This is a genomic window from Streptomyces sp. NPDC054883, assembly GCF_053610645.1.
On record NZ_JBSGYT010000059.1, the window covers coordinates 1 to 49,459 of the forward strand.

Genomic DNA, 49,459 nt, shown 5'->3' on the forward strand with positions numbered 1-49,459 from the left:
AAGAGGGTGAGAGTCCGCCTGCCTGTGGGCCGTCCCCGCACGACGCCCGGCGCGGTCGCCGCGGATAGGGCCTACTCGTCCCGCGGCAACCGCTCCTACCTGCGCAGACGCGGTATCAAGGCGGTCATTCCCGAGAAGAAGGACCAAGCCGCCAACCGCAAGAAGAAGGGCGCACGAGGCGGCCGCCCCGTCAGCCACGACGCCGACCTCTACAAACAGCGGAACACGGTCGAACGCCTGATCAACAAGCTGAAGGCCTGGCGGGGCATCGCCACCCGATACGACAAGACACCAGACAGCTACCTCGCCGGCCTCCACCTCCGCGCCGCAATGATCTGGATCGACGACCTGATGAAGACCGACCAATGATCACGACATCACACAAGCCCTAGGAACACACTGAGTTGAACGTGTTCGATTCAACGACGATCAGTTTGTACAGGTCGTGCCGGGAAGGCAAACCGATTCCGGCTCAGCGGGCGGTGCCGCTCTGCCACAGGACGGTTCCGGAGCCCTTCGTCAGGAGCACGAGGTTCCCGTCCGGCTGGAACACCAGGTGGGCACCCGGGTTGTTCCAGGTCCCGGTGGACCACAGGGCGCCGCCCTTGCCCTCGCCGCCGTCCTTCTTGTAGACGACGAAGTTGCCGTCCGACTGCATCCGGGCGTACGCGCCCGGCCCCCAGGTGTTGGTGGACCAGCGCTCCTGGAGGGTGTTGCGGTCGCGGATGCTGAGCTTGCCCGTCTGCTCCATGGCGAGGATCGCATCGGGGCTCCAGGTCCAGTTTCCGGAGCCGATCTGCCAGGTTGCGTTCACCGCCGTGTCGACCATCCACGTGGCGGTGCTCCAGGCTGCCGAGCCGTCCTGCCGGTAGACGACCAGGTTGCCGTCGGACTGCAGGTCAAGGCGGGCGCCCGGGTTGCCGTACGAACCGGCGGCCCACAGGGCCTTGCCGGCGGCGGAGTACACGACCAGGTTGCCGTCCTGCTGGAACGCCACGGTCGCGCCCGGGTTGCCGTACGTGCCGGTGGCCCACAGCACCCCGCCGGACACGTGCTCCAGCACCAGGTTCCCGTCGGCCTGGAGCTTCAGTACGGCGTTCTTGCTGCGCGCCACCTCGCCGGCGTTGTACGAGGCGGCACGCTCGACGGCCGGAGCCGCCGCCGGGGCCTTCGGAGCCGCCTGAACCGCCTGGGCCGCGGTCGGGGCGGCGAGCCCCGCCGCCAGTGCGGCGGCGCAGAGGCCGGTGCGAAGCGCCGTGCGCGTACGTATGACTGCCATTGGTTCCCCCCACATCAGCGGTGCCCTGTCGATGGGCCGCTGGGCCGATAGACCACTGACCCTAATCGTCGTGTACCGAGGGCAGGGGCCCGGGGCTCCGGCGTCACGAACCAATGGAGGATGCGGCGCCGGCATCGCCTCCCGCACCCTTTCCGCGAGGAACTCCTGGTGGCGACGGAGCACAGCCTGTCGCCCGGGCGCTGGACCCCCCATCGACATCCGGCCCACCCAGCGCGAGCCGGACATCCACGACGGGGTTCCCGCAGTCACCCCGTACCCGCATTCCGGGCCGCGGGACCGGGCGTTGCGCGAGGAGCCGGAGGCCAGCCGGTCGCCGCAGGCAGCCGAGGCAGTGGCCGAGGCAGGGACCACTCTTACGGTCCTGGTCTCGCCGGACAGTGCCCACGCCTGGTTCGGATGTCGCTCGCGTCGGCCGGCTCGGCTACCGTCCGTTCGTTCCGGCAGTCTGCCCTTGCAGAAAGCAGCACTCGATGACAGAGCTCCCTTCGTCCGCCGCCCGCGTGGTCGTTCTCGGTGGCGGACTGGCCGGCACCCTCGCCGCCGCGGCCCTCGCGCCCCGCGTACGCGAAGTCCTCGTCCTGGAGCACGACGCCGTGCTTCCCGGGACACCCTCGCCGCGGCCGAGGCTCCCGCAGGCCGACCACGCGCACATGCTGTGGGCCGGCGGGGCCGATGCCATGGAGGAGCTGCTGCCGGGGGTGACGGACGAGTGGCTCGCCGCCGGGGCCCACCGCATCCCGGTCCCCAACGGCATGGTCTCCTTCTCACCGGCGGGCTGGTACCGCCGCTCGTGGCCCGAGACCCACTACCTGATCGGGGCCAGCCGCAACCTCATCGACTGGGCGGTACGCAGGCGCGTGCTGCAGTTGCCGAACGTCCGGGTCCGGACCGGCGCGAAGGTCTGCGGCCTGGAAGGGGACGCGGCGCGGGTCGTGGGCGTGGTGCTGCGCGACGCGCAGGGCGAGCGGCACGTCGTCGCGGCCGATCTCGTCGTGGACGCGACCGGCCGCGGCTCGAGGAGCACCCAGTGGCTGCGGGAGATCGGCGGCCCGAAGGTGCGGGAAACCGTCGTCGACGCGGGGGTGCGCTACGCGAGCCGCAGGTACCGGGCGCCGGAGGGGGCCGAGGCAGGCTGGCCGGTGATCCACATACCCGCCGACCCGCGCCAGGGCCGGCCGGGACTCTTCGCCACGATCATCTCCATCGAGAACGGCCAGTGGCACGTCAGTCTCTCGGGCACCCGCGGGGGCGAACCCTCGGCGGGTGAGGACCTGTTCGAGGAATTCGCCCGCCGCGTACGTCATCCCCTCGTGGCCGAACTCCTCTCGCGGGCCGAGCCGGCGAGCGGGGTCTCCCTCTTCACCCGCACCGCGAACAGGAGGCGCCATTTCGAGCAGGCGAAGCTGCCCGGGGGGTTCATCGTCCTGGGGGACGCGGCCACCAGCCTCAACCCCCTCTACGGTCACGGCATGTCCGCCGCGGCCCTCGGTGCACTGGCCCTGCGGGACCTGACCCGGCGTACGTCCGTGCTCTCGCCGGGATTCGGGGCGAAGGCCCAGCGCGCGATCACCCGGCCGGCCGCGGCCGCCTGGCTGCTGGCGGTCGGCCAGGACCGGTTCTATCCCGGGGCCGTGGGCAGGAAACCGACGCTGGTGGACCGTCTGGCGGCCCGGTACGTCCACCGCCTCAACCACACCGCCATCGGCAACGGTCTGGTCGTCAGGAGACTCACCGACGTGATGACGATGCGCAGGCCGGCGCACATCCTGGGGCTCCCCGACGTCCTCCTGGCAGCCGCTCTCGGGCCCCGCAGGCCCCTGCTCGACGGGCCCCAGCTGACGCCGGGAGAACGGCGGATACTGGACCGGCCACCCCTGCGGCCGGCCTGAGCGGCCGCGCTGCCGGACCACCCGGGGCAGCCGAGGCCAGAGCCGCCCGCACCGGCCTGAGCGGCGCTTCCACCTGCCGGTCTCATGAAACGATCGTTTCGTTGCCCCGACTACCGTTTCCGTGGTCTAGTGATCGGGTAAGTCAGGGGCCCCTCTGACCACATCCTCCCTCCGTGTCCTGATTGGAGGGTCAATGAGCGACGGGTACGAGGACCTCGCCACGACCATCGACATCCTTCTGCGCAGAACGGGACTCGACCGACGGAGCCTGTTCGACCTGGAGCGGCTCTCCTTCCACACCTCCTTGCCGGAGGGCGACATCCGGCGGCTGCTGGACGGCGAAAGGCCGGCGGCCGCGGAGGTCGACCACCACGAGGTGGCCCGCCGGATCCAGTTCCTGATGGACACGCGGCTGTGCCGGGAAGAAGGACCGGGGGGCGTCGCCCGGGAGCGCCCGTACACGGCGTCCGAGGTCGCCGCCGGGATCGGCATGACTCCGCAGTGGCTCAACACCCTGCTCAGCCAGCGCAAGCAGAGCTCCCCGAACCTCAAGCACGCCGGGCGGATAGCGCGCTTCTTCGACGTGCCGGTCAACTTCTTCACCGACGAGCCGGCAGAAGCAGTGAACCGGGTCCTGCGCAGTGAGGTCGCCCCGCAGCTGAACGCCCTCATCGGGAATCCTCGCCCGGCGGTACGGAACCGCTACGCCCTGGAGATCCAGCACCGGCTGGGCGATGTGGTCCTCGAACCGCCCGTCGAGCGGGCGTTGATGCTCTTCGTCGACGGGATCGCGCGGGAGGAGAGCTCTCGTGGGCGAGTGAGTTCCGCATAGTGGAGAGGGCTGCTCCTCTTCCGGACGAACGCGGGAAGAGTTGCAGCGCGCGCGAACCACTCTCAGGCTATTACCGTAAAAACAGGGGAATTCACATGGGCAAAAGAAAGATGATCAGGCTCCGGAACGAGGTTCTCGCGAACCTCGGCCGCCCGATCCCGTCGGATCCCGACGAACTGTTCGAGTCGCTCAGGCAGTTCCTCGAACGACGGGTGAACGAGAACCGCGGGAACGAACTGTACAAGCCGGTACAACTCCTCTTCCGTGAATTCCCCGAGGAGACCGCCAGCGGACTGACGCTCACCTTCGACGACCGCATGGTCATCGTCGTGGAGCGCCACACGACCACGCTTCACCAGCTGGTGATCTTCGCGCACGAGATGTGGCACGCGCTGATGGGAAAGTGCCTGACGCATGGCGCACAGCCCGACGCGGTCTCCGCGGCCGCCCGGTCACTCGGGGGCGAGCTGGAGCAGACGGACATCCTCTCCCTCGCCGCACGCACCCACTTCGACACCCGAGAGGAGAACGACGCGGAGGCCTTCGGGCTGCTCCTGGGAAGCAGCTGCAGGGAAATCTTCGAACCGGGCGCCACCTCACTCCCCAACACCGGCCTCGCCGGCCGCATCCAGTCGAGCATGGGCCGGGGATTCTGAGCATGCAGGGGTCGGACTACTACATACCCGCGTTCGCGCTGGCCGTCGCGCTCGCGGTGCGGCTTCCCGCGCTGTGGCACGGCCGGCGTTCGCCGATGTCCCAGGCGATCTTCGTGATCATCGTCGCCTCGGGCGGGGGATTCGTCTTCGCCGCGCCTCCGACCGTCGAACGCGTCAACAGGCTGACGGGCATCTCGAACGTGTCGGCCCTGATCGTCTACTGCTTCCTGTCGTGCCTGTCCTGCGCTTCGATGGTCCTCCTCCTGCACTGGCGCGGCGGCCCGGAAGCGACCGTGCGCCGGCAGACCAGGCTCTGGATCGCCGCCACCGCCGGCGTCATCTCGACCTTCTGCGTCCTGTTCAGCCTCAGCGACGTACCCACGGAACGGCCGCGCGACCTCGACACCTTCTATGCGACCACCCCCTTCATCGGCGAGATGATCGTGCTGTACCTGGCCGCTCACGCGGCCACCGCCACGGTCGTGATGACGAAGTGCTGGCGCTGGTCGGCCGAACTCCGGGCGGCGAATGCGAGCTGGACCCGGTGGGGCCTGCTCACCCTGGTGACGGCCTTCGGCCTGGGCCTGTCCTTCGCCCTCCTGAAGTTCACCGCCGTGGGCGCCCGCTGGGCGGGGACCGACGCCTTGGACGTGCTCAGCACCGAGATCGCCCCACCGCTCGCCGGCTTGGGCGCCCTCATGACCACCGTCGGATTCCTCGTCCCGGTCGTCGGGCCGCGGCTGGAATCGATGTGGGACGCGTGGCGCGCCTACCGCCTCATGGGGCCGCTGTGGCGCGCCCTGGAGCCCTGGGTCGGCGACGGAGCCCCCATGCGGATCGCCAGAACCTCGTCCCTGGAGATGAGAGCCACCCTCAGGGCCACCGAGATCGCCGATCGCCTGCTGAACCTGGCGCCCTACCTCGACTCCGAGCACCGTGCGGTGGCCGAGCGCTATGCGACCGCCCGGGGTCTTGAACGGGAGGCCGCCTTGATCGTGGCCGAGGCGGCCACGATCAAGGCCGCCCTGACCCGCGCTCCTGACGCCTGCGCACCGGAGCCCGACCGCCCGTCGGCGGACGACACCGCCAACACCCCCGGCCCGCTGCTCATCCGGATCTCGGGAACGAACGGGCTCGCGGAACTCAGCCGGCATTTCTCCCGGATCCACCCCACCGACCTCCTGGTCGACGCCGCCCACGCAGAGAGCAACTGATCATGCACACTCCTCCCCACTGTGCTCAGGTCAGGGAGATCCACACCCCCACGCCCCCCGTCCCGTCCTTCGGCCGCTGCGGATCCGGCGGTCGCCGGTGAGCGCGGGCACCGCATTCCTGTGCTCGGCCGGCGTCCTCCTGGCCGCCACCCTCATCAAGCTCTGGGCCTTGCGGAAGAACCCCAGGGACCCGATCCTCCGGGCCGTCTGCGGAACGCTGTTCATGGGAGCGCTGCTCTTCGTCACCGCGGCTCCGCCCCACCTGGCCAAGATCAACAACTGGCTCGGCACACCCAACATTGCCGCGCCGATCGTGTACTGCATCCTCACCGCGTTCGACGGCATCAACATCGTCCTGCTGATCCACTGGCGGGGGAACGAGTCCGAAGCACGCACCCTGCGGCAGACCCGGCTGTGCCTGACGGCCTACGTAGCGGTGATGGCGGCGATCGCCGTCCTGTTCGCGCTGGGCGACGCACCCGTCGAGCGGCTCCGCGACCTGGACACGTACTACGCCAACACGCCGTTCATCCGCGAGATGATCGTGCTCTACCTCGCCGCCCACACGGTCGCCGCGGTCACCATGACGGTGCTGTGCTGGCGGTGGTCGCGCCAGGTACCCGGCAGCTTGCGGCTGGGCCTGCTCACCATCGCCGCCGGTTCGTCCTTCGCGTTCGTCTTCGACCTGCTGAAGTACACGGCTGTCGTGGCGCGCTGGACGGGCGGCAACCTCGACTGGCTGAGCACCCACGCCGCGTTCTCCCTGGCCGGCATCTCCGCCCTCCTGGTTGCCGCCGGTTTCCTCATTCCCCACATCGGACAGGAGGCCAGCTCCCGCTGGGGAATGTTCCAGCAGTTCCAGCAGCTCAAGCCGCTCTGGCTGGAAATCCAGCCGGAGATCCCCCGGATGAGCCCGAAGCCCATGAGCTGGTGGCGGTCCCTGGATCTGCGCCTCATGCAGCGGGAGCGGGACATCCACGACGCCGTCCTTCGGCTCGGCCCCTATTTCGACGCGTCGACCGGCAAGAGGGTCTACGAGGAGGCCCTGGCCGAACACGCCGAACGCCGCCGGGCGCGCGGTGAGGCCGACGCCTCGGTGATCGCCGGCGCCGTCATCGCCAAGGCGGCCGCGCGGCCGGCCGTCAATCCGGAGGACAGGTGGCTGCTGACCTCCACCGAGGACCCCGAGGACCTGGTCAGGATGTCCCGCGCACTGGTCCGCTCCCCCCGCGTCCAGGCGATCCGACGCCGGGCCGCCCTCGCCGGGAGCCGCACCCGGGCCTGACCCCCGCGCGCACGGCAGCCGACGGCCGGCCCGGCCGGCCCGGCCGGTCCGCACCGCTCACATGGTCACCGCTCACATGGTCACCGACCGCTCACCCCACCACCGCTCACATGTCACCGCTCACCCCACCACCGCTCACATCGCCACCGCACCGGCGACACCAGAACCGAAACCGACCACGAGTCGTCAGGGACGAGATCCAGGAGGAACTCCCGTGCACCTTTTTGCGCCTCTTGAACTGCCCAACGGAACCTGGCTGCCGAACCGGGTGGCGAAGGCCGCCATGGAGGAGAGCCTGGCCCGCCAGCCGGGACAGCTGCCGGGGCCGGAGATCGAGGATCTCTACCGCCACTGGGCCCGAGGCGGGAGCGGCCTCATCATCACGGGCAACGTCATGGTGGACAGACGCGCGTTGACCTCGCCGAGAACGATCGTGCTCGACGCCGGTACACCCCTCGAGCCGTTCCGCCGCTGGGCCGCCGCCGCCGGATCAGCCGGCGCGCACGTCTGGATGCAGATCAACCACCCCGGTCGGCAGGTCCGCGCCGACCTGCCCGGTGTCGCCTGGGCGCCCTCCGAGATCGGCGTCAGCCTGGGCCGGCACACGTCGGCGTTCGCCCGTCCCACCGCCATGGACGAGACGGACATCGAGGCCACCATCGCCCGCTTCGCCACCACCGCCCGGCTGGCCGAGGAGGCCGGTTTCCACGGCGTACAGATCCACGCCGCCCACGGCTACCTCCTGAGCCAGTTCCTGTCCCCGCGGGTCAACCGGCGGAGCGACCGCTGGGGCGGCAGTCTGGAAAACCGGGCCAGACTGCTCATCGAGATCGTGAAGTCCGTCCGCGCCCGGGTGTCCGGGAGCTTCGCCGTGGGCGTCAAGATCAACACGGCCGACTTCCAGCGCGGCGGCTTCGACACGGACGAAGTGGCGCGGGTCCTCGGCTTCCTGGACGGCCTGGGCGTGGACCTCGTGGAACTCTCCGGCGGCAGCATGGAGAGCGCGGCGACCATGGGCCGTACATCCGACGAAACCACGCTCGACAGGGAGGCGTACTTCCTCTCGCTGGCCGAGCGGCTCGTCGAAGTCGCCTCCGTGCCGCTGATGCTGACGGGAGGGATCTGCCGCCGCACGACTGCCGAGCGGGTCCTGGAGCGGGGTTTCGCGGTGGTCGGCGTGGCCACGGCCCTGGCCCTCTGCCCCGGCCTGCCGGCCCGGTGGCAGGCGGGCGAGGACGCGCACGTCCCGCCGCCGCGGCTGTCCTGGAAGGACCAGGACCTCGCCAGCGCCGCGGTCCTGGCGATCGTCAGGGCCCACATGAGCCGCATCGTCCGCGGCAGTGAGCCGCGGCAGAGGATCCCCTCGTCCTTCGTGCTCGCTCTCGACATGCTGCGCAGCCGGGGCAGTGTGCGGGCCTACGGATCCTGGCTGGCCGAGAATCCCGCGCCGGACGCGACGACCGCACTGCACGGCTGAGGGCCCGTAGGCACCCCGGCCGGTTTCCCGTCACGAAGGGCCGGGGCCGTCCCCCGCCGGCGGCTCCGCCCCTTCGACGTCACCCGGATGCCACTGGTACACGGCGTCACCGGCCTCGTCCGGCCCGGGAACGTAGCTTCCGATCACCTGCCCGTGGCTGTGCACCTTCACCGAGACCTTGGTGGTCTGTTCGCCCATGAAGCCGTCGAGGGGCCCACCGACGAACCGCGCTTTGATCATCGTCAAATCCTATGGCCCGCAGTCCAGTTGGCTATCGCCCCGACCGTAGCGCCGACGTGGGGTGCCTTCTTCCCCGCAGGCCCTCCGCACGGGCCCACCGACGCCCGCGCCGGATCTCGATCGGGGCGAGCTCTCCTCCGCGAGGGCGGGAACGGGAGCGAAGCAGCGGGCGCGGCCGAACCGTCTAGCCGCCTCCTGCCAGGGGTGGCCGTCGGGGCCGCGTGTCGCGTCTGCGGTGCCGGACGGGCGGGTCGCGCGATAATCGGGTCCGTGGTCATGCAGCTCTCCTCCAGCAGTGCGGAGCCCTCGGCGGCCGAGGTGCTCCATGCCCGGTACGCGAGCCGGCTGGCGGGACTCCTGCTCGCCGCGCGGATGCGCCGCGCCGCCTCCCCGGTAGCACCAGTCGTCGGGGGCCGGCCGCGCTCTGCCGCAGCCGCCCCCCGCTCCATCGCGCGGCGGCGCCCGCCCGGTTGGCGGCTGCTGGGCCGGTGCCATACGTCAGCCACCTCCTGGACCCCTGCGGCATCCCACCCCGAACCCTGCGAAGCACCCGACTCGCCGACCTGGTGAACACCCTCGATCCCAAGCTCGTCGCCGCAGCCCTCGGCATGGACCCCGAAGGCGTCATGATCTGCCTCGCCGACCACGTCGACGCTGGCCGGCTCCCATAGCTCAGAGATATTCTCCGAGGTTGGCAGTGTCTGACCGGCACAATGTCCAGGTGACCCTTTTCACCTGCGCGAACTGCGAGCACCCTCTCACCGGCGATCTACAGGAAGCGCAGGCATCTCCGGGCAGCGATCACCTGTCCGACCACCGCATTGCCGACCCGCGGGTGGCGCAGGGCACCTATGTGACCAGCTACGACGCCACGCTGTTCATCCTGCACCCTGACGACGTGCCGGGCACCGCTCTGCACCCCAACTCCAGGCGTCGCAACGGATGCTGCGGACTCGACGGCCAGGACGGTCCCAACCTCGTCTGTGCAAGCTGCGGTGCCGACATCGCCACCAAGGAATCGGACTGCTGGACCGACAGCCTGGTAGCGCTGATAGCCGCCGCAGTTGTCCCGAACACGGAATCTCCGTCCTGAGCCCGTCGGCTTTCGGCACCGCCTCGCACACGTTCGCCGGTACATGTGCACCTTGCCGAAGGACTCGTTGGAGGCGATGGCGACGCTGTTCTTCTCTTATCGTTCGGTCAGGACCTGGAAGAGGAGTTCGGCGCCGCGGCGGTCGAGTTCCATATGTTGGGTCGGGGACGGGACGCCGTGCTCCCCTCGCACAGGCCGCGGTCTACATCGCCACCGGCCCGCCCTTCAGCTTCCTGCTGGTCGGCGACGCCACTGGCAACCCTGGCGGCCACCGCAGCATCGAGGACGGCATCTGGGTGGTCTCCCACGCCCGAACCGATTCCTCGTTTGGTTGTCACCGGGGTCATTCCCACTGCTCGCCCCACCCCTTCCGCGACGCGCACCCCCCGGGCCACCCAGACGACCTCGCAGTGAGCTCACTCGCGATCAGCTGAACGCACCCGCGCGTCAGAGCTGCACTCAGGCCAGGAGATCGTCCGTATCTTCCGGTACCGCAATCTTCCGGTACCGCAATCTGGGCTGGGGCATGGCGAAGATGCTGGCGGTGCTGACGCCTACGTACCTGTCGGCGGCCACTTACGGTGTGATCGGCGCTGGTCGCAAGGAATCGACGCCCCGCTTGGTGACGGACTTCGCGGCTCTGCTGGGGATCGACGCCTCCGAACTGGCCGCACTGACGGGCGTTCTTCTGAGCGAGGTGTCACGGTCTCCGGGCCCGGAGACCATGGATGCTGCGGCCCTGCTCTGGGAGGTGTGCCGGTTGAACTCCCGTGACGGGTACCTCATTAACCGTCCTGGATCGTTGCGAATGGGTGGTGTGTGGCAGGGGGGGCGGCTGTAGTGGGTGACCGTTTTCGCGTACGGCGGTGGCGACAACAGCCTGGGCGCGCACACCCATACGAGTACAAGCTGTTCGCCGACCGTGACTACGCCTACAGCTACCGGCTGCGCCGCTGAGGCGCGTCACGCGGGCGATGGCCGTCTCGCGTCGGCCGACGGCGACTGAGAAGTAGCCGCACCCGGGAAGGGGCCCGACGGAGCCGTAGCGGACCGGCCCCTTCCCATGGCGATCTCGGACACACCTTGATGATCTCTGTGGCGGCGGGCGCGGCGGAGCGGAACAATCCACCACGGAACGGGTAACGCAACCGAGGAAGAGGAACACCCCATGGTGGAGCAGGACGAGCGCTTCGATGTCGTCGTACTCGGCGCCGGCCCCGGCGGCTATGTCGCCGCAGTGCGCGCCGCCCAGCTGGGCAAACGCGTCGCCGTCGTGGAGGAGAAGTACTGGGGCGGCGTCTGCCTGAACGTGGGCTGCATCCCGACCAAGGCCCTCCTGCGCAACGCCGAACTCGCGCACATCTTCACCCGAGAGGCGAAGACGTTCGGGATCAAGGTCGACGGACAGGTCTCCTTCGACTACGGCGAGGCCTACCGTCGCAGCCGCAAGGTCGCCGACGGCCGCGTCAAGGGAGTCCACTTCCTGATGAAGAAGAACAAGATCACCGAGTACGACGGCCGCGGAACCTTCCTCGACCCGCACACGCTCCAGGTGACCGGTTACGACGGGGAGACCCGCACCATCGGTTTCGAGCACTGCATCATCGCCACCGGCGCCACCCCCCGGCTGTTGCCCGGCACCAAGCGCAGCGCCCGGGTGGTGACGTACGAGGAGCAGATCCTCGCCGAGGAGCTGCCGCAGTCCATCGTCATCGCGGGGGCCGGCGCGATCGGCATCGAGTTCGCCTACGTCCTGCACAACTACGGCGTGAAGGTCACCATCGTCGAGTTCCTGGACCGGATGGCGCCGCTGGAGGACGCCGAGGTCTCCGCCGAACTGGCCAAGCAGTATCGGCGACTGGGCATCGACGTGCTCACCTCGACCCGTGTCGAGTCCATCGACGAGTCCGGCCCGCAGGTCCGGGTCACGGTCACCGGCAAGGACGGCTCCCAGCAGGTCCTGGAGGCCGACAAGGTCCTCCAGGCCATCGGCTTCGCCCCGAACGTCACCGGCTACGGCCTGGAGAACACCGGCGTGACGGTCACCGAGCGCGGCGCCGTCGACGTGGACGGTCGCTGCCGCACCTCCGTCCCGCACATCTATGCCATTGGCGACGTCACCGCCAAGCTGATGCTCGCGCACGCGGCCGAGTCCATGGGAATCATCGCCGCCGAGACCCTCGCCGGCGCGGAAACCATGGAACTCGACTACGCAATGATTCCGCGCGCCACCTTCTGTCAGCCCCAGATCGCCAGCTTCGGCTACACCGAGGCCCAGGCCCGCGATCTCGGACACGACGTCAGGGTCGCCAAGTTCCCCTTCACCGCCAACGGCAAGTCGCACGGTCTCGGTGACACCACCGGTTTCGTCAAGCTGATCAGCGACGCCAGGTACGGCGAGCTGCTCGGCGGCCACCTCATCGGCCCCGATGTCACCGAGCTGCTGCCCGAGCTGACCCTGGCCCAGCAGTGGGACCTCACCGTGCACGAGGTCGCCCGCAACGTCCACGCCCACCCCACCCTGAGCGAGGCCGTCAAGGAGGCCGTGCACGGCCTGGCCGGACATATGATCAACATGTGAGGCGCCGGCGGCGGGACCGTTCACCCGGACGGCCGGGCGCGGGTCGCATGGCCGGTAGCAGGCGACGCAGGCCGCGCGCAGGCGGGGATAACCTCCACGTTCGCTGCAACGCAGAGCGGGACGTGGGCGGTGATGGGTGCGGGCAGCGCCGCACTGATCGTCGGCATCTTCCTCGGTATGGCCATCGCCAAGGGCTGACGGCTGCTCCCGGACCGCCGGGAACACCGTTCTGCTCGCTCCGCCCCCGCCGGACATGTCCGGCGGGGGCGACTTGCTGCGACGCCGACCGCAGGGCGCTGTCGCAGCTGTTCTGGGCCCATGTGAATCCGTACGGCCGGACGTGTCCGTTCGGGCCGCCGCAGAAACTCCAGAAGGTCACGGGGCCCGCGGCCGAGGATCTCACTGTCGCAGCGCACCCGGGCGGCCGCCCTCGGCGTCCGGCGGATGGACGATCACCCGCAGAGCGGGGCTCGTCCCTCCACCCTGCCGCCGGCCGCTCACTCCGGCCCGCCCAGGGCAACGTGAGGGCGGCATTCTCGGGCAGCCAGTACGCTCTCGGCCGGGCCCGGCGCGTCTCCTCTCCGCGCATGGGTGAGCAGCGCCCGGACATCTGGTGCCGGCGGATGTGGTCACTGGCTCCCGGTGGCGTGTGTGAAGTGCTGTTCAGCAGTCAAGACTTCTCGCATGTCTGTGGACGCTGACCAGCTTGTTGATGCCATCGCTGCCGCCGTGCGCGAAGGGGATGATCATCGTATCGGTCTCCTCCTCGACCGGTTCAAAGTCGTGGCGGAGCTTTCCCACCTGATCCGGCTTCGCCACCGGCTTGGCGGACCGGGCGCTGTGCGTGGTTCGTGAGCGCCTGACGTCGATCGGCCGCCCGGCGCCAGTGTGCCGCCCGCGATATCCCCGGAAGGGGGACTGTAAATCGTTCGGTGTAACTCCCGATCAAGGAAGACGCACCGAGGACCAGTGAGAACGTGACCGAGGTTGAGACCGTCGAGCCGCCCGAGTCGCAGCCGGCGAGGGCGGTGGACGACCATCCGATCGACGAGTTGGTGTCTCGGGCTCAGGCCGAGGGCTTGCAGCTGACCGGCGAGGGCGGGTTGCGCCAGCAGGTGACGAAGCGGCTGCTGCCGTCCGCCCTGGAGGGTGAGATCACCGACCACCTCGGCTATGACAAGCACGACCCGGCCGGGAAGAACGGTGGCCTCCCGCAACGGCACACGGGCGAAGACGGTACTGACGGATGTCGGTCCGGTGGAGATGTCCGTGCCGCGCGACCGGAACGGATCGTCCGAGCCGAAGATCGTCAAGAAGCGTCAGAAGCCCCTGTCCGGCGTGGACGAGATGGTCATTTCACTGTCCGCGAAGGGCCTGACCACCGGTTTGGTCCAGGGCCGCCTTGCCGAGGTCTATGGCGCCGAAGTCTCCCGCCGGACGATCTCCATCGGCGATCACGACTGAGGTGAGCAGCAATCCGCCGCCCGCGTGCCATGTGCCGTCGAGCATGTGGTGGTGGCGGCCTGCGATGACCACGCCCGGCGTCCGCATACGGGCCCGGAAAGTCCCGGCGGACGCGTCGAAGCTGATGGCCGCGTCGAAGAAGCCGAGTCGGTTGCCGGTCGCGGGGAAGCATGCCTTGTAGACGGATTCCTTGGCGCTGAACAGCAGCCGGTCCCAGGCGGTCCGGGGATGCGAGAGACGCAGGTGCCGGACATGGTCCTGTTCCGCCGGCCCGGCGATGGTGCGCAGCACGCCGGGCTTCAGATGGCGATCGGGCTCCGCGTCAATACCGATCGCGGTGACGTACCGGCGCAGGGACACCGCCGCAGCCCGGTATCCCGCGCAGTGGGTCATGCCCCCGACCACGTCGGAGGGCCACCGCGGCGCGCCGTGAAGGCCCGGGAGCAGGGGGACGGGTTCGACGCCGAGTCGCGCCATGGCCCGGCGCGCGCACATCCGTACCGTCGTGAACTCGGCGCGTCGCAGCGGTACGGAACCGGCCACGAGATCAGCCTCCTCCGTGAAGAGGAACCCGCCCGGCGGGTCCCCGAACTCCTCGGCGGCCGCGACCTGCGGCGGCAGCAGGGCAGCGATCACGCCGCACCGCCGGGGGCCGGCAGGATCTGCACCGGCCAAGGACGGTCGAAGGCGTGCTTCAGGCGTTCCCGTGGGTAGCCGAGGGACACCTCCTCGAAGCGGACCCCGTCGTGCCACGTGGTACGCGGAATGTGGAGGTGCCCATACACGACGGCGGTCGCGCCGTACCGGGTGTGCCAGTCGGCCGTCTGTTCGCTGCCGCACCACTGCGCGAACTCGGGATGGCGCAGGACGGCGGTCTCCTCCCGTTTCAGGGGGAAGTGGTTGACGAGTACGACCGGCAGCGCGAAGTCGATCTCGGCGAGCCGTCGTTCGGTCTCCGCCAGACGTGCACGGCACCACGCGTCCCGCGTCGGATGGGGGTCGGGGTGCAGCAGGAACTCGTCGGTGCACACCACGCCGGTCTCCTCCGCCCGCGCCAAGGACTCCGCCTTGGTGAGCGTGCCGGACGCGCGGAAGCTGTAGTCATAGAGTACGAACAGGGGCGCTACGACGGCCGGCCCGCCGTCGCCCTGCCACACCGCGTACGGGTCCTCCGGGGTCAGCACACCGATGGAGCGGCACAAGTCGACGAGGTGCGCGTAGCGTTTCTCGCCGCGCAGTCGGCACGGGTCCTTCGGATGCGTCCACAGCTCGTGGTTTCCCGGAGCCCAGATGACCCGTTCGAACCGCCGCGCCAGGATGCCCAGCGCTCGTTCCACATCAGCGACGAGCTCACCCACGTCGCCGGCGACGACGAGCCAATCGCCTTCCGATGTCGGGCGTAGACGTTCCAATACCGAACGGTTCTCGGCGTACGCGACATGCAGGTCGCTGACCGCGAGAAGCCTGGCACTTGTTTTGAGCAACCCCCCGGGGTCGACCTCCGCCACAATTCCCTCCCGTGTCGCAAGATACCTCATTTGATTTCGGCGGCTTCTGTCGGGGCGGGCACGCAAAACAGAACCCGACAACCTGTTTGTTGAATCTTGCATTGTCGTACTGGGTGGAATCAAGTGAATCCTGGGTGTCCAGCATGGGTTGCACTAGTGAAGGATGCGTCCGGGTGCCCGGTCGAGGGACCCCCTTGAGGGGACCGATCTTTTCAGCCAACCTACGGGGAAAGATGGCCGGTTCTCGTCTCTCGAATGCCGCAGAGCCATTCCGCTTGCGCCCGTGGCGCTTGGCCGGTGCGGCCTGGCTGCGGGCAAGCAGCAAACGGTGAACCCTCCACTTCAAGCCCGGGGCGGCGGCGCACTTGAGCCACTGACCGCCGGACAGGTGTCGTCAGCACATATCGCCTTGACAGATCGACTGAGCGGTTGCCAGGGTTGTCGTCGTAGATCAACGGTGCACGGATTGGGCTCTGGCCTGCATATCCGTACATCGTTGAAACGGGGGAGAGGGTTCGGTGAAGTTAGCGCAAGAATTTATATTGGATGTGGCCACCTGGATTCCCGACGGCAGGGAAAGTGTGAGCGCGATGGTCGCCGCCGGACGCTTGACCGTCGGTGACGCCGAGGACCTGGCACTCACAGAGGTGCCGGTCTCGGAAGATCTCGCGGCACCCGAGATGGCTGTTCGAGCCGCTCGCCGTGTACTCGCCGCCGCCACGTGGGACCCGGCCCGCATCGCGCTTGTCGCGCACGGGTGGACCTATTACCAAGGGCACGACTTCTGGTCGCCGGCCCATTACATCGCCCATCACATCGGCGCCGGCGCAGCTCTGCCAATGGGCGTGCAGCAGATGTCCAACTCCGGGGCGGCTGCTCTGGGGATCGCGGCGGAGAAGTTGATCGCCGATCCGCGGGCCGAGGCGGCCCTGATCACTACCGGGGACAGGTTCTGCCTGCCCGGCTTCGACCGGTGGGCGGCCGACTACGGCGTGGCCTACGGCGACGCCGGTACGGCCGCGCTACTGCGACGCCGGGGACCGGACGAGCGTCCCGGGGCTCTGCGTCTGCGCTCCTTGGCCTTCGTCACGGACGCCTCCTTCGAGGAGATGTACCGGGGACGCGACCACTTCGGCGTCGCGCCTCTCGCGCACGGCGGCGGCCGCGTCGACGTCAAGCGCCCGAAGAAGGCCTACCTCGAAAGGCACGGCGGCATCGAAGGATTCCGGAACGCGGCCTTGCGGTGCGTGAACCGAGTGCTCCGACTTGCCCTGGCCGATGCCGAGGTGGAGACGGAGGACCCCCGCATCGTGTGCGTGGTCCTGCCCCGGTTGGGCGACAGCGTTCTCGACCTCATGTACCGCCCCGTGCTGGACGCTGCCGTGAAGGCGGAGGTCCTTGCCGTGCGCGAGTCCAGCGGCCACCTCGGAGCCGGCGACCTGCTGGCCAACGCCGAGCACATCGTGGTGTCCGGAGCACTGAAGTCCGGAGACATCGCCGTGGTCCTCGGCGGCGGCGGCGGCTTCACCTGGTCGTGCGCAGTCCTGGAAGCCCTGTAGCCACGGGACCAGGCCGCCGCCCGGAGTATCTCGGGCGTCAAGTCATTTCTCTTTCCCGGCAGGCGACTTCGCGTCCCAGGCCGGAGCGGAAGGAACCCAAGCAGTGAGCAACGCATACGACGTGATCATCAACGGCGCGAGCGTCGGCGGATGTACCGCGGCCATTCTTTACGCACAGCAAGGGGCACGGGTGGCTCTGCTGGAGCGCCGCTCCGACATGGACGCGCACAAGGTCCTGTGTACCCATTACATCCAGGCGTCCGCGTACCCCGTCATGGTGGCGACTGGCCTGGACAAGGCACTGGAGCAGGTGGGGGCCATCCGGAACACCGCCCACTACTGGACCCGCTGGGGCTGGATCAGACCGCCGCACGACGCGGCCGGCGCCCACGGTTACAGCGTGCGCCGGGAAACCCTCGACCCGCTGCTGCGGCGCCTGGCCGCAGGTACCGAGGGCGTGGACCTGAAGCCGGGCCACACGGTGAACGAGCTCCTCGTCGAGGACGGCCGCGTCGTGGGCGTCGCCGGCACCGCCGACGAAGAGGCATTCTCCCTGCGTGCCCGGCTCGTCGTCGGCGCGGACGGCAAGGAGTCGACGGTCGCCCGACTGGCGGGGGCCCGTGCCGAGACGACGGAGAACGGCCGCTTCAGCTACTTCGCGTACTTCAAGGGCCTTGCCCGGCAGGCGGGTGACGCCGCACGCGTCTACTACCTCGAGCCCGACAACGCGTACGTCATGCCGATGGAGGACGACGTCACCGTCATCGCGGCCGTCGTGTCGAAGCCGCGCCTGGGCGAGTTCAAAGCCGACCTGGAAGGCGCGTACATGAACTTCGTGCGCTCCCTGCCCGAGGCTCCGGACGTCGACAGCGCCGAACGGATCTCCAAGATCATCGGAACGGTCAACTACCCGCTCGTCTCCCGCGAGCCGGCCGGCTCGGGATACGCGCTGATCGGCGACGCGGCTCTGGCCAGCGATCCTCTGGCGGCCGTGGGGTGCGCCTGGGCCATGCAGTCCGCCCAGTGGCTGGTATCGGAGAGCGCGCCCGCCCTCACCGGTGGGGGCGACGCGACAACCGACGCCGCCCTCGACGCCGCGCTCCGGAAGTACAGCGCGCGCCACGCCGCGGAGACCGGGCCCCACCACCACCTCATCGCCGACTTCGCGACGGCCCGTCCCTTCAACGAAATCGAGGAGTTCTCCTTCTCCGCCGCCGCGCGCGACCCCGAAATGGCCGCGCACTTCCACACCTTCGGCTCCCGTCTCATGACGGTGGAGGAGTTCCTGTCGCCCGAAATCGTGGCGCGCATGGAGAAGGTCAACGGACACGGTCTGTCCGAGGCCGTGCTCCGGCAGTTGGCCGGCGAGGACGCGGCCGACGGGGACGAGGCCGAGGCTGCGAGTCGAACCAGCAGCACGGGTCACACGCACCAGGAACTGTGGGATGCGTGGAACCGGCTCTGGAACGGCGACTACGCCATCGCCGACGACTACGTCTCCCGGACGATGCGGGTCAACATCCCCGAGTTCGGCATGCCCGACCCCGCGACGCTGAGCGACGGCCCGCAGATCGCCGCCTGGATAGCGGCCTTCCGGTCCTCCTACGCCGACGACGCCGCCATCACCGGTGAGCTCGGCCCCTTCTTCGTGGGTGACTACGCCATCGGCCGCTGGGTCTTCCGCGGCACCTGGACGGGCGACCGGCCCGCGGCGGCCACGGCTGCGCCGGGCACCGAAGTGACCTTCCGTGGAGTGGACATCCTCCGCTTCGAGGACGGCCGGATCGCCGAGTACTGGCTCAGCGACGACCAGCTCGACCTCTATGCCCGGCTCGGCGCGGTGGCAGGCGCCGAGTCCGGGGGTTCGCAGCAGGCGGCACTGCCCGCCCGCCTGGCCGGGCTCAGCCCTGACGCCGGCCGCGCCGTACTGGTGGAGCGGGCGCTGGACCTGGTGGCGGAACTCCTGGAGGACGAGAGGGTGAGTGCCGCCACCGGCACCGCGACCTTCCTCTCCCTCGGCCTCGATTCCCTCACCGCGGTCGAGCTGCGCAACCGCCTGCAACAGGAAACGGGCCTGCGGCTGCCCACCACGATGGCCTTCGACTTCCCGACCCCCCAAGCCCTGGCCGGCCATCTCTGGACGCGTCTCACCCAGACGGCCGCCGCCGACCCTGCGGATCCCTTCGACGTGCTCGCCCGATTGGAAGAGCTGGCGCCCGCTCTCGCCGAGACCGGCCAGGAAGCGCTCCGTAGGGAGATGGCCGACCGCCTCGGCAGCCTTGCCAAGCGCCTCGCCCCGGCCCCCGGCGCCGCCGGGGAGCAGATCGAGGATGCCTCCGCCACGGAATTGTTCGCCTATCTCGACAGCAGGCTCGCCGCGGCCGAGCACCGATGACCCGTCACCGCCAGACGAGTCAGCCCGCCCCCACGCAAAGCAGAGAGACAAGGCGCATGTCCGACGAAGCAAAGCTCCTGCAGTACCTCAAACGCACCACCACCGAACTGAACCGGGCCGAGACCCGCCTGCGCGAGGTCGAGGAGCGCTCGCGCGAGCCCCTCGCGATCGTGGGAATGAGCTGCCGTTTCCCCGGCGGTGTGAGCACGCCCGACGAGCTGTGGAACCTGGTCGACGAGGGCCGGGACGCCATCACCGATTTCCCGACCGACCGGGGCTGGGACCTGGAGAACATCTACGACCCCGATCCGGCCCGCGTCGGCAAGACCTACGTCCGGGCCGGCGGCTTCCTGCACGACGCATCCGAGTTCGACCCGGCGTTCTTCGGGATCTCGCCCCGAGAGGCCCTGACGATCGACCCGCAGCAGCGGCTGCTCCTCGAAACCACCTGGGAGGCGTTCGAGGACGCCGGGATCGTCGTCGACGACGTGCGCGGCACGAACACCGGCGTGTTCGTGGGGATCATGTGCGACGAGTACGGTCTGCGCTTCCTCAAGACGCCGATCGAGGGCATCGACGGGTATCTCGGCGTGGGCAGCGCCGGCAGCGTCGCCTCCGGCCGCATCTCCTACACCTACGGTTTCGACGGCCCGGCCGTCACCGTCAACACGGCCTGCTCCTCCTCGCTCGTCGCCCTGCACCTCGCCGGTCAGTCGTTGCACCGCGACGAGTGCTCGCTCGCCGTCGTCAGCGGCGTGATGCTGATGGCGACCTCGTTCTCCTTCACCGAGTTCAGCCGCCAGCGCGGACTTGCCCCCGACGGGCGGGCCAAGTCGTACGCGGAGGGCGCGGACGGCACCGCCTGGGCCGAAGGAGCCGGAACTCTCCTCGTCGAACGTCTGTCGGACGCGCGTCGCAACGGCCACCGCGTCCTCGCGGTCGTCCGGGGCTCCGCCGTCAACCAGGACGGCGCCAGCAACGGCCTGACCGCCCCGCACGGGCCCTCCCAGGAGAAGCTGATCCGGGAGGCCCTGGCCTCCGCCGGGCTCACAGCGGCCGACGTCGACGCGGTGGAGGGCCACGGAACGGGCACCAAGCTCGGCGACCCGATCGAGGCGCAGGCGTTGCTCGCCACGTACGGGCAAGGACGCGGGGGAAGCCCCCTGTGGCTCGGTTCCCTCAAGTCGAACACCGGGCACACGCAGTCCGCCGCCGGCATCGGCGGGATCATCAAGATGGTCAAGGCGATGCAGCACGAACGGCTGCCCAAGACCCTGCACGTCGACGCCCCCAGCTCGCACGTGGACTGGGAGAGCGGAGACGTACGGCTGCTGACCGAGCCGGTGCCCTGGCCCCGGGCCGGCCGGCCACGGCGTGCCGGTGTCTCCTCATTCGGCATCAGCGGTACGAACGCCCACGTCATCATCGAGGAACCGCCGGCGCAGCAGGCAGCCGTGCCGGCGCCCGTCGACGGCGCCTTGGTGCCGTGGATCCTCTCGGCCCGCAGCGCCGAAGCCCTGCGCGGGCAGGCGGCCAAGCTCCACACGGCGCTCGCGGCCCAGCACGCGGCGGACGCCGCTCTCACCCTCGCCACCGCCCGGACGCCCATGGAACAGCGCGCCGTCGTCATCGGCAGCGACGCCGGCGAACTGCTGCGCGGCGTGGAAGCCGTGGCGGCCGGTACTTCCGCGGCCCACGTCGTACGCGGCACTACCCGCAACACCGGCCGCACGGCTTTCCTTTTCACCGGCCAGGGAAGCCAGCGGCTGCAGATGGGACGGGAGTTGCACGCCGCACACCCCGCGTTCGCCCATGCCTTCGACGCCGTGTGCGATGCCCTCGACGCCCACCTGGAGGTACCGCTTACCAAAGTCCTCTTCGCCGAGGAGGACCCCGAACGGCTCCTCAACCGGACCGAATTCACCCAGCCCGCGCTCTTCGCGGTCGAGGTGGCGCTCTACCGGCTCGCCGAGTCCTGGGGCCTTCGCCCCGACTACGTCACCGGGCACTCCATCGGCGAGATCGCCGCTGCCCACGTGGCCGGAGTGCTGTCCCTGTCCGATGCGGCCAAGCTGGTCACCGCCCGCGGCCGGCTCATGCAGGCGCTGCCCGGCGGCGGCGCGATGACCGCGGTTCAGGCGACCGAAGCCGAGGCGCTGGCCGCCCTGGCCGGCCGTGAGCACCTCGCATCGATCGCGGCGCTCAACGGTCCGCAGTCCGTGGTCCTGTCCGGCGACGCGGACGTCGTGGCCGAGATCGCCGGACACTTCCGCGATCAGGGCCGCAGGACCAGGGACCTCCCGGTCAGCCACGCGTTCCACTCGCCCCACATGGACGGCATGCTGGACGAATTCGCCGCACTGGTGGCCGGCCTGTCCTTCTCCGCGCCGCAGATCCCCCTGGTGTCCGATGTGACCGGAGCGCTCGCCACCGCCGAGGAGTTGTGCCGCCCCGGCTACTGGGTCGAGCACGTGCGCCGCCCCGTGCGGTTCAGCGACGCCGTCGAGACGCTCTACGCGGAGCGGGTGCGCACCTTCGTGGAGATCGGCCCGGACGGTACGCTCTCCGGCCTGGTCAAGGCGTGCCTCGGCGACGAGCGTCAGGCCCTGGTCGTACCACTGTTGCGGCGCGGCCGTGCGGAGCCGGCGGCGGTGCTGACCGCGCTTGCCGAGCTTTTCGTCCACGGCGTCGCCCCCGACTGGCAGGCGGTCCTCGGGGGTCTCGGCGGACGCCGCGTCGACCTGCCGACGTACGCCTTCCAGCGCGAGCGCTACTGGCTCGACGAGCCCACCACGGCGGGGGACATCACCTCGGTCGGTCTCAGCTCCGCCGAGCATCCGCTGCTCGGAGCGGTGACCCACATCGCCACCGACGACAGTGTGGTGTTCACGGGCAGGCTGTCACAGCAGTCACACCCGTGGCTCGCCGACCACGTCGTCCACGACACGGTCCTCGTACCCGGCACCGCGCTGCTTGAACTGGCCAACCGGGCCGGCGCCCACGTCGGTTGCGACGTCGTGGAAGAACTCACGCTCCAGGAGCCCCTGGTGCTCCCCGCACAGGGCGCCGTCCGCCTGCAGCTCACCGTGGGCGCGCCCGAGGAGGACGGCCGCCGCGCGGTCGTACTCCACTCCCTTCCCGAAGGGGGGCCGGACGAGAGCGGCTGGACGCGCCACGCCGCCGGCTGGCTGGCCCTCTCCCACACCGCCGCGGCCCCCGAGGGGCTGACGGACTGGCCTCCGCACGACGCCTCCGAGGTGGAGCTGGACGGCCTGTACGACCGCCTGGCCGACATCGGCTTCTCCTACGGGCCGGCCTTCCAGGCGCTGCGCGCCGTCTGGCAGCGGGACGACGAGTTGTTCGCCGAGGTCGCGCTGTCCGCCGACCAGCAGGACGCGGCAGGCGCCTTCGGCCTGCACCCGGCGCTGCTCGACGCGGCCCTGCACGCCCTGGCCTGGGACGGGATACGCCACGGCGACGCCGTGGGCCGGCTCCCGTTCTCCTGGAACGGCGTACGGCTGCACGCCGTCGGCGCCGATTCCCTGCGCGTGCGGTTCTCACGCGAGAACCCCGACTCGATCGCCCTGACCGTCGCCGACCAGGAGGGCAACGCCGTCGCCTCGGTGGAATCCTTCGTCTCCCGTCAAGTCGCCGGGGACCGGATCGGTGGGGGCCGCCGTACCTTCAACGACGCGCTGTTCCAGGTCGAATGGGCACCGGTCAGTGCTCCTGCCACCTCGGCCGTCGAGGAGAGCGTCCGGTACTTCGCCTCTCCCGCGCAGCTGCTCGACGCCCTCGCTTCGGACTCGGTCGACGCCGGGGCAACGGTGGTGGATTGCGTCCCGGCCGCTTCGGACGACCTCGCCGCCGCGGTCAGGACCACCACCGGCGAGGTGCTGACCCTCCTACAGCAGTGGCTCGACCGGGGACCTGAGGGCCCCGCCCGGCTCGTCCTCATCACCCGGCGGGCCATCGCCGCCGGCGCCGAGGACGACGTGACCGACTTGGCGACCGCTCCCGTGTGGGGACTGGTCCGCTCGGCCCAGTCCGAGGCTCCGGGGCGCTTCGTCCTGGTCGACCACGACCACCACGCCACCGCCGGTCCCGGGACCCCCGGTCTGTCCGCGGCCCTCGCCACGGGCGAACCGCAGGTGGCCGTCCGCGACGGCGTGCTGCTGACGCCGCGACTGAAGACCAAGACCGTATCGACTGCCGAAACCGACTCACCCGGAGCCGCCTGGCAGGGCACCGTCTTGATGACCGGTGGCACCGGCGGGCTCGGTGCGCTGCTCGCCCGCCACCTCGTGACGGCACACGGGGCACGACGTCTCCTGCTGGTCAGCCGTCGTGGTCCGCAGGCCGCAGGCGCCGAAAGCCTGGTCGCCGAACTGGCCGGCCTGGGGGCGAGCGCCAAGGTCGTGTCCTGCGACGTCACCGACCGCCGGGCCGTCGCCGAGCTGCTGGCAGCGATCCCCGCGGAACACCCGTTGACCGCCGTGGTCCACACGGCGGGTGTGCTCGACGACGGCATCCTGACCTCGCTGACCCCCGCGCGGCTCGACAAGGTACTCGCCCCCAAGGTCGATGCCGCCCTGCACCTGCACGAGCTGACCCAGGACATGGACCTGGGCGCCTTCGTGCTCTTCTCCTCGGTCGCCGGCACCCTCGGCAGCCCGGGCCAGGGCAGCTACGCCGCCGGCAACGCCTTCCTCGACGCCCTCGCACACCACCGTGCCCGGCGCGGGCTGCCCGCGACAGCGCTGGCCTGGGGCGTGTGGGAGCCCACCGGTGGCATGGCCGACACGCTGCAGGACGCGGACCTCAAGCGGATGGAGCGCTACGGCGTCCTGCCCGTCTCCGCCGAGCTGGGCATGGAGCTCTTCGACGCGGCATGCGGGGATTCCGCCGCCGCGCTGGTGCCCGTGCGGCTGGACCGCAAGGCCCTGCGCACCTCCGGCCAGGCCCTGCCGCCGCTGCTGCGGGGGCTCGTGAAGACCGCCGCACGCCGCGCCGGCAACGGGGCGCAAGCCCTCCCGTCCGCCGTCGGCGGCTCGGCGGCTTCGGCCGAGTCCCTGCGCGAGAAGCTGGCGGGGCTGCCCGAGGACCGCCGCCTCAAAGCGGTCACCGACACGGTGCAGGACATCGTCGCCGCCGTGCTCGGCCACAGCAACGTCGACGCCATCGACGCCGAAACCCCCTTCCGGGACCTCGGTTTCGATTCGCTGACCTCGCTGGAGCTGCGCAATGCGCTCAACCAGGCGACCGGCCTGCGACTGCCGGCGACCGTCGTCTTCGACCGGCCCAGCGTGGGCGACCTGTCGGAGCACGTCTTCGGCCAACTGGGCACCCTCGCGCCCGGTGCGCCGGCACCGGCCGCGCCGTCGGGCACCCTGGTCTCGCTCTTCCGAGCCGCGCACGAGAGCGGGCACCTCGACCGGGCGATCGCACTGCTGGTGTCGGCGGCGGGGATCCGTCCGCGCTTCGCGGACGCGGCTCAACCGCCGTCGTTCCCGCGGGCGTCCGGCCCCGCTCAGGCGCCGGTCGTCGTCTGCTTCCCGTCCATGATCGCCATTTCGGGGCCTCAGGAGTACGACCAGTTCACCGCGCACATCGGCGGCCGCGCGGTCTCGGTCCCGCCGCTTCCCGGGTTCACCCCGGACCAGCCGCTACCGGCCTCGCTGCCGGCCCTCGTCGACCTGCTGGCCCAAGGCGCGGCCCGACTCGCCGACGGCAGGCCGCTGGTACTGCTGGGCCGCTCCACCGGCGGCTGGATCGCGCACGCCGTGGCCCAGCGTCTGGCCGAACAGGGCACGGCCCCGCGGTCCGTCGTACTGATCGACACCCTGGCGAGCCCGCTGGACATCAGTGATCTGTCCATGGTCGCCGACCAGATGCTTGACGCACACAGCAGCCAGTGGCTCGACGACGACCGGCTCATCGCGATGGGCGGATACATCCAGCTCTTCGACGGATGGACTCCGCAGCGGCTGTCCGTGCCCACCCTGCTCGTACGGGCGGGGGAACGCACCGGCACGCACGACCGGCCGCGCTGGCCGCTCGCGGACACCACGGTGGATGTCCCAGGCGACCACTTCACCATGCTGGCGGAGCACGCGGGGACCACCGCGCAGGCCGTCACACACTGGCTGGACTCGGTCCTCGCCGGGACGGACCGGGACGGAGCACGGTCATGACCGCTCCGATCGCCACCCTCGAACGGGTGGAGAGCCATCTGCCGGACCGGCGGGTCGCCATAGAGAGCCTGTCGGAGCCGCTGGGCCTGAGCCGGGCCAAGATGTCGCTGTTCCGCAAGGTCCACGGCCTGCACACCCTGCACCAGGACCCCACGGCATCGCTGTTCGACCTGCTCCTGCCGGCGGCCCGGCAGGTCGTGGACGGCCTCCGGGACCCGCGCCGGATCCGGTTCGTGGTCTACGCGCACGCCATCCACGAGGTCGCGCCCGCCGGCTTCGACGCGGCCACCGCGCTGCGCGACGCACTCGGACTCGCTGACGCGGAGGCATTCGCCCTCAGTCAGCAGAACTGCGCCAGTGGGCTCGGGGCCGTCGAGGTAGTGGCCCGGCTCCTGGCCGACGGCGACCCGGCCGACCGGGCTCTGCTCGTCATCGGTGACAAGCCGTACTCGCCGCTGATCCAGAAGGTGCCGAACACGGCCCTCATGGGAGAGGGCGCCGCGGCGTGTCTGATCGCTGCGGCAGGTTCGGGCGACCCCGTCCTTTCCCACGTCAGCCACACCTTGGGGGAGTACGCGCGCCTGATCTCGCTGCCCCCGGAGGAAGCGGCGCTGTACGGCAAGGCATACGCGCCGGTGCTCGCCGACGTGATCCGCAGGGCGGTGCGGGAGGCCGGACTCGCCCTGGAGGACATCGACCTGGTGATCCCGCACAACGTCAACATGCTGGCATGGCGCAACACCATCGGCGAGCTGGGCATCCCGGCGGACCGTGTGTTCCTGGAGAACATCGCACGCTACAGCCACTGCTTCGCCGCCGACCCGTTCGTCAACTACGCGACGCTCCGCGCCGCGGGACGCCTCGTCGCCGGCCGGCACTACCTGATGGCCGGGGTCGGTGCCGGAGCGACGTTCACTGCCCTTGCCCTGACCCACCGGGGAGGTGCGAGGTGACAGCCACCGAGCGGAGCCGGACCAGCCTGCCCACCTGCCCGACGAACCTGGAGAGCACGATGACGGCGCCCGTCACGACACTGGAGGCCGTGGAGTCCTTCACACCTGAGCGGATCGTGCCCATCAGCCAGCTGGCCGACAGGCTCGGCCTGCGCCGGACCAAGCTCCGGCTCTTCGAGCGCGTCCACGGGCTCAAGGAGATCCGCTTCGACCAGGAACTCGACCTGTTCGACGTAGTGCTGCCGGCGGCGCGACGCATCACGGCCGACCCGCTGGTGCGGGAACGGATCAGGTACATCGTCTACGCGCACACCACCCAGGCGGTGGCGCCGGCGCACATCAGCCCCGCCCAGGAGATCAAGGACCGGCTCGGGCTGGCCGATGCCGAGGCATTCGCCCTCAGTCAGCAGAACTGTGCCAGCGGTATGGCCGCGGTGGACACCGCCGCGGAACTGCTCAGGGCGGAGGGCCGACCGGGCGACCACGCCCTGGTGATCACCGGCGAACAGGCGTTTTCGCCTCAGATCCAGCTCATCCCCGACGTCGCCATCATGGGCGACGCCGGAGCGGCCTGCCTCGTGACGCTCGACGGCGGCGGAGACCGGGTGCGCTCGTACGCCACCCGTACCCTGGGTGAGTTCTCGGCGGCCATGCTCCTCGACGAGGAGAAGTCGCTGGAGGTCAGCAAGTTCTACGCGCCGGTGCTGGCCGAGGTCGTACGGGAAGCGGTGGCTCAGGCGGGGATGACCCTCCCCGATATCGACCTGATCATCCCGCACAACGTCAACCTCCAGTCCTGGCGCCAGACCATCGGCGAACTGGGCATCGACCGCTCCCAGGTCTTCCTCGACAACGTCGAGCGCTACAGCCACTGCTTCGCCTCGGACGTGTTTCTCAACTACACCACGCTGCGCGACGCCGGCCGCCTGACAGCAGGGCGCAACTACCTGTTCGCCACGGTCGGTCTCGGCGCCACCTTCGCCGCCATGGTGATCACCCATCAGCACACCGACCCGACCGGGGGCACGGCATGACCAACGCCGACGAGTTCCGGGTACAGGGCCTGCCCGTCTCCGAGATCGCCGCGGAGTTCGGCACGCCGCTGTACCTCTACGACACCGACGTGCTGCGGGACGTCTACCAAGGGCTGCGCACCCGCATGCACCCCGGAGTCGACATCTTCCTGTCCCTCAAGGCCAATCCCAACATCAGCATCATCGGTTTCCTGGGCACCCTCGGGGCGGGAGCCGAGGTCTCCTCGCTGGCCGAGCTGGAAACGGCCCGTCGCGCCGGGATCGCCCCGCGGGACACGATCTTCCTCGGGCCGGGCAAGACCCGCGCCGAACTGGAAGCGTGCGTGGCCGCCGATCTCCACGCCGTCGTCTGCGAGTCGCTGGAGGAACTCGAAGCACTCGACGACCTGGCCGTCGCGTCCGGGCGCGAGCGGCTGCCGGTGATGCTGCGCATCAATCCCGGCTTCCGCACCAAGGGATCGGGGCTGGCCATGGGTGGCAAGCCCCGTCAGTTCGGCATCGACGAGGCGGAGGTGCGGGCGGCGCAGCGGTTGCTGAAGGGGCTGCGCCGGGTGCACGTCATGGGCGTGCACGCCTACATGGGCACCCGCTTCCTCAACCACGAAGACCTGGTCCACAACACCCGGCAGATCCTGGCAATGGCCGAGTCGTTGTCCGAGGAGACCGGTATCGAGCTCAGGACCGTCGACTTCGGCGGGGGCTTCGGCGTTCCGTACTTCGACAACGAGACCGAGCTGGACCTCCCCTCACTGACCGAGGGGATCAACGAGGCCGTCACGGAGTTCCTCGACCGGCACCCCGAGTGCCGCCTCATCAACGAGCTCGGCCGCTATCTCACCGCTCCGTGCGGCACGTACGTCACCCGGGCGCTGTTCGTGAAGGAGTCGATGGGCGAACAGTTCGTCGTCGCCGACGGCGGCACCAACCACCACATGGCCGCGGTGGGGGTCGGCAGCTTCGTCAAGCGCAACTTCCCCATCCGCTCGCTGACCCGGTACGCCGAGGAGCCCGTCGGCACCTACACGGTCACCGGCCCGCTGTGCACGCCCAACGATGTGATCGGCAAGCGGGTGGCGCTCCCTCCCGTCACCGCCGGCGACCTCATCGGCGTCGAACTCTCCGGCGCGTACGGCCCCTCCGCCTCCCCGGGGCTCTTCCTGAGCCACGGGTTCCCCGCAGAGGTCATGGTCCACGACGGCAGGGCCCGCCTGGTGCGGAGCCGGGACACCGTCGAGGACCTCCTCGGCAAGCAACGACTCATCGATTTCTGATCACCCCCACAAGGAGCATGACCATGGACAACAGCACGATCGTGGCGCAGGTCGAGACCGCGCTCGGCGAAGTACTGGAGCGCGAGGTCACCGGTCTGACCGAGGACGTCCGTCTCTTCGAGGACTTGCACCTGGACTCCACCTCCGTGATGGAGATGCTGATGGAGCTGGAGGACAGCATGAAGATCGTCATCGATCCCGAGAACCTCGACATGGACGACTTCCAGTCCATCGGCACCCTCACCGAGTACCTGCGCCGGATCAGCCCCGAGCCGCAGGACGCGGGTGAATGACATGACGACCGTAGCCGCATCATCCGTCGTACGGGCGCCGGACGGCCGTGCCTTCCATGAGGACCAGGCCATCCTCGGCTTCTATCGCGATCTGGTCGAGCCGTTCGGCTCGACCGTGGACGAGCAGTTGCTGCGCGACGGCCGCAATGTGTTCCACAAGGACCTCGTCGACCGGCTGGTGGGCGGCGAGGACATCGACGTCGCCGCCGACCTGGTCATCGTCACCCACGCGCTGCCCGACGTGCACCCCTTCACCGCGGTCGCCTCGCACCTCAACATGCTGCTCGGAGGAGGTGCGCAGAGCTTCAGCATCAGCGAACAGGGGTTGGCCGCTCCGTTCACCGCGCTGCGGATCATCTCCGCCTACCAGCGCGGGGGCCGGTCCGAGCGCGCGGTGCTCGCGGTGCTGGAGCAGACCACTCTGCCCACTCCGCACCCCCTGGTGGACTCCGGCGACCTGGTGGACTCCGGCGCGCTGCTCGTATTCGAGGGCGGCCAAGGTCTGCAGGTCGGGGGCGTCGAGTCCTTCCCCGACGCGGAGGCCACCTCGGCCCGGCTGAAGGAACTGGCCACGGACGGGGGCGCCGATACGCTGCTCGTCCTGGGCCCCTGGGTCCAGGAGCAGACGTCGGAGGCCGGGGCGCAGGTCCACCGGGTCCCGTCCGGCAGCTACTGCACCAGCGTATGGCTGGACCTGGCCCAGCACTGGCGGACATGGCAGAGCGACTACCGGCAGGTCGTCCTCTGCGACGTCGACCCGCTCTCCGGCCGTGGGCAGTTGGCCCTGTTCACCACCGCTGCCGTCGCCACGCCCTAGCGGAACCAGCGGATCAGGGGCCACCACGCCCAGACGAAAGGATCGGACGCGAGATGCGCATCGGGGTCGACGTGCTCGCCCTAGGTGAACTGGACCGGCTGAACACCCGCGGCTGGTTCCGCCGGCACACCTACGACCAGGAGGAGTTGGCGCTCGCCCAGTCGCTGTCACCGAGCCGGGCGAGGGAATTCCTCGCCGGCCGGTTCGCCGCCAAGGAGGCCGTCCTGAAGGTCCTGGGTACGGGCTTCGGCAAGGGAATCAGCCCCGCGCACGTCCGCGTACTGCGCGACGACCGCTCCGCCCCCGTCGTCCGGCTGGCCGGAGCGGCCGCGCGGCGGGCGGCCGAGCTCGGACTCGGCACCATCGCGGTCTCCATCGCCCACAAGAACGAGTGCGTTGTCGCCGTGGCGATCGGCGGCGCCCCCGACGACGACCCGACACTCGGCCCCGGCCAGGCCGCGGTGGCCACCCGGGTCGCCGTACAGAAGATCGCCCGCTCACGAGCGGGTATCGGAATAGCGAGGAACGGCAATGCCTGAGGAAGTCAGCGCCACCCTCAGGGTGCGCATGAGCCAGCAGGACGTCCACTACGGCGGCAGCCTGGTCGACGGCGCCCGGCTGCTGCAGTTGTTCGGGGACCTCGTCACCGAAATCACCATCCGCAGCGACGGCGACGAGGGCCTGCTCACCGAGTACCAGCGGGTGGAATTCCTCGCTCCGGTGCACGCGGGGGATTTCATCGAGGCCACCGCACGGCTCATCGCCCGCGGCAGACTGCGAAGAACCGTCGAGTTCACCGCGCACAAGACCATCGAGGCCCGCTACGACCTCGGGCCCACCAGAGCCGAGGCGTCCGGAGAGCCGACCCTGGTCTGCCGCGCCGTCGGCACCGCGGTCGTTCCCCCGGCCGCCGCACGCCGCAGAGCCCGGGAGGCCGCCCCCACGAAGGACCCGGCCCAAGCCCCTCCGTCCCGGGTGTGACCCGGGCATTGAGCAAGATGAACGAAGGACTTTCCTCATGACCACCCCCACCTCGGCCACAGCCCTGCCGGGCCGTGTGCTGGCCGTCGCCGTGTGCAGCGCGTTCCTCGTCGGCCTCGACTCGATGATCACCGTGCCGCTGATCCCCGAGATCGCGGCCGATACCAACACCGCCGCCCGTGCCGGCGGTCTGTTCGTCAGTGCCTATGCGCTGCTCTTCGCCCTCGTGGCACCTCTGTGCGGCGCCATGTCGGACCGCCTGGGACGGCGCCGGATCCTCTGCACTGGTCTGGTGATCTTCGCTCTGGCCAACGTGCTCACCGGCCTGGGTGGCGACTTCACCCTCATCCTGGTCAGCCGCGCGGTTGCCGGCCTCGGGTCGGCCATGATCATGCCGAGCGTCTACGCCATGATCGCCGAGAACTTCCCGTTCGAGAAGCGCGGCAAGATCATGGGCATCGTCGTGGCCGGCCTGCTCAGCTCCACTGTGCTCGGCGTACCGCTCGGCTCCTACCTCGCCTACCTGATGACCTGGCGCGCCGCGTTCTTCGCCGTCGCGGTCGTCGCCGCCGCCGTCTACCTGATGGTCCTCCTGCGGCTGCCGGCCGTGGCTCCCAAGGACCCGCAGGAGCGGGCTCCGGGCAACCCGGTGGTCGGCTACCTCGGCATGATCCGACGTGCCGTCACCACACCCGCGCTGTTGTGCGTTCTGGGCTCGACACTGCTGTGGAGCGCCGCCCTGTACGGCATGTTCTCCAACATCGGAATCTTCTTCGCCGAGCGCTTCGACTTCAACGAGGCCCAGACCGGATTCGCGATCATGGGATCCGGAGCGGGCAGTATGACCGGCGCCCTCCTGGGCGGACGGATCGCCGACCGGCTCGGCAAGCGCCGTGTGCTCGTCGTCGCCGCAGTGGTGGCGGCCGCAGGGGTGACCGCCGTACCGCTGATCGGCAAGCACCTCGTCGCCGTGCTCGTCGTGTTCATCCTGTGGGGCACCGCCGTCGGCGTCGGGCAGCCGGCCCTCAATGCCCTCGTGAGCGAGCTCCGCCCGGAAATGCGCGGCACCGCGCTGGCCCTCAACGGCTCGGCGCAGTACACCGGCATGATGCTGGCCACCAGCATCGCGGCGGCCCTCCTCCAGGGCAGCTTCTCCTTCACGGTCATCGGCGCGTTCTGCGGGGTCTGCGCCCTGGCCATCCTGCCCCTGCTGATCGGGGTACGGGTCACCGCGCCCCAGGAGACGCCGGCCCAGCCCGCCACCAGGACGGAGGCCTCCGCATGAGCGCCCTTGCCGGCCAGGAGACGGATCCCGGAAAGATCCTCTTCGAGCGGTTCGTCGATCTGTGGAACGGCGAGGTGGACTTCCCGGACGCCGCGGAGTTCATCGCCGACGAGTTCACGGTGCACAGTGCCGAACTCGCCCGCTACCTGGGTTTCCCCGATTCCAATCGGATCACCACCCGGGACGGGCTCCTCGACTGGGTCGGGGCCGTTCGTGGGCTCCTCCACGACGTGCGGTTCACGACCGACCCCGGCCCCATCCGGGACGGCGATTACGTGGCCGGCGGCTATACGGTGACCGGTACCTATGCCGGCGGAGCTCCGGCGGCGACCGTCGAGCCGGGAACCCCCGTGCGGTATGCGGGAATGTCCATCGTGCGCCTGCAGGACGGCAAGATCGCCGAGTACTGGGTGCTGTCGGACGGCCTGGGCCTCCTGTCACAGCTGGGAGCCGTGGCAACTCCCTGACCGTCCGCCCTTACCCGCATTCAGAGGATTGTTGACCCATGCCTGAAATATCCCTACTTCACGATGTGCTGGACTCGGCCGCCGAACGGTGGCCGGACCGCCCCGCGGTGTCCCGGCTCGGCTCGACCGCGACGTACGCCGAACTACGGGACGCGAGTCTGCGGCTGGCCGCATGGCTCCACTCCGAGGGTGTTTCCCGGGGACGACGGCTCGTCATCTCTCTGCCGCCCAGCCCACTGGTGCCCGCACTCGTCTTCGCGGCCTCGCGCGTCGGCGCCGTCTACACGGTGCTCCACGAGCAGGTCGTCGGAGCACCGCTGGAGCATGTCCTCGGCGACTGTGAACCCACCCTGGTCGTGGCCGACGGCGCGTCCGTGCTGGACACCGTCCGCGCCCTGGGCATCAACGCAGTCACCGCACCCCAGGTACAGGCACGGGCGTTCCCCGTCCCGGCCACACCGGCGCACTCAGCACAGATGCTGCCCGCACCCCTCGCCGTCGACCCGCTGTCCCTGATCTACACCTCGGGCACGACCTCGGCACCCAAGGCCGTGGTGAGCACGCACCAACAGGCCGTTTTCGCCGCCCAGGCCATCCAGCAAGTCCTGGACTACCGCGCCGACGACGTCGTCTACTGTCCGCTGCCCCTGTCCTTCGACTACGGGCTCTACCAACTGTTCCTCGGCGCGCTCAGCGGATCCCACATCGTGCTGGGCAGTGCCGCCGAAGCCGGGCCGGCGCTGCTGCGCAACCTCCTGGAGAGCGGCGCGACCGTACTGCCGGCCGTACCCTCGGTCGCCGAATCACTGGCCTGGCTGCTCAAGCGTGCCTCGCGGCGACCCGCCCTGCGCCTCGTCACCAACACCGGTGCGGCCCTGTCCACCGAGACGCTCAACGCCCTGCGCGCGGCGATCCCGGAGCTGAAGGGGCAGGTGATGTTCGGACTGACCGAGTGCAAACGCGCCACCATCATGCCCCCGGACGGTGACCTGCTCCGGCCCGGATCATGCGGTCTGCCGCTGCCCGGCACCGAGGTCTTCACCGTCGACGAAGAGGGCAACAGACTGCCGGCCGGTGAGATCGGCGAGATCACGGTCCGCGGTCCGAACGTCATGGCCGGCTACTGGCGGCGTCCCGAACTTAACCAGCAGAAGTTCCCGCTCCGCGACGGTCTCTTCCCCGAACTGCGGACCGGCGACTACGGCCGGCTGGACGAAGACGGCTACCTGTACTTCTCCGGTCGTCGCGACGACCTCTACAAGGAGCGGGGTTTCCGGGTCAGTGCCACCGAGGTGGAGGCCGCGGCTCACCGGATCCCGGAGGTCGTCTCCGCCGCCGTCCTCCCGCCGTCCGGGAAGAAGTCGGCGCTGCTTGCCGTGGTCACCGACCTGGAACCCCAGGCCGTCCTCGAACGGATGCAGGAGCAGATCGAGGAGTACAAGATTCCACGCCGCTGCGTGGTCCTTGAGACCCTTCCCCTGAGCCGCAATGGGAAGGTGGATCGCAAAGCACTGGCGGCCCTCCTCGAAGACCGGGCCCGCTCGTCCACCACCGTGCGCTGAGACTCCGGGCGCTGACTGTACGGCCGGCTCATGAGGGCTGCGGCGTGAGATTCCGCCGGCGGCGACGAAGTCGCCGCCGGCGGTGTTCTGCTCGGAGGCGCCTGTCCGGAGGGACGGTGGAAGTCCACGCCGGCTTTCCGTCCCGCAGCCCCCGCTCCAGGCCGCGCACGAGGGCCACAGCCTCTTCGGCGTTCTCGACCCCGCCGATCACGGCGAAGGGACTGCGTCGGCAAACCTTGAACCGCCCGTTGGCGTGGTTGAGCGGCGGCAGCCTCCAGCAGCGAGACGATGCTCGGACGGGGGCGCCCGGGCGAGCGGATCAGGTGTACCGCGTGCCTCCACTGCCCGCTGGGCAGGAGCGACCGCCAAGATGCCTCGACGGCCTCAGCCGTCCGACCAGGCCCGGGCGAGCGAGGTGAGCGCGGATGTTCCTGAACCCCCGGCGGACCAGGCCGGGGTGAGCCGGTCGGAGGTGGCGGGTTTCTCCCAGGGCCTGCTGAGCGGGTGGCCCGGTCCTACGGGACCACTGCACGTGCCGACGGCCGCCGGCCGGTTCAGCGACTCCCACGGACGCCTGCCGTGAGCCACTTGGGTGTGTGCGGTTGATTGTGTCCGGCCTTTGAGGGATCAGCATGTTAGAGATGTAAAGAAATCGTCGGAAAACAGGAGGTATGTAGTGATGCGTGCTCATCTTCTCCGCATGGCGGCTGTCGTCGGTGCCGCCGCAGTCATGACCCTCGGCGGCGCCGCCGTGGCAAGCGCCGACGGGGGTGTCGGCAATTCGGGTATCGGTAACTCCGGCGTAGGCAATGCCGGTATCGGCAACTGGGGTGTGGGCAATGCCGGTGAGGCGAACGGGGGACTGGGCAACGCCGGCATCGCCAACTCCGGGATCGGTAGCGCTGGAATCGGCAACGCCGGAGTCGGCAGCGCGGGTATCGGCAACTGAGAGCGACCGGCAAATGGATCATTTGAGGCGTCGGGTCGTGGGGCGAGTGTCCCAGCGGTAGCGGCTGGTCGCGCGGCGGATGAGCATACGGAGCGTGACGAGCGTGGCGGCAAGGTAGAGGTCCGCGGTCACCCACCGCCTCCCAGTCTGGCCTCTCCGCAGATGGACGTCTTACCGATTGGTAGGTTGACGTCCGCAGCGAGGCAGTCTGGGGGGAACCGGTGGGGATGCGAAGCGGGTGCCGAGGCGCCGGGATGCTGTGGACGTGGGGCGCGGCCGCTCTGGCGGTCCTGGGCGGAGTGAGCTGGCTGCTGGCATGGGGCATGGCCCCGCCGGAGGGGTCCGTGACGGCGTTGACGGGGCGGGGGCCTAGGGGTTTCGCCACTTCGGCGCTGGGCGCGGTTGCTGCCGGGGCCTGGATGGCCGCGTCCGGTGCGCTCGCGATTGCGTTGGTCATTGGGGCGCTGGATACGGTGCGGGGCTGTTGGCGTGCTGGTCGCCGGTCGGGTATGAGCGCCGGGGCTCTGCTGGCAGTAGGCGTGGCCGGTGGGGCAGTCCTGGCTTGGGTGCACCGGATGCTGGCGGAGATCGTCCCGGAAGGCTCCATCGAGGTGCGCCCACACCCGGGCGCCACGGGGTCCATAGAGGTCTCCTACGGGCCCGATCTGCTCGTGATCGTGCTGATGGTCGTGGCGGTGGGCCTCATCCGGGGATGCCGCCGTGCTGATCGTCAGCCGAGGGGCCATGAGCCAGGCGCCCGCGCGTAAACCGGCGCATGGTGCTGGCTGCCGTGGGATGTCATCCCGGCCGTGAAGGCGGGCACGCGCGTGGAGTTCTCTTCGCTCAGTGATCACCGGAGGGCTCGTGCGCAGTGAACGCGGCCGAAAGGCCGAGGCCGCCGCAGCACGGCGACGGCCACCGGCGGCGTGGCTGGTCGAGCGCGAGATCGGCGCCGGCCGACCGCCGGGCCGCGTCCACGTCGGGACGTGCTGGGACACCGGCAACACCGCCGGGTGGCTGGCAGCGAACAACGCGGCCGCAGTCGCTCGCGGCATCACCCTGGCGTGAGCGTGCAGGCTGAGACCCGTACGGGCACGCCCGCCGTGCCCGTACGCACCAGCGCGGTCATCCTCGACGGCCGCCAGATGTGTCTCATCCACCGTCGCCGCTCTGCCGGAGACCAGTACTCCGTACCCGGCGGCCTCGTCAACGACATGGAGGAGATCCCGGCAGCACTCGCCCGAGAACTCCACGAGGAACTGGACCTCGACCTCAACGAGGTCCCCGAGGCGCCGCAACTTCGCTGGGTTGGCTTTGTAGCCGCGTTTCGAGAACGTCTGTTGCCCGGCAGCAGGAACACTGAGCTCTTTCAGAGTGGCCACTGATCGGGTGACCGGCCGGCGTCCCGCAACGCACGAAGCTCCTGTGCCGTTGAGAGAGGTGTTCGACGTCTCAACTCATCAGCGCAGGAGCCTCGTTGGTTACCTATCCTGCCTCACTCGACCTGGGTAACCATGCTCATCGTCACCCGTGAGGGTGACCGCCGCTGCCGGGCGCCCGGCCTACTGCGGGTCCTGCGGGAAGCCGATCCCGGCCACGTCCTGCTCGACGGAACACTCGCCGAGTGCGACCGGGTCGGCGACAGCCGGGCCGGCTTCCCCCAAAAGCACCGCCGCCACGGCGTGAACCTGCAGGTCGTCACCGATCCCACGGGCAAGCTGCTGTGGATCTCGCCCGCACTGCCCGGCCGCACCCACGACCTGACCGCAGCCCGCACCCACCGCATCATCCGGATCTGCGAACGCCAAGGCGTCCCCGTCCTCGCCGACCGCGCCTACATCGGGGCCGGCTCCTGGGTCACCACACCGATCAGACGCCTTCCACACCAGGACCTCACCGCGACCCAGCGGACGATCAACCGGGCCCTGTCAGGGCACGAGCACCCGTCGAACGAAGTGTCGCGCGACTGAAATCCTGGCGCATCTTCCGCCGGGCCCGCTGCAGTCCCAACCGGATGACCCCCATCGCCGCCGCCGTCCTCACCCTGGAGAGGCAACGCTGAAAACGCTCAGTGTCACGCATCCGGCGTGTCCGGCTCATCCGGATCCGGTGCATCCGGCCTGCCTGGCGGATCCGGTGCGTTCGGCGCCCCCGACACCGCCCTGCGCGCCCTCGCGCCGCTCGTCCGGGCGACCGCCTCCGCCCTCGACGCCGCCCTGCGGGACGAGGAGTTCACGGCGGACCTCGACCAGGCCCGCGCCCTCGACCTCGCCCACCGCGAGGCCCACCCCGCCCGGCACGACGACGTCCCGCGCGCCGGGCTGCACCTGACCCACGAGGCCCTCGCCGACCACGCCCGGGACGGCGGCATGCCCGCGACCGGCCGCACTCCACCGTCGGTCTGAACCGGACGGGCCCGTTCGGCCCGGCCGGAGTATGACCGGACTGTCACAGGATCGGGTCGCGGGAACGAACCGGGAACCTCGTACATCTAGCCGGTCAGCGGGGCTCTGCGGGGCCCCGCCTGACGGAATCGGCAAGAACCGGCCGGGTTGGCCGGGGGTGAGTGGCAAGGCGGGGCAGGGATGAAGGCGGTAGCGGTGGCGGGCGGTTCCCCGGACACTCCGAAGTCTACGGAGACGGAAGGGACCGAGCTCTCGGGAACGCAGAACACGCCTCCCGAACCCCCGGGCGACACCCCCCGGCCCACGTCGGACTCCACTACGAGGACGGACCCGGATAAGGCGTCGGCTGACGACGCCCGGGAAAACGCGCTCGCGGAGGGCCCCCACGGCGCACCCATGGCGACGGCAGAAGCCGAGTCGGCCGCCGAGACGGAGTCCGCCGAGGTCGCGTCCGCCGGACCGGTGGCGAAGGTAGAGGCTGAGCCGGAGGCTGACGATGCCCGGGACGCCGAGCCCAAGGAGGGCTCGCGGGGTGAACCCGTGGCTGAGGCGGACGCGCCCGAGACCGCACTCGCGGAGGGCAAGCGGGGCGGGACTGTGGCGGAGGTGGAGGCGGACCAAGACGCCGAGGTTGATGCCGTGCGGAAGAACAGGCTCGCGGAGGGCACGCCGGGCGCACCTGTGGTGACGGCAGAAGCCGAGTCGGACGCCGAGGCGGAAGCGGAGGCCGAGGTCGAGGGAGCCGCCGAGACCGGGTCCGCCGAGGCCGCAGCCGCCGAACCGGCGGGGAATGCAGAGGCTGAGCCGGAGGCTGACGACGCTCGGGACACGGAGCCCGACGAGGGCTCGTGGGATGAACCCGCAGTGCAGGCTGGGCTGGAAGCGGCCGCTCGGACGAATGACGAGGCGGAGGCTGACGACGCTCGGGACGCCGAGCCCCACGAGGGCTCGCGGGGCGAACCCGTGGCTGAGGCTGACGCACCCGACACCGTACTCGCGGAGGGCACGCCGTGCGCAACCCTGGCGACGGCAGAAGCCGAGTCGGAGGCCTCCACGGACGCCGAGACGGAGGCCGGGACCGGGCTCGAGGTCGCCACGGAGATCGGGTCCGTTGACGGAGCTCTGGCCGAATCGGCGGCGAGGTCAGAAGCCGAGACGGAGGCCGGCGAGACCGCGCCCGTGGCTGCGGCGGCACAGCCCGACGTGATTGCTACGGGCGGGGCCGTACCCAGGACGGCGGCCGCGGAGGGGGACGTACCGGCGTCCGGTGCCGAGGCCAACGACGGGGCAGCATCCGCCCCTTCCGCGGCAGCCATCGGCGAGGCCGTACCCGAGACCAAGAGGGCGGCGGCCTCGGACGGGGATGCACCCGCGTCCGAACCTGCGGCTGGCGGGCCTGCATCCGAGGCCCGTGCCGAGGGCACCAGTGGGAATGTATCTGACCCCCGGGCCGCGGCCGCGGACGGGGACGTGACCAAGTCCGACGCGGTAGCCGGCGGCGGGGGCGCGCCCGAGGCTGAGGTTGGCGGCGGGGACGTACGCCTTGCCGCGCCCGAGCCTGCGGTCGGCGCGGATGGCGCAGTCGACGAGCATGACGAGGCGGCCGAGGAGTCCGCAGAGGCAGCCGGTCCGGACGACGATGCGGGCCGGGAAGACCGGCTTGCTCGGGACGACGAGGCCGACGCCGAGCGGACCAGCCAGTTCGTGGCCCTGAAGGACCTCGGCGCCCCGACGGAGAAGGCGCCTCGGCCACGCGTCGTACCGCCGAACCGCACCCCGGGCCGGACCTCGGCCACGCCCACCACCCCGCCCGAGATCCGGACCCCGACTCCAGGCACGGCCCCGGGGCGGACCCCGACCCCCGCCCCGGGCCCGGCTGCGGGCCCGGGGACCGGCCGGGCTTCGGCTCGGCCCGGGGGGCCTGCCCGTACGTCGGCGGGGACCGCGGACCCGGCCGCGACACCCGCCGCCCCCGCCCCGGAGGGGCCCGCGCCGCACCCCGTCGTCGAGCGCACCCGCGAGGTGCCGGTCCCGCCGCGACCCCCGCTGGATCTGCTGGCCGAGCTCACCAACAACCCGCCTTCGCCCGAGACCCCGCGCCGCACCGTCGTCCGGCGCGTGAAGATCTGGACCCCGATACTCCTGCTCCTCGCCGGCGCCGCCATCGGCGGGCAGCTGCTGCGCCCGCTGCCCGCCCCCCGGATCGTCGCAGCCGAGCAGACGCACACCCTCGACGGACAGTTCTCCGTACCGTGGCCCGCCAAGGGCCAGGGTGCCGTACGCGTCCCCGGCTCCGGCGACATCGGTGCCTTCGGCGAGCAGAAGCCCGTCCCCACCGCCAGCGTCGCCAAGGTCATGACGGCCTACGTCATCCTCAAGAACCACCCGCTCCGCAAGACCGAGGCAGGCCCCCAGATCGAGGTCGACGCGAAGGCCGTCGCGGACGGCACCTCCGAGAACGAGTCCCGGATTGAGGGCTTCGTCGCCGGGGCGAAGTTCAGCCAGCAGGACATGCTGAAGATGCTCATGATCAAGTCGGCCAACAACGTGGCCCGGCTGCTGGCGCGCTGGGACACCGGCACCGATTCCGAGGCGGCGTTCGTCGGGAAGATGAACGCCGCCGCCCGGGAACTCGGCATGCAGAACACCACGTACACCGACCCCAGCGGTCTGGACGCCGGAACCGTCAGCACCGCCGCCGACCAGCTGAAGCTGGCCGAGGCCGTGATGAAGGACGAGGCGTTCCGCGCCGTGGTCGCCCTGCCGAGCGCCGAGATCAAGGGGCTGTCCAAGCCGTTCCCCAACAACAACACCCTGCTCTCGGTCGACGGCCTCAGCGTCAGCGGCATCAAGACCGGGTCGAGCACCCCCGCGGGCGGCACGCTGGTGTGGGCGGCGTACAAGTCGGTCGGCGACGAGACCCCGCTGATCCTCGGCACGCTCATGGACCAGCACGCGGACGGCCCGGACCACAACGGGGAGAACAGCCTGAAGCTCGTCCTGGCCAACAGCGAGAAGATCATCGAGTCGGTGCGGCAGGCGCTCGACTCGGCGCCGGTCGTCCGCAAGGGCCAGACGGTCGGCCACGTGGACGACGGCCTCGGCGGCCGTACCCCGCTGGTGGCCACGAAGGACCTGAACGTGATCGGCGTACCGGGCCAGCAGCTGCAGCTGGTCCTGCGGCCGGGCGTGTCCGGGACCCCGCACGCCGCGAAGGCGGGAACTGAGGTCGGCGTCCTGACGGTCGGTACCGGGGAGGGCGCGAAGCACGTCCCCGTGGCGCTCGGAACCCAGCTGGCCGAGCCCTCCTTCACGACCCGGGTCACCCGCCTGCGCTGACCGAAGGGCGCCCGCGAGCCCGATGCCCGGTACGGACCGTACGACACCGACTCCCGTACCGGGCACCGGCGTCACGCGCCCGGCGTCCCCGGATGTGGACGAGAGCGGGCAGCACTGGACAGCCGCGGCCCCCGCGGGGCGTGGAGAGTGGACACCGCCCGTACGGTCCTGTGGGCCATGGAGCGCCGCCCGCCCAGGCAGCGGTACCCGCACCCCCCACCCGGAGGAACACCAGCCATGGCTCGCGGTGAAGGGAGTGTTCCCACCACCGGCACACGACCGCCCGCGCCATACTGAACACCTCCGCCGGCTCCACTCCGGCCCGGCGCGCCCGGCGGGACACCCCACCCCACCGCTGTTGCGCCCCGACGACTTCCGAGACCCTCCGCAGGTCGAGGTCCTCCAGCTGCTGGTCGGCGTCAGCGTCCAGTGGCCGTGCCGCGTGCGCTCGCAGCGTTCGGCGTAGCGAACCGCGCGAACCGGCTGCCCGGTGCGCCGTGCCGTACCTGGTCGGCAGCCGAACGCCACCGGCCCTATGACAGCCCCGCCGGCGCGCCAGAGGGCGTGTGGGGCGTCTGTCTCCTCCTGTGCGGAGAACCCGTCCTCATCCTTGCCCCAGGACGGCAGCGCATGCCTGAGCGTCTCCTCGTCGACCCCGCACAATCCTGCCACCACAGCCCGGCCTACCGGACTGAGCAGGACTTCCGCGTCCGCGCGAAGCGCGCCACCAGGATGTCGAGGCTGGTGGTTCTTCCACCGCCAGTGCCCGAGTAGCCAGCTGGGTTCCTGGCCGTGGCGGGCAGCGAGCCGGCACATCAAGGACCAGTCGTCTCTCTGCTCAGCGGACCCACACGGCAGATCCCTGCTGAAGGTCGGTCAGACTCAGGCATGACTGTTTGGGCGATCACGCCCTTTGGCTGCCCGCGAGGCTCTCCGACAACCCCCTCGCTCCCTCCACGGGCAAGTGATCCATCGGGCGACTCGCCTGTGAGTAGGTGGGGTGGTGGCAGCGGTTGGTTGTCAGCGGGTGATCGCGCTGGGGAGCGAGTGTGTTCCTCCGCTGGTGGCGTCTATCTCGTTGGGTGTGAGGATTGGTGCGGTTGGCCAGTCGAATTTTTGGGGCTCGGGCCAGAGTCTGGTAGGGGCGGTACTGGTGGGGTCGAGTTTCATGACGAGTTCTGTGTGCAGCTTCGGTGAATCGGCTTCGACGATGAAGAGCGCAATGTGGTTGATGACGATCGTGGTGATGTGGCCTTTTGACTGGCGATCTTCCACTCCGATGACCCAGGTGTCGCCTTCTGGATCTGTCTCCGTGATGGGCTCGGCGATATCTAGGGCGATTCTGCGGTGGCGGGACATGGCGTTCGGGTGCGGTTCGCAGGTGACTGCCCAGACGGTGAGGTTCGCTGGTGGTGTGTTGGTGGTCATGATGTGGGTGCGGTGGTCTTCGGGGACCGTATAGGGATCTCCGTCGACGCGTGCTCTGACCATGGCCGTCTTCGCCGCCCAGGTGGCGAGGACCTCGGCGTCGGCTGCACTGACGTGCGTGTGCTGGCCGCGGAGGAGGGGAACCAGAGTCTTCTCTGCGCGGTTCTCCAGGTCGTTCATCCAGCCGCTGTTGCAGTTGCCGCACACATCCTTGAGCGTCTGATTGAGGATGGACTGGGGAATCTCGCGAGACATGGCTACGTGGATTCCGTCGGGGTAGGAACGGGTGACTGTTTCAGTTCGTGACTTTGGTGCTCCCCAAAGGACTTGGTTGATGAGTTCACGCCGGAGGACGTGTTCACCGGTCATCTTGACTTCGGGCGCTGACCGGCTACAGAACAGGCATTTCTTCATTTCTGCATCCTGGCGTGTTGGCCCTGGGCTTGTCCTGGGTTTTCATCTGGTGCTGTCCGTGTACCGGCAGCGGATCTTGGCTGCCATGGGGTGACCAGGCTGCTGCCATGAGCCGCGTAGCAGCAGGGCGGGTGGCTGTCATGGGTTTGCCCATTCCTAACCGGGTCGCGGTGGGCGCCGAACCGCAGCTGCGATGTGCCGGTTTGGCGTCAGTGGGATGGTGGCAGTGACGGGTCGTCAGTCAGGTGTGTCCCTGCCGGTTGTGTGACCGGGGGGCGTGCTCGTCACTGACGCGGGGGTGGTGTTCGGGGCGGTTGTCGCTGTCATGGGGCGGTACACGTGCAGGTCGCGTACTGACAAGAACACGGGAGATCGCACCACATCCACGACGGCGGGATCTGCACGTGCGACCGCCTGGACGACTACGACCGCGAGCCCGCGAACATGGCAGACCTGGAAGGCGGCGTCAGCGCCTGGTGGTGAACCGCCGCAGGCCTAGCGGCTCCTGGACGGGGCAGGTGATCTGTCCGCGGGAGCGGTGAGTCCGGGGCGCGGCGGGATGGGGCGCAGCAGGGTCTGAAGGGACCGTTCCAGGCCTTTTGCTTCTGGGGCGTGGCCCGGGGTGCCACACGACGCCCGCCCGCCGCCCTACGGGCCCTGGCGGGCCCTGCGGGCGAATCGCCGGGCGCCCTTCGGGCGCGTTCACCGGCGATTCGGTCCGCTGCGCTGCCCCAGACGCAACCTGTTTGTGGGCTCCCGCCAGTGGCCCCTGCTGGCCCACCGCATGGATCAGATCCGCGAATACGGCGGCTCCGCACTCCTCGGCGCGCACCTGGGCCGCCTCCAGGCCGACACCTCCTGGAAGGACGGCCCGTCCTCCACCACGGTCGGGCGGCTGGTGGACGCGACCCTGCACTCCCTGACGACACCGCCCTCGGCGCCGGCCACGCCCGCGTCCCGGGTCCGCGTCTCCCCGGCGGCTGCCCGTTCCCGTTCCACCACCACGCCCGCCGCCGCGGCCCCCGGACAGCAGGCCCCGACGGAAGCCGCCGTTCCCGCCCGCCGGCAGCAGGCCGCACCGGCCAGGGGCGCGGGGCGTACGCGGTGACGGCGGGAACCGAGCTCCCCGGCCGGGAGTACCCGCCGCCGGGCCACGACTACCCGCGCACCTGAACCGGGTGTCGGCCGTTCCAGGATTCTGGAACGGCGCCCGACCCGGTCAGGCGATTCGGCGAGTGTGGCGGGCAAATGCGGAGTGTCGTGGGGTCAGGCGGGGAACATGGCGCTGACGGCTGCTTCCAGGCGTGCGTGTTCCACGGCCAGGGCGCTGTACTGGCCGTCGCTGTGCACGTCCACGGCGGCCTGTTCCAGTGCGGTGCCCACTCGGCTGTATTCGCTGATCAGAGCGCGCTCGATCTCCGAGAAGGCGTTGGAGGGGGCGCTCATCCGGTAGACGGCGACGGGCGAGACGAAGCCGGGAACGTGAACGATCCCCCGGACGGGATACATCTCGATCTTGCCGGTGCGGCGGTTGTGGAAGGCGAGCCAGCCCTCATAGACGCCGGCGCACAGCCTGACGTCCATCCTGGCCCATTCGTTCTTCGGGATGGTGATGCCGCTGGTCTCCGTGTGGGTCTTGGTGACCTCGGTGGTGTTCGTCGTGGTCTTGGCCCACTTGACCGACAGGGACCGCTTGACCTCGCCGCCCTTGAAGTTCACGCCGGCCTCGGCGGTGAGGCCGACTTCCCAGCCTTCCTGGGTGCTCTGCGAGACCGAGACCGTCGTCGTCTCGCTGTACTCAATGGTCTTTTCGCCCTCCTCGGGAAGCGTCGCCGTCAGGTGCGGTGCCACCCCCACCAAATCCCCCACGAACGCCACCGGCTGCTTGCGCGCCGCGTCCGCGACCATGATGGCAGCCACAAACATGTCCGGGTCGTAGAGCAAACCAAACTCAACGGCCTCCTGCACTGACAACTTCTCCGGATTGTCCCGCATGGAGTTGTGGACGACGCTGACGTTGCTTTTGTCGAAGTCCTTGCCGGCCCAGTGGCCCTTGGTCTCCGCGGCCAGCCTGGTGTAGGCGTCCTCCAGCTTGAGGGTCTTCTCGATGTCAGCGCGGGTGGCAACGACGTCGAAGCCGGCCCGCTGCTCCTTCAACTTGCCTTTGCGTACGGCCTCAAAAGCCCACTTGTGCACGATGGTGGAAGGTGCGTTGAAGGGCGGCTTCTTCGAGTCCCTCGGCAGACAGTTGATACTGCCGATGAGAATGTCACCGAACTTGCTGTACGGCTCTGGCACGAGCGATCTCCCGATCTCCTCTGGCAGGGCTGCCCCCTGCGATGACCATGGAGTACCGGTCGCCCTCCACACAGCGGAACGGGCCGGGACCCGCCCTCACCCGGACAGCCGCCGCCGTTCACCGGGGAAACGATCACTCCGCCCCGCCATCTGGCCAGGCGCACGAAAGGGCGCAATAGGGGGCTCACGCAGGGATTCCCCGCGGGATGTGTGCGTCCAACTCACCCCTGCGGCTCCTGGATCTGCGGCTGCCCCTGACAACGGTCGCGATGCCCTCATTGTCTGGGCCCACCGCTGGGACGACACCCGACTGCGGTACATCACCGGCCATTGTGACGACGACGCCGGGTTTGGGGCCTGCTGCATACGGGTTGTTTCGGCTCCCCACGGGCCGGACCGCACGACCGGCAGGGTAGGGCAGGAGGGAGCACATACCAGAACGGCGAAAGGACAACTGCTATGGGCATCCTCGACAGCCACGGCGACCTTCTTCAGAAGCTTCCTGTCATCGGTAGCCTCACGGACGGCATTATCAGTGCTGGTGCAGGCGGCACCATCACGCAGGACATGGTCAACCAGGCTAAGCAGATCAAGCCCGCTGTGGACCAGGCCAACGGCTGACCCCACAGTCAAGGAAGTCCGCAAGCCCACGGCCTCCAGCACTCGTCGTCATCACCGGCCGGTCCGGACGTGGGGACTGCACGCGCTTACAACCCCTTTCGGCGCACCCTCGCGGTGGGTTACTCACAGGGGTGCAATCCCCCCGTCCTCGGACGAAATTTACGGCTCCCAGGGCTGCGCGACCGCGTTCAACGCCCCCGTGCCTACCGGGCCCAGTGGATGCCGAGTTCGGCGAGGGATGCGAGTTGTTCGGCGTCGAGCCGGTCACGCCGCTGCTGCTGGTTCATGACCCAGATGCCGGTGCGGTGCTCGGTCCCGTCGGGCAGGGCCTGGACGACGCCGCGCCCCGGCAGGCGACCTTCCCGTGCGATGTACTGCGTGAGGGCTTGCAGGCCTTTCTGGAACGCCCCGCCGCCCGTGCCCGGCCCGGATGCCACGGCGGCCCTCGCGGGGGCCTTCCTTGCCCGTCTGGCCTTCTGCGGCTTCACGCCCAGCTTGCCGAGCCTTCGCTGCTGCTCCTGGTTGAGCCGGTCCCAGTCGCGTTGTTGGGTGGTGAGCCAGCGTCCGACGTCGTCGCCGTGCAGGGTGATCCCGGGTACGACGTCGTTGAGCCGGGCGCCGTCTGTGAGGAGCTGGGCGAGGTAGGCGTAGTGGCGTTGCCAGTCGACCGTCCACCCGTGTTCACGGGGGTTCCAGTCGGGGTCGATGGCGGCGAGTTGGGCGGCTCGCCGGCGGGCGCGTTGGGTGTCTTTCCCGAGTCCGCCGGGGCGTCGGATGTTCGTCAACCACTGTCCGAGCGCCCGGTCGAGGGCGGTGGCGTGCCGTGGGGCGGCCAGGGTCCCGTGCAGCTCGAAGTAGTGGCGGGCGGCGGCGAGGTTTTCGGCGAACCCCTGGTCGGTGGTGTCCCACACGATCCCCAGTTCTTCCAGCTCGGCGGCCCGCTCGCCGGTCATCTGCCCGGCCCGGTACGTGCGCCGCTGGTCGGAGAGCCAGCGCCCGAGCGGGTAAGCACCCTCGGTGTGGTCGTACGGCACCTCCAGGTGGTTCTCCCGCTCCCGGTAGCGGTACGCGGCCTCCACGCCCCGGCGCCAGTCCTGCCGCTCGGTGTTGATGACGGTGTAGCTGATCCACTTGGCGATCAGTGCGGGGTCGCGTGGGGCTGCGAACCGGAGCAGCAGCCGGTCTTCCTGCTCGCCCTCGGCGGGTGCCGGACCGACCGGGAGCGACGGGTCGACGACATGTTTCCGGGGTTCCTGTGGAATGGCGAGCATTTCCACAGCCTTTTCATCGTGCGCCCGAAGACCTTCCAGTACCCGAATCAGAGGGCGGTACGAATTCGAGGAAAGCATGTCCTCCGGCTTCTCGTCCTCGGCCAGGAACACCGGAACGATGAGCGTCGCCATTTTGCCCTGTCCCGGCTGTTGGCGCAGGGCCCGTCCGATGGCCTGGACGATGTCCACAGCCGATCCCTTCGGGTCGATCAGGGCGACCGAGTCGGTTGCCCTGATGTCGACTCCCTCACCGAGAACCCGACAATTACTGAGCACGGCGCGCCCCGCCCTGCGCCCGAAGTCGCCGAGGACGGCCTGCCGGTGCGCGCCCTCGTGTTCCCCGCACAGCCACCCCGCCCACACTCGCTCGGGGTGCCGGGCCGGATCCACGGCGTGGAGCCGGGACGCGACGCGGGGGAGGCCGGCGGCGAAGGCTTCGGCCTCGATGGTGCGGTGGTGGAAGGTGATCGTCGTCTGCAGTTTGTAGGCGGCCATGGTCTCCAGCAGCGCGGTCTGCGTCGCGGCGAGCCGCTGTCCCCGCAGCGGCTCCTCGTACCGCTCCTCGCCGATGAGCCGGTCCGGTGTGACGACGGGGTCGGTCAGCTCGGCGACGACGATCTGGTACTTCGCCAAAAGGCCCCGGGAGATGGCCGCCGCCAGTGACAGCTCGTAGACGACGGGCCCGAACACCTTCTCGTCGTCCATCGAGCAGGCCAGCTCACGCGGCAGCCGGTCCCGTACCCGCCGGGTCCGGCCCGCCGTCTCCTCGTCCACGACCTCGACCTGCGCCTCGTACAGCTCCTGCTCCGCCGGCGAGCGTGGAGGGTATTCCTTCCAGATCCTGGGGGTGGCCGTCATGTACAGCCGGCGCATGGCCGGGATGACCTCCTGGTGGTGGATGTCCGCCCACGCCTTCCCCGCCGATCCCGAAGTCCGGTGCGCCTCGTCGACGACCACCAGGTCGAAGACGTCCATCGGCAAGCCGTACGCCCCCTCGTGGGCTTCGGCCAGGACCGGGAGGGAGGCGTAGGTGGCGTAGACGGTGACGGGGCCCCGGCCGTGCCAAAGCCCGAGCTGCGGCGCCGACGTCGTCGCGCGCACCCCCAGGCTCCACAGGGTCGGGTCGTCTTCCAGCGAGCACACCGCCACCGCGGGTCCGGTGTGTCCGGCGATCCTCCATTGCCGGGCCGTCTGCGTCAGCAGATCCAGAGTCGGCAGGAGCACCAACACCCGTCCCTGCCGGGCCAGACGAAGCGCCGCCGCGGCGGCGATGAACGTCTTCCCGGTCCCGCACGCCGCCACCACCGTGGCCCGCAGACCGGCCTCCGGGATCCGCTTCCCCGGAGGAATATCCAGCCCACGGACAATCGCCTCCACCGCCTCCTCCTGATGAGGACGCAGCACGATGTCACCAGACCTCTGCATACGGAACTCCACGGAAAACAGAGCGGCGAAAACACCGCCAGGGGAGGGGTGGAAGTTTCCTCGGGATCCTACACAGCTACACGCATCACATCCGGCGTGATGCATACTGGAGACTGTACTCGTGCCAGACGAGCCTGGCACTGACACGGATGCGCCGTCCTGCTGGCGTGCGTGGCTGACGCGATCGGAGCTGAAGTGTCTGCACTGCTGGACTCACTCATCCGGATGTGCCCTCCGGGTCGCCGTGCAGGGGAAGCCGTCGACTGGGCTGTACTGGAAGAGAGCCTGGGCTTCGGGCTCCCCGCCGACTACAAGGAGCTGTCCGAGGTCTATCCGCCCGGTCTGTTCGGCGAGTTCCTTACCGTCATCAGCCCCATCTCCCCGCTCCCCACTCTCGATCTCCGTTCGCAAATCGAGACCACCCAGCTCACACTCCGCGTCCTGGAGCGTCACGGCAATGAACTCCCGGGGGACCGGAACCTGATGGTCCCGGTCTGCGGGACGGACAACGGCAACTGGGTCTTCTGGCTCCGGGACCCCCTGGAGGAGCCCGACCGTTGGCCGCTTGTGGTGAGCGAGGCGCGTGGCCCTGAATGGGACAGGTTCGACGGCGGGATCGTGGCCTTCCTGGTCGGTGTCCTGTCAGGCACAACGAAGATCGAAGTCTTCCCCGAGAGCTTTCCCTGGAGCAGGCCGAAGTTCAGGGCAGGATGACCCCGAGCAACACGGCCGGCAGGCAATCCCGACCGAGGACAGCCCCGCCCCTGTAACCGGCCGCCCGCGGAGCGGGCTTGTCCTGGAGGCGGAGCCGGAAGGACCCCAGGGCGGGGAGCGGAGCGACCCGCCCAACGGGCCGAAGGCCCGGACCCCGTGAAACGGGGTCACCCAGGCCTGCCGAGCGGGCCGTTCGGGGTGTAGCGAAGCGGAACCCCGAACCAGTCCGGAGCGAAGCGCAGGAC

At 69.8% G+C, this 49,459-nt stretch carries 40 protein-coding genes and 3 pseudogenes; 35 read left to right on the forward strand and 8 right to left on the reverse strand.

The features are described from left to right. Positions 1 to 369, forward strand: a 369-nt coding sequence (locus ACWGH1_RS30930) for a transposase (RefSeq protein ID WP_453409204.1), incomplete at its 5' end; no start/stop codon positions are given. Positions 370 to 472: 103 nt separating this feature from the next. On the opposite strand, the gene ACWGH1_RS30935 is transcribed toward ACWGH1_RS30930, so the two are convergent. After that, entirely contained in the window at positions 473 to 1,279 is an 807-nt protein-coding gene (locus ACWGH1_RS30935; protein ID WP_453354306.1) for a hypothetical protein, read from the reverse strand. A 491-nt stretch (positions 1,280 to 1,770) separates the two neighbouring features. Here ACWGH1_RS30935 and ACWGH1_RS30940 point away from each other — a divergent pair, with 491 nt between their 5' ends. From ACWGH1_RS30940 to ACWGH1_RS30965, 6 genes are all read left to right on the forward strand, one after another. Then, positions 1,771 to 3,189 (forward strand): FAD-dependent oxidoreductase, encoded by a 1,419-nt coding sequence (locus tag ACWGH1_RS30940; protein ID WP_453354305.1) that lies wholly within the window; start codon positions 1,771 to 1,773, stop codon positions 3,187 to 3,189. Between the two features lie 193 nt (positions 3,190 to 3,382). Then, positions 3,383 to 4,021, forward strand: coding sequence for a hypothetical protein (locus ACWGH1_RS30945; RefSeq protein ID WP_453354304.1), 639 nt, complete (start codon positions 3,383 to 3,385; stop codon positions 4,019 to 4,021). Between the two features lie 95 nt (positions 4,022 to 4,116). Then, positions 4,117 to 4,677, forward strand: a complete 561-nt coding sequence (locus tag ACWGH1_RS30950; RefSeq protein WP_453354303.1) for a toxin-antitoxin system, toxin component — start codon at positions 4,117 to 4,119, stop codon at positions 4,675 to 4,677. 2 nt (positions 4,678 to 4,679) lie between these two features. Beyond that, positions 4,680 to 5,891: an MAB_1171c family putative transporter gene (locus tag ACWGH1_RS30955; protein ID WP_453354302.1), complete on the forward strand. Its 1,212-nt coding sequence runs from the start codon at positions 4,680 to 4,682 to the stop codon at positions 5,889 to 5,891. A 97-nt stretch (positions 5,892 to 5,988) separates the two neighbouring features. After that, the gene (locus tag ACWGH1_RS30960; RefSeq protein ID WP_453354301.1) at positions 5,989 to 7,176 is read left to right on the forward strand and encodes an MAB_1171c family putative transporter; all 1,188 of its coding nucleotides are present in this window, start codon (positions 5,989 to 5,991) and stop codon (positions 7,174 to 7,176) included. A gap of 214 nt (positions 7,177 to 7,390) precedes the next feature. Beyond that, complete coding sequence (locus ACWGH1_RS30965) at positions 7,391 to 8,653, forward strand: NADH:flavin oxidoreductase/NADH oxidase family protein (protein WP_453354300.1); 1,263 nt, start codon at positions 7,391 to 7,393, stop codon at positions 8,651 to 8,653. A gap of 30 nt (positions 8,654 to 8,683) precedes the next feature. Here the strand turns inward: ACWGH1_RS30965 and ACWGH1_RS30970 are convergent, their stop codons facing one another. Next, entirely contained in the window at positions 8,684 to 8,893 is a 210-nt protein-coding gene (locus ACWGH1_RS30970; RefSeq protein ID WP_453354299.1) for a hypothetical protein, read from the reverse strand. A gap of 488 nt (positions 8,894 to 9,381) precedes the next feature. Here ACWGH1_RS30970 and ACWGH1_RS30975 point away from each other — a divergent pair, with 488 nt between their 5' ends. From ACWGH1_RS30975 to ACWGH1_RS31000, 6 genes and pseudogenes are all read left to right on the forward strand, one after another. Continuing rightward, on the forward strand, positions 9,382 to 9,564 hold the full coding sequence (locus ACWGH1_RS30975; RefSeq protein WP_453409205.1) for a hypothetical protein: 183 nt from the start codon (positions 9,382 to 9,384) through the stop codon (positions 9,562 to 9,564). Between the two features lie 50 nt (positions 9,565 to 9,614). Continuing rightward, positions 9,615 to 9,986 carry a hypothetical protein gene (locus ACWGH1_RS30980; RefSeq protein WP_453355625.1) on the forward strand — a complete coding sequence of 124 codons (372 nt, stop codon included), beginning with the start codon at positions 9,615 to 9,617 and terminating at the stop codon, positions 9,984 to 9,986. A gap of 526 nt (positions 9,987 to 10,512) precedes the next feature. After that, positions 10,513 to 10,827, forward strand: coding sequence for a hypothetical protein (locus tag ACWGH1_RS30985; RefSeq protein ID WP_453355624.1), 315 nt, complete (start codon positions 10,513 to 10,515; stop codon positions 10,825 to 10,827). Positions 10,828 to 11,154: 327 nt separating this feature from the next. Beyond that, positions 11,155 to 12,567: a dihydrolipoyl dehydrogenase gene (lpdA, locus tag ACWGH1_RS30990; RefSeq protein WP_453355623.1), complete on the forward strand. Its 1,413-nt coding sequence runs from the start codon at positions 11,155 to 11,157 to the stop codon at positions 12,565 to 12,567. A gap of 684 nt (positions 12,568 to 13,251) precedes the next feature. After that, positions 13,252 to 13,422, forward strand: coding sequence for a hypothetical protein (locus tag ACWGH1_RS30995; RefSeq protein WP_453352027.1), 171 nt, complete (start codon positions 13,252 to 13,254; stop codon positions 13,420 to 13,422). A gap of 173 nt (positions 13,423 to 13,595) precedes the next feature. Beyond that, positions 13,596 to 14,013: pseudogene (locus ACWGH1_RS31000) on the forward strand (transposase); the annotation flags it as partial. Here ACWGH1_RS31000 and ACWGH1_RS31005 read toward each other — a convergent pair. Then, positions 13,924 to 14,667, reverse strand: coding sequence for a 4'-phosphopantetheinyl transferase family protein (locus ACWGH1_RS31005; protein WP_453352028.1), 744 nt, complete (start codon positions 14,665 to 14,667; stop codon positions 13,924 to 13,926). The pseudogene ACWGH1_RS31000 and the gene ACWGH1_RS31005 overlap by 90 nt on opposite strands. Beyond that, positions 14,664 to 15,539, reverse strand: a complete 876-nt coding sequence (locus ACWGH1_RS31010) for a metallophosphoesterase family protein (RefSeq protein ID WP_453409206.1) — start codon at positions 15,537 to 15,539, stop codon at positions 14,664 to 14,666. The genes ACWGH1_RS31005 and ACWGH1_RS31010 overlap by 4 nt, the downstream gene beginning before the upstream one ends. 518 nt (positions 15,540 to 16,057) lie before the next feature. Here ACWGH1_RS31010 and ACWGH1_RS31015 point away from each other — a divergent pair. The 14 genes from ACWGH1_RS31015 (at position 16,058) to ACWGH1_RS31080 (ending at position 35,299) form a co-directional block, all read left to right on the forward strand. Then, positions 16,058 to 17,098, forward strand: coding sequence for a 3-oxoacyl-[acyl-carrier-protein] synthase III C-terminal domain-containing protein (locus ACWGH1_RS31015; RefSeq protein ID WP_453352029.1), 1,041 nt, complete (start codon positions 16,058 to 16,060; stop codon positions 17,096 to 17,098). A gap of 103 nt (positions 17,099 to 17,201) precedes the next feature. Then, positions 17,202 to 19,493 carry an FAD-dependent monooxygenase gene (locus tag ACWGH1_RS31020; protein ID WP_453352030.1) on the forward strand — a complete coding sequence of 764 codons (2,292 nt, stop codon included), beginning with the start codon at positions 17,202 to 17,204 and terminating at the stop codon, positions 19,491 to 19,493. Continuing rightward, positions 19,490 to 25,687 (forward strand): SDR family NAD(P)-dependent oxidoreductase, encoded by a 6,198-nt coding sequence (locus tag ACWGH1_RS31025; protein WP_453409207.1) that lies wholly within the window; start codon positions 19,490 to 19,492, stop codon positions 25,685 to 25,687. Before ACWGH1_RS31020 ends, ACWGH1_RS31025 begins: the two co-directional genes overlap by 4 nt. Continuing rightward, positions 25,684 to 26,640: a 3-oxoacyl-[acyl-carrier-protein] synthase III C-terminal domain-containing protein gene (locus ACWGH1_RS31030; protein ID WP_453352032.1), complete on the forward strand. Its 957-nt coding sequence runs from the start codon at positions 25,684 to 25,686 to the stop codon at positions 26,638 to 26,640. Before ACWGH1_RS31025 ends, ACWGH1_RS31030 begins: the two co-directional genes overlap by 4 nt. Before the next feature lie 59 nt (positions 26,641 to 26,699). Beyond that, a complete protein-coding gene (locus ACWGH1_RS31035; RefSeq protein WP_453352041.1) occupies positions 26,700 to 27,674 on the forward strand; it encodes a 3-oxoacyl-ACP synthase III family protein in 975 nt (324 codons plus the stop codon). After that, positions 27,671 to 28,945, forward strand: a complete 1,275-nt coding sequence (locus tag ACWGH1_RS31040; RefSeq protein WP_453352033.1) for a type III PLP-dependent enzyme — start codon at positions 27,671 to 27,673, stop codon at positions 28,943 to 28,945. Before ACWGH1_RS31035 ends, ACWGH1_RS31040 begins: the two co-directional genes overlap by 4 nt. Positions 28,946 to 28,968: 23 nt before the next feature. Beyond that, on the forward strand, positions 28,969 to 29,238 hold the full coding sequence (locus ACWGH1_RS31045) for an acyl carrier protein (protein ID WP_361319362.1): 270 nt from the start codon (positions 28,969 to 28,971) through the stop codon (positions 29,236 to 29,238). A gap of 1 nt (position 29,239) precedes the next feature. Then, entirely contained in the window at positions 29,240 to 30,055 is an 816-nt protein-coding gene (locus ACWGH1_RS31050; RefSeq protein ID WP_453352034.1) for a hypothetical protein, read from the forward strand. 53 nt (positions 30,056 to 30,108) lie between these two features. After that, the gene (acpS, locus tag ACWGH1_RS31055; RefSeq protein ID WP_453352035.1) at positions 30,109 to 30,594 is read left to right on the forward strand and encodes a holo-ACP synthase; all 486 of its coding nucleotides are present in this window, start codon (positions 30,109 to 30,111) and stop codon (positions 30,592 to 30,594) included. After that, entirely contained in the window at positions 30,587 to 31,036 is a 450-nt protein-coding gene (locus ACWGH1_RS31060) for a hotdog fold domain-containing protein (protein ID WP_453352036.1), read from the forward strand. Before acpS ends, ACWGH1_RS31060 begins: the two co-directional genes overlap by 8 nt. A gap of 37 nt (positions 31,037 to 31,073) precedes the next feature. Further along, positions 31,074 to 32,321: an MFS transporter gene (locus tag ACWGH1_RS31065; RefSeq protein ID WP_453352037.1), complete on the forward strand. Its 1,248-nt coding sequence runs from the start codon at positions 31,074 to 31,076 to the stop codon at positions 32,319 to 32,321. After that, entirely contained in the window at positions 32,318 to 32,788 is a 471-nt protein-coding gene (locus tag ACWGH1_RS31070) for an ester cyclase (RefSeq protein ID WP_453352038.1), read from the forward strand. The genes ACWGH1_RS31065 and ACWGH1_RS31070 overlap by 4 nt, the downstream gene beginning before the upstream one ends. Before the next feature lie 38 nt (positions 32,789 to 32,826). Continuing rightward, on the forward strand, positions 32,827 to 34,350 hold the full coding sequence (locus tag ACWGH1_RS31075) for a class I adenylate-forming enzyme family protein (protein WP_453352039.1): 1,524 nt from the start codon (positions 32,827 to 32,829) through the stop codon (positions 34,348 to 34,350). Positions 34,351 to 35,050: 700 nt separating this feature from the next. Further along, on the forward strand, positions 35,051 to 35,299 hold the full coding sequence (locus tag ACWGH1_RS31080; protein WP_453356005.1) for a hypothetical protein: 249 nt from the start codon (positions 35,051 to 35,053) through the stop codon (positions 35,297 to 35,299). Between the two features lie 18 nt (positions 35,300 to 35,317). Here the strand turns inward: ACWGH1_RS31080 and ACWGH1_RS31085 are convergent. Then, positions 35,318 to 35,419 (reverse strand): annotated as a pseudogene (locus ACWGH1_RS31085) (IS5/IS1182 family transposase); the annotation flags it as partial. Between the two features lie 744 nt (positions 35,420 to 36,163). On the opposite strand from ACWGH1_RS31085, the gene ACWGH1_RS31090 reads away from it, so the two are divergent. The 5 genes and pseudogenes from ACWGH1_RS31090 (at position 36,164) to ACWGH1_RS31110 (ending at position 41,043) form a co-directional block, all read left to right on the forward strand. Next, complete coding sequence (locus ACWGH1_RS31090; RefSeq protein ID WP_453356004.1) at positions 36,164 to 36,367, forward strand: DUF6233 domain-containing protein; 204 nt, start codon at positions 36,164 to 36,166, stop codon at positions 36,365 to 36,367. Then, positions 36,364 to 36,684 carry an NUDIX hydrolase gene (locus ACWGH1_RS31095; RefSeq protein WP_453356003.1) on the forward strand — a complete coding sequence of 107 codons (321 nt, stop codon included), beginning with the start codon at positions 36,364 to 36,366 and terminating at the stop codon, positions 36,682 to 36,684. The genes ACWGH1_RS31090 and ACWGH1_RS31095 overlap by 4 nt, the downstream gene beginning before the upstream one ends. A gap of 129 nt (positions 36,685 to 36,813) precedes the next feature. After that, positions 36,814 to 37,361 (forward strand): annotated as a pseudogene (locus ACWGH1_RS31100) (transposase family protein). Positions 37,362 to 37,386: 25 nt separating this feature from the next. After that, on the forward strand, positions 37,387 to 37,704 hold the full coding sequence (locus ACWGH1_RS31105; RefSeq protein ID WP_453356002.1) for a hypothetical protein: 318 nt from the start codon (positions 37,387 to 37,389) through the stop codon (positions 37,702 to 37,704). Between the two features lie 1,470 nt (positions 37,705 to 39,174). Continuing rightward, the gene (locus ACWGH1_RS31110) at positions 39,175 to 41,043 is read left to right on the forward strand and encodes a D-alanyl-D-alanine carboxypeptidase family protein (RefSeq protein WP_453409208.1); all 1,869 of its coding nucleotides are present in this window, start codon (positions 39,175 to 39,177) and stop codon (positions 41,041 to 41,043) included. A gap of 1,020 nt (positions 41,044 to 42,063) precedes the next feature. Here ACWGH1_RS31110 and ACWGH1_RS31115 read toward each other — a convergent pair. Continuing rightward, a complete protein-coding gene (locus ACWGH1_RS31115; protein WP_453356597.1) occupies positions 42,064 to 42,885 on the reverse strand; it encodes a hypothetical protein in 822 nt (273 codons plus the stop codon). 784 nt (positions 42,886 to 43,669) lie between these two features. On the opposite strand from ACWGH1_RS31115, the gene ACWGH1_RS31120 reads away from it, so the two are divergent. Further along, the gene (locus ACWGH1_RS31120; RefSeq protein ID WP_453409209.1) at positions 43,670 to 43,993 is read left to right on the forward strand and encodes a hypothetical protein; all 324 of its coding nucleotides are present in this window, start codon (positions 43,670 to 43,672) and stop codon (positions 43,991 to 43,993) included. Between the two features lie 158 nt (positions 43,994 to 44,151). Here the strand turns inward: ACWGH1_RS31120 and ACWGH1_RS31125 are convergent, their stop codons facing one another. Next, positions 44,152 to 45,183, reverse strand: coding sequence for an ETX/MTX2 family pore-forming toxin (locus tag ACWGH1_RS31125; protein ID WP_453357136.1), 1,032 nt, complete (start codon positions 45,181 to 45,183; stop codon positions 44,152 to 44,154). Positions 45,184 to 45,642: 459 nt separating this feature from the next. Between ACWGH1_RS31125 and ACWGH1_RS31130 the strand changes: the two genes are divergently transcribed. Beyond that, a complete protein-coding gene (locus tag ACWGH1_RS31130) occupies positions 45,643 to 45,804 on the forward strand; it encodes a hypothetical protein (RefSeq protein ID WP_453357135.1) in 162 nt (53 codons plus the stop codon). 203 nt (positions 45,805 to 46,007) lie between these two features. Here the strand turns inward: ACWGH1_RS31130 and ACWGH1_RS31135 are convergent, their stop codons facing one another. Continuing rightward, the gene (locus tag ACWGH1_RS31135; protein ID WP_453409210.1) at positions 46,008 to 48,500 is read right to left on the reverse strand and encodes a Helicase associated domain protein; all 2,493 of its coding nucleotides are present in this window, start codon (positions 48,498 to 48,500) and stop codon (positions 46,008 to 46,010) included. A gap of 171 nt (positions 48,501 to 48,671) precedes the next feature. Between ACWGH1_RS31135 and ACWGH1_RS31140 the strand changes: the two genes are divergently transcribed. Beyond that, positions 48,672 to 49,214 (forward strand): hypothetical protein, encoded by a 543-nt coding sequence (locus ACWGH1_RS31140; protein WP_453353157.1) that lies wholly within the window; start codon positions 48,672 to 48,674, stop codon positions 49,212 to 49,214. Positions 49,215 to 49,459 lie beyond the last annotated feature (245 nt).

Bases quoted from the DNA above. Each gene is read 5' to 3' on its own strand.
- ACWGH1_RS30950 (WP_453354303.1), top strand. From the start codon at position 4,117: ATGGGCAAAAGAAAGATGATCAGGCTCCGGAACGAGGTTCTCGCGAAC.
- ACWGH1_RS31075 (WP_453352039.1), top strand. From the start codon at position 32,827: ATGCCTGAAATATCCCTACTTCACGATGTGCTGGACTCGGCCGCCGAA.
- ACWGH1_RS31035 (WP_453352041.1), top strand. From the start codon at position 26,700: ATGACGGCGCCCGTCACGACACTGGAGGCCGTGGAGTCCTTCACACCT.
- ACWGH1_RS31080 (WP_453356005.1), top strand. From the start codon at position 35,051: ATGGCGGCTGTCGTCGGTGCCGCCGCAGTCATGACCCTCGGCGGCGCC.
- ACWGH1_RS30995 (WP_453352027.1), top strand. From the start codon at position 13,252: ATGTCTGTGGACGCTGACCAGCTTGTTGATGCCATCGCTGCCGCCGTG.
- ACWGH1_RS31070 (WP_453352038.1), top strand. From the start codon at position 32,318: ATGAGCGCCCTTGCCGGCCAGGAGACGGATCCCGGAAAGATCCTCTTC.
- ACWGH1_RS30985 (WP_453355624.1), top strand. From the start codon at position 10,513: ATGGCGAAGATGCTGGCGGTGCTGACGCCTACGTACCTGTCGGCGGCC.
- ACWGH1_RS31050 (WP_453352034.1), top strand. From the start codon at position 29,240: ATGACGACCGTAGCCGCATCATCCGTCGTACGGGCGCCGGACGGCCGT.
- ACWGH1_RS31135 (WP_453409210.1), bottom strand. From the start codon at position 48,500: ATGCAGAGGTCTGGTGACATCGTGCTGCGTCCTCATCAGGAGGAGGCG.
- ACWGH1_RS31065 (WP_453352037.1), top strand. From the start codon at position 31,074: ATGACCACCCCCACCTCGGCCACAGCCCTGCCGGGCCGTGTGCTGGCC.
- ACWGH1_RS30940 (WP_453354305.1), top strand. From the start codon at position 1,771: ATGACAGAGCTCCCTTCGTCCGCCGCCCGCGTGGTCGTTCTCGGTGGC.
- ACWGH1_RS30955 (WP_453354302.1), top strand. From the start codon at position 4,680: ATGCAGGGGTCGGACTACTACATACCCGCGTTCGCGCTGGCCGTCGCG.
- ACWGH1_RS31130 (WP_453357135.1), top strand. From the start codon at position 45,643: ATGGGCATCCTCGACAGCCACGGCGACCTTCTTCAGAAGCTTCCTGTC.
- ACWGH1_RS31045 (WP_361319362.1), top strand. From the start codon at position 28,969: ATGGACAACAGCACGATCGTGGCGCAGGTCGAGACCGCGCTCGGCGAA.
- ACWGH1_RS31115 (WP_453356597.1), bottom strand. From the start codon at position 42,885: ATGAAGAAATGCCTGTTCTGTAGCCGGTCAGCGCCCGAAGTCAAGATG.
- acpS (WP_453352035.1), top strand. From the start codon at position 30,109: ATGCGCATCGGGGTCGACGTGCTCGCCCTAGGTGAACTGGACCGGCTG.
- lpdA (WP_453355623.1), top strand. From the start codon at position 11,155: ATGGTGGAGCAGGACGAGCGCTTCGATGTCGTCGTACTCGGCGCCGGC.
- ACWGH1_RS31120 (WP_453409209.1), top strand. From the start codon at position 43,670: ATGGATCAGATCCGCGAATACGGCGGCTCCGCACTCCTCGGCGCGCAC.
- ACWGH1_RS30945 (WP_453354304.1), top strand. From the start codon at position 3,383: ATGAGCGACGGGTACGAGGACCTCGCCACGACCATCGACATCCTTCTG.
- ACWGH1_RS31060 (WP_453352036.1), top strand. From the start codon at position 30,587: ATGCCTGAGGAAGTCAGCGCCACCCTCAGGGTGCGCATGAGCCAGCAG.
- ACWGH1_RS30970 (WP_453354299.1), bottom strand. From the start codon at position 8,893: ATGATCAAAGCGCGGTTCGTCGGTGGGCCCCTCGACGGCTTCATGGGC.
- ACWGH1_RS31025 (WP_453409207.1), top strand. From the start codon at position 19,490: ATGACCCGTCACCGCCAGACGAGTCAGCCCGCCCCCACGCAAAGCAGA.
- ACWGH1_RS31040 (WP_453352033.1), top strand. From the start codon at position 27,671: ATGACCAACGCCGACGAGTTCCGGGTACAGGGCCTGCCCGTCTCCGAG.
- ACWGH1_RS31030 (WP_453352032.1), top strand. From the start codon at position 25,684: ATGACCGCTCCGATCGCCACCCTCGAACGGGTGGAGAGCCATCTGCCG.
- ACWGH1_RS30935 (WP_453354306.1), bottom strand. From the start codon at position 1,279: ATGGCAGTCATACGTACGCGCACGGCGCTTCGCACCGGCCTCTGCGCC.